This is a genomic window from Lentzea albidocapillata (genome assembly GCF_000719115.1).
Taxonomy (GTDB): Bacteria; Actinomycetota; Actinomycetes; order Mycobacteriales; family Pseudonocardiaceae; genus Lentzea; species Lentzea albidocapillata.
On the sequence record NZ_JOEA01000021.1, the window covers coordinates 115344 to 169218 of the forward strand.

Below are 53875 nucleotides of genomic sequence, written 5' to 3' on the forward strand. Positions count from 1 at the left end.
TGCTGGACCGCTGTCCTGCTCGACGGCTTTGACCTCGTGGTGCTCGGCACGGTGATTCCTGTGCTGTTGCAGGAGAAGCTGCTCACGACGGCGAGCGCCAGCGCGGTGTCCACGGCCGGCCTGGTCGGGATGATGCTCGGCGCGCTGATCATCGGGACCATCACCGACGTCATCGGCCGCCGCAAGGTGATGATCTACGCGGTGGCCGGGTTCTCCGTGTTCACGCTGGCCTGTGCGTTCGCGCCGGACGCGACGACGTTCGGGATCCTCAGGTTCCTCGCGGGGCTCGGCCTCGGCGGCTGTCTGCCGACGGCGATCGCGCTGGTCAACGAGGCTCGGCCGCAGCAGGGCGGGCGGGCCACCACGCTCATCATGACCGGGTACCACGTCGGCGCGGTCATCACGGCGCTGCTGGGCATCGTGCTGATTCCCGTCCTCGGGTGGCGGTCGTTGTTCGTGGTGGGAGCGCTGCCCGCGCTGGTGCTGATTCCGTTGATGGTCAAGCACTTGCCGGAGACGGTGGCGCGCACCGCTCCTGCGTTGGAGGCGGTCGGATCGCTGTTCAAGCCGGGCTTGAGGAAGGCGACGATCGCGTTCTGGGTGGCGTCGTTCATGGGGCTGTTGCTCGTGTACGGGCTGAACACGTGGTTGCCGCAGATCATGCGCAGCGCCGGGTACGAACTCGGTACGGCGCTGGCGTTGCTGCTCACGCTCAACATTGGTGCGGTGGTGGGACTTCTGATCGCCGGAGCGGTCGCTGACCGGATCGGGATCAGGCCCGCGGCCATCGGGTGGTTCACGGCTGCTGTGGTGTTCCTGGCCTTGCTGAGCATCAAGCTGCCGGGTGTGGGCGTGTACGTGGCCGTGTTCCTGGCCGGGTGCTTCGTGTTCAGCGCGCAGGTGCTCGTTTATGCCTATGCGGGGCGGGTTTACGAGGACAACCGGGCCACCGGCATCGGATGGGCCGCTGGGATCGGGCGGTTGGGTGCCATCAGTGGGCCGTTGCTCGGCGGTGCGTTGCTCACGGCTGGATTGGCGCACCCGTGGGGCTTCTACGCGTTCGCGCTCGTAGCGGCGTTGGGCGCAACGGCCGTTGGTGCGATTGGGCTGAAGGCGAAATCGGTCGTGGCGCCCGCCGCGTGATGGCAAGGTCGGGTGCATGGCCCGACACGTTCCGTACGACGATCCGGGGACGCCGGACGTCCGCTCGCCCTGGCGGTACCTGTGGTGGCTCGTGCTCGTGCAGCGCGGGCGGGTGCTCGCCGGGGCGTGGTGGGGCTCGCTGTCGATGTGCGGGCTGATCCTGCCGCCGTACCTCATCTCGCGGGCCGTCGAGGACGGTGTGCGGGGTGGTGACCGGGCCGCGTTGCTGTGGTGGTGCGGTGCTCTGCTCGCGGTGGCGGTGGGGCTGGCCCTCGTCTTCATCGCCCGGCACCGCACGATGACGTTGGTGCGAACCGATGCCGCGTTGCGCACGGCGCAGATCGTCGTCCGGCACGTCACCCGGCTCGGCGGAGTGGTGCGGCGGAAGCTGTCCACAGGGGAGCTCACGTACCTGCAGAACGGTGACACGGCGCGGATCGCGCACGCGCTGACCAGTACCGGGCCCGGAGTGGGTGCCGTGGTGGCGTATGCGGCCACGGCGGTGTTGCTGGTGCGGATCTCGCCGCTGGTCGCAGTCGTGGTCTTGCTCGGCGTGCCCGTGCTCGCCGTGGTGACGGGGCCCGTCCTGCGGCGGTTGCACGCCGTGGAGGCCGAGTACCGGCAGCGGCAGGGGGAGCTGAGTTCGCGGGCCGGGGACATCGTGGGCGGGCTGCGGGTGTTGTCCGGGATCGGCGGGAAGCCGGCGTTCGAGGCGCGGTTCCGGACCCTGTCGCGGGAGGTTCTCGAAGACGGCTACCGGGTGTCGGCGTGGTTGAGCTGGGTGCAGGCGTTGACATGGGGTCTGCCCGCGTTGTTCCTCGCCGTGGTCACGTGGATCGTGGCGCGCATGGTGGTCGCCGGCGCCATCTCGATCGAGGAGATGGTCGCGGTCTACCTGTACGTCACGACGCTGACCGTGCCGGTCGCCTTCTTCATGGAAGGGGCGGATGCGATTCCCCGCGCGCTGGTGTCGGCGCGGCGAGTCATCGACGTTCTCCGGTTGCAGCCTGAGGAGAAGGACGCTGACGCGGAGCCGCTGGACGTGAAGACCGGTGCGTTGACCGTGGTCGTCTCGGCGAACGCGACGCTGGCGAGGGACGCCGTCGAACGGTTGCCGGGGGTGGTGGCGGACAACGACGACTACCTGTTCGCGGGCACCGTGCGGGAGGCGGTGTCGGTGGCGGTGCACGGTGACCAAGAGCTGGACGAGGCGTTGTACGCGGCGGCCGCCATGGACGTCGTGGAGGCGCTGCCGGACGGCCTCGACTCACGCCTGGAATCGCAGGGGCGCAACGTTTCCGGCGGTCAACGGCAACGGCTGCGGCTCGTGCGGGCGTTGCTGAGCGAACCGGAACTGCTCGTGCTGGTGGAGCCGACGTCCGCGCTCGACGCGGTGACCGAGGCCGCGGTGGCGAAGAGGGTGCGGGAGAGGCGGCTGGGGCGGACCACGGTCGTCGTGTCGTCCTCGCCGTTGTGGGCGGGCCAGGCGGATCAGGTCGTTCACTTAGGGTCTGTATCGCAGTCTGGTCCGCGATAGCCGGGCCCGAGGCGGTCCCTGGCGGCACGGCCGGACGACCCACATACAACACCGGTATGCGGGCCGTCCGGCCGCACCACCAGGAACCACCTCAAGCGCGACTCTCATCGAACCAGACTGCGATACAGACCCTAGAGGAGACCCGATGACCAGACTGCCGATCGCGGACCGCCGTCAGGTGCGGCAGGCGGCGGCGCGGCTGCTCCGGGGCGAACGGCGCGCGCTGGCCGTGGTGCTCGTGCTCACCGCGCTCTCGGCGTTGTCGGGGCTCGTCGGGCCGTATCTGCTAGGCAAGATCGTCGGCGGGGTGGAGGCCGGTTCCCTCACACTGTCCACTGTGGACCAGCTCGCGCTCGGGGTGCTCGGTGCGGCCGCGCTGCACCTGGTGCTGGTGCGGTACAGCGCGTTGCGGGCGGCGAGGCTCGGCGAACGGTTCCTGGCCTCGTTGCGGGAGGAGGCGGTGACGCGCACGCTGGCGTTGCCCGCGCGAGTGGTCGACCGGCTTAGTACTGGCGACCTGCTGACCCGCGTGACGAGCGACGTCGGCACCGTCGGCCAGGCGTTGCGGGACAGCGTGCCCGAGGTGCTCGCGGGCGCCGTGCACCTCGTGGTCGTGTTCGTGGCGGTGTTTTGGCTGGATCCCGTGCTAGGCCTCGTTTCCCTGGCCGGGATGCCGTTCGTGGTGTGGGTGGTGCGCTGGTATCTCGCCCGTGCGCGCGACGCGTACCTCGCGGAGAGCGAGGCCAACGGCGACGTTGCGGAGATGTCCGCGGCGGTCGGCGAGGGCAGCCGGACGATCGAGACGTACGGCCTGAGGGCCCGGATGGTGGCGGCGGCGGACGGCACCATCGCGCGGTCGTACCGGGCGCGGCTGAAGACGCTCGCGCTCAGGAACGTGCTGTTCCCGGTGACCACCTTCGTGAACACCCTGCCGGCCGCGCTGGTACTGCTCGTCGGTGGCTTCTTCTACGCGGCCGACGGCGTGCGGATCGAGGTCGTCGTCACGGCGGTGTTGTGGGTGTGGCGGCTGGTCGAGCCGATGGACCGCATCCTGTTCTGGGTCGAGTTCCTTCAGCGCGGAGGCGCGTCGTTCGCGCGGATCGAGGGGATCGGGGCCCACGCCGAACCCGCGCCCGCCGTCCGCGAACCGGACAGCGACCGCATCGAGGTGAGTGGAGTTCATTACTCCTATGTGGACGGCCATGAGGTCCTGCACGGCGTCGACCTCGTGGTGCAGCCGGGAGAACGGCTGGCGATCGTCGGCGTCTCCGGCGCGGGCAAGTCGACGCTGGGCAGGTTGATCGCGGGCGTCGACCGGCCTGGGGAGGGTTCGGTGCTCGTCGGCGGGGTGTCCGTCGCGGACCTCGCGGCGGCGGGCGAGCAGCGGATCGTGCTGGTGACGCAAGAACATCACGTGTTCATCGGCTCGGTCAGGGAGAACCTCGCTATGGCGGCACCGGACGCTCCGGACGACCGGTTGCTCGAAGCGTTGCGCACCGTCGGCGCGGGATGGTTCGAGGAGTTACCGGAAGGTCTGGACACGCTGCTCGGTGCGGGTGGCGTTGAGCTGGATCCCGCGCAGGCACAACAACTCGCGCTCGCACGCGTTGAGGTCGCCGATCCGCACACGCTGGTGCTCGACGAGGCGACGTCCTCGCTCGACCCGGCCACGGCCAGGCACGCCGAGCGCGCGATCGCGGCCGTGCGGGAGAGACGCACGGTGATCGCGATCACGCACCGGTTGCAGACCGCGCGTGACGCCGACCGGATCGCGGTCGTCGACTCGGGCCGGATCGTGGAGTTGGGGTCCCACGACGACCTGGTGGCCAGGGACGGCACCTACGCGACGCTCTGGCGCTCCTGGCACGGTGCCTGATCAGGTCAGGGGAACCTGGACCGAGTCGCCGTTCGGCCGTTCGACGGCCACCTCGGTCGTGCCCGCAGGTGCTATCCACACGTCCGGCCGCCGGTCCGGACCGATGCGTGCGCCGAACTCGGCCACGACAGTGCCCATGTCGCCGGGCAGCCTCACCCGTGCCGGCAGCGCCGCGGTCCTGTTCACCGCGCTGCCGGCCAGACCGCCGTCGAACGTGCCGTTCGCCCGGTAGATGGCGGCGTACGTCTCGCCGTTCGCCTCGAACACGGAGGCGAACCTGCCATCCGGCAGCCACGCCTGCACCTGCCACCTGCCCCACTCGTAGTCGCGCACGACGTAGTCGAGCACTCCGGCCCTCTGCATGTCCCGGTGCGAGAGCATCGACTTCATCTGCGGGTGTTCGTCCTGGCGGTCCGTCGCCCAAACGTTCTCGGTCCAGCCGAGGCCGACGTGCGGCTGGAACGCGCCGGCCGGTCCGTAGTCCGGCTTCGCCATGAGCGGTTCGCTGATGAAGTCGTCGGCGGCGGGCTTGGTGCCGGACCGCACGAACACCGGCCGGTCCGCCTGCAGTGCGCTCACCACGGCCACGCCACCTCCGCTGGTCTCGGCCGCCTGCCACTGCCGCGACAGCCGGCCGTCCCCGCCGCGTACCGGCCGCTGTGACCAGTAGACCGTCCGGCCGAGGCTCAGCACGACGTTCGTCGACTCGCTCGCGCCGAAGCGGTACAGCCCGCGCTCACGTTCACCGTCGAGGAGCACCTCGCGATCCACGACCTTGTTCACCGCGACCAGGCCGACGAGGGTCTTGGGCGTGGGTGTGCTCGCCACCCGGACTGGTTGCAAGATCAGTGCCGCGGGGCCGTCCGGCGTGCTGCCCGCCCAGAAGACGCGTGCGGGAGCCGAGAAGTCCGTGATGCGCTCCGGTGCCTCCTGTGTGCTTTGCCACACCTGCAGTGCGTGCTCGACGTCCTTCTGGCTGGACGCCAGGTCGCCACTCGTCGCGGCCGTCAGTCGCGGATCGCGGGTGGTGAAGTCGCCGTGCTCGTCGGAACGGGTCACCACCACCCCCGCCGTCACTCCGGCGAGTAGCGCCACTGCCGCGGTCACCGCCACCAGCTTGCGTGTGTGCCTGCGTCGTCCCCCGGCCATCACGTCCCCCACGAATCCCGGCCGCACGTCGAGTTCCGCCGTGGCGGCCTCCATTGCCTGCTTCAACTCCACGTCAGCACCTGCTCACCCATCAGTTCGCGCATGCGGGCGAGGCCGCGCGAGGTCTGGCTCTTCACCGTGCCGACGCCGCATCCGAGTGCACGCGCGGTCTCCGCCTCACTGAGGTCGTCGAAGAACCGCAGCACCAGAACGGCGCGCATCTTCTTCGGCAACTGCGCCAACGCACGCACCACGCTGTCTGCGTCCACGACCTGTTGCTCGTGTCCGTGCGCAGTAGGTACCGCCCCCAGTTCCAGCGGTGCCTCCGGTTTGCGGGAACGCCGGCGCCAGCGGTTCGCGGCCGCGTTGGCCAGCGCGGCGCGTGCGTACGCTTCAGGTGAGGACCTGATCCGGTGCCACTTGCCGTACATGCTCATGAGGACGTCCTGCAGAATGTCCTCAGCGGCGCCTTTGTCGCCACCGCACAGCAGGTAGGCGGTGCGCAACAGTGCCTGCGACCGCAACGCCACGAAGTCCTCGAAGTCCTGCATGTCCCCCCTTCGGCGGTCGTCGAAGGTACTGACACCGGGCGGGGCGGCAAGGTTGTCAGGCGACCGTTTAGACTCAGTTCGACTCCAGACGACGAGGGAGATACGCGTGGCCGAGATGACCGTTGAACTGGTCGCCGTTGAACGCCGTTTGTGGTCCGGTAAGGCCACCTCTGTTTCGGCGCAGACCACCGAGGGCGAGATCGGCATCCTGCCCGGTCACGAGCCCGTGCTCGGCCAGCTGGTCGAGGGTGGAGTGGTGCGCGTGCGCACGACGGACGGTGGCCTTGTCACCGCCGCTGTGCATGGTGGCTTCCTGTCCGTGACCGGCTCCGGCGTATCGATTCTCGCCGAGGACGCCGAGCTCGCGGGCGAGATCGACGTGAACGCGGCGCGCACGGCGCTGCAGGACGCGGACGACGCAGAGCGCGCACGAGCGGCAGCGCGCGTGCGGGCCGTGGAACAGTCGGCCTGAGACCGGGCACGAGGCCGCAGCCGTGGGGATCACCGAGAGTGCCGGCCTGATCCTTCTTGGGGTGGCGATCGTCATCACGTACTTCGCCTGGCGCCGCATCCGGCTGCTGCGTGAGGGTGGTGTGCACGTCGCCCTGCGCAGCCAGTTCGACGATCGTGGGCGTGGCTGGCACCTGGGCGTAGGGCACTACCGGGGCGACTCGTTCGCCTGGTTCCGGGTGCTTTCGCTCGGGTCCGGGCCGAACGAGCTGATCTCCCGGGACGGGCTCGAGATCGATGCCCGGCGAGAGCCGACCGGGCCTGAGGCCTATGCCATGCCGGTGGGCGCGATTGTGCTGCGATGCCGGTCCGCCTCGGGTGAGGTGGAGATCGCGATGGGGCCGGATGCTCTTACCGGGTTCCTGTCCTGGCTCGAGTCTTCGCCTCCGGGGCGATCGATTCCCTGGGCTTCTTGAGATTGTGCGAACGACCCGTCGGGGGTTTCCCCGGCGGGTCGTTTTGCTTTGGCGCGCGAGAGGTCGCCTGGTTCTCGCGTCGCGACAGAACTGAGCGTGCGTCAGGCGTTCTCGCCCGGCTGCCACAGGACGTCGCCGTCCGGGTTGGCCACGCGAGCCAGGATGAACAGCAGGTCCGAGAGCCGGTTCAGGTACTTGGCCGTGAGGACGTTCGTGTGCTCGGCGTCCTCTTCGATCAGTGACCACGTGCGCCGTTCCGCGCGGCGGGCGATGGTGCGTGCCTGGTGCAGCAGGGCTGCTCCTGGCGTGCCCCCGTTCAGGATGAACGAGTCGAGCTTGCCCAGGCGTTCGTTGAACGTGTCGCAGTAGGTCTCCAGGCGGTCCACGTAGGCCTGGGTGACGCGCAGGGGTGGGTACTTCGGGTCCGGGGTGATCGGGGTGCAGAGGTCCGCTCCGACGTCGAAGAGGTCGTTCTGCACCTTGCGCACCACCTCGAAGACGTCTGGTGCCAGTTGGCCGAGCGCCAGGGCCACGCCGAGGGACGCGTTCGTTTCGTCCACGTCCGCGTAGGCCTCGATGCGTGGTGAGGTCTTGGGGACGCGGGAGAAGTCGCCGAGGCCGGTCGTACCGTCGTCGCCGACCCGCGTGTAGATCTTGGTGAGATGTACCGCCATGGCTGGCACTTTAGAGCCGTACGTAGGATTGCCGCGTGAGCGAGCATTTCCGGGTACACGGTGGCGCAAGGCTGGTCGGCGAAGTTGATGTCGTCGGCGCCAAGAACAGCGTGCTCAAGCTGATGGCCGCAGCCCTGCTGGCCGAGGGCACCACGACCATCACCAACTGCCCGGACATCCTCGACGTGCCGCTGATGGCGGACGCGCTGCGGAGTCTCGGGTGCGAGGTCGAGCTCGAAGGTGACGTGGCGAGGATCACCACGCCCGCCGAGCTGAGCCATCGGGCTGATTCCGAGGCCATGGGCAAGCTGCGCGCGAGCATCTGTGTGCTCGGGCCGCTGGTCGGGCGGTGCAAGCGCGCGGTCGTGGCGTTGCCCGGCGGTGACGCGATCGGTTCGCGGCCGTTGGACATGCACCAGAGCGGGCTCGAGAAGCTCGGTGCGCGGACGTGGATCGAACACGGCTGCATCGTCGCCGAGGCCGAGGGGCTGCACGGCACGCAGATCTGGCTCGACTTCCCGAGCATGGGCGCGACCGAGAACATCCTGATGGCGGCCGTGCTGGCCACCGGGACGACGGTCATCGACAACGCCGCTCGTGAGCCCGAGATCGTCGACCTCTGCCTGATGCTCAACCAGATGGGCGCGAAGGTCGAGGGCGCCGGCACGTCCACCCTCACCGTCCACGGCGTGACCGAGCTCAAGCCGACCGAGCACCGGGTCATCGGTGACCGGATCGTGGGTGCGACCTGGGGTTTCGCCGCCGTCATGACGCGTGGCGACGTGCGGGTGCGCGGTGTGAACCCGCACCACCTCGACCTGGTGCTGGAGAAGCTGCGCATGGCGGGCGCCGAGGTCACCGTCTACGAGGGTGAGGACGAGGGGTTCCGCGTCGTCATGGAGGGGCGGCCCAAGGCGGTCGACTTCGTGACGCTGCCGTATCCGGGGTTCGCCACGGACAACCAGCCGTTCGCGATCGCGCTGTCCACGGTCTCCGAGGGCACCGCGATGATCACCGAAAACCTGTTCGAGTCACGGTTCCGGTTCATCGACGAGATGATCAGGCTCGGGGCCGACGCGCGCACGGACGGTCATCACGCCGTGATCCGCGGGATCGAGAAGCTGTCCAGCGCGCCGGTGTGGGCGTCGGACATCCGCGCTGGTGCGGGGCTTGTTCTCGCCGGTCTGTGCGCTGACGGTGCCACCGAGGTCTACGAGATCTTCCACATCGAGCGCGGTTACCCCGGGTTCGTGGAGAACCTCCGCAAGCTGGGTGCCGACGTGGAGCGCGTCAGCTCCTGAGCACCAGCTGCGCGTTCGGGACGTCCGCCGGGAACACCATCACCCGGTAGGGCGCGTGTCGCGAGCGCGTGGCACGCACCCCGTTCCGCTTCAGCTTCTGCACCAGGACGTTCGCGGCTTCCTCTGTCGGGACGACCGCGACCTCGCTCAGCAACCCGAAGTCCGTGCCGTCCAGATCCGGCACGGGCCGTTTGTCGTTGCCCGCGAAGTACCTCAGCACCAGAGCCAGCAAGCCGAGAACCGCGAAGACGATCCCGGTCTGGTAGAAGCCCGTCACCTCTTCATCATGCTCCCAGCGGTCACGATTCAGTGAGCAATCGCACGCGCAGCAATGGTTACCGGCCAGTACCCTCCTGAGAACGACGATGTGGGAGGTTGCTGTGCCGTACCCAGCTGACCGTGAGCGCGACCGGCCCTGGGTGATGCGCACGTACGCGGGTCACTCGTCGGCCACCGCCTCCAACGAGCTCTACCGCCGGAACCTGTCGAAGGGCCAGACCGGGTTGTCGGTGGCGTTCGACCTGCCGACGCAGACCGGCTACGACCCCGACGACGAGCTCGCGAAGGGCGAGGTCGGCAAGGTCGGCGTGCCCATCAGCCACATCGGCGACATGCGGCAGCTCTTCGACCAGATCCCGCTCGCCGGCGCCAACACGTCGATGACGATCAACGCGACGGCCATGTGGCTGCTCGCCATGTACGTCACCGTGGCCGAGGAACAGGGCGCGGACCCGTCGGCGCTCGCCGGCACGACGCAGAACGACATCATCAAGGAGTACCTGTCCCGCGGCACCTACGTGTTCCCGCCGGGACCGTCGCTGCGGCTGATCACCGACATGGTCGCGTGGACCGTGTCGAACGTGCCGAAGTGGAACCCGATCAACATCTGCAGCTACCACCTCCAGGAGGTCGGCGCGACGCCGGCGCAGGAGGTCGCGTACGCGATGTGCACGGCGATCGCCGTCCTCGACTCGGTGCGCGACTCCGGTCAGGTGCCGCAGGAGAAGTTCGGTGAGGTCGTCGCTCGCATCTCCTTCTTCGTGAACGCCGGTGTGCGGTTCATCGAGGAAATGTGCAAGATGCGCGCGTTCGCCCAGCTGTGGGACGAGATCACGCTGGAGCGTTACGGCGTCGAGAACCCGAAGCACCGCCGGTTCCGCTACGGCGTGCAGGTCAACTCCCTCGGTCTCACCGAGGCGCAGCCGGAGAACAACGTCCAGCGCATCGTGCTGGAGATGCTCGCGGTCTCGTTGTCCCGCAACGCCCGTGCGCGCGCCATCCAGCTCCCCGCGTGGAACGAGGCACTCGGCCTGCCGCGCCCGTGGGACCAGCAGTGGGCGTTGCGCATGCAGCAGGTGCTCGCCTACGAGACGGACCTCCTGGAGTACGACGACATCTTCGACGGCTCGCCGGTCATCGAGGCGAAGGTCGGCGAGATCCTGGCCGGTGCCCGCGAGGAGATCGACCGCGTGCAGGCGATGGGCGGCGCCGTCGCGGCCGTCGAGTCCGGCTACATGAAGTCGAACCTCGTGTCCTCACTGGCGGATCGCCGCCGCCGCGTCGAGGCGGGCGAGGACATCGTGGTGGGCGTCAACAAGTTCGACACGACCGAGCCGTCGCCGCTGCAGGCCGAGGGCGCGAACTCGATCGAGACCATCGACCCGGTCGCCGAGGCGCAGGCCGTCGAGGCGATCAGGCAGTGGCGCGCCAACCGCGACAACGCCGCGGTCGAGGCGTCCCTGGACGCCCTGCGCGAGGCCGCGAAGACCGACCGGAACCTCGTCGAGGTGACGCTGGCGTGCGCACGTGCCGGCGTGACGACCGGCGAGTGGTCGCAGGCACTGCGGGACACGTTCGGCGAATACCGTGCGCCGACAGGCGTTTCCGGTGCGTCGGCTTCCGGCGAGGCGGGCTCGGAGATCGCGCGCGTGCGTGAACGCGTACGTTCGACCGGCGAGGAGATGGGCGAGCGCCTGCGCATGCTCGTCGGCAAGCCGGGCCTCGACGGCCACTCCAACGGCGCCGAGCAGGTCGCCGTGCGCGCCCGCGATGTCGGTTTCGAGGTCGTCTACCAGGGCATCCGCCTCACGCCGGCACAGATCGTTGCGGCCGCCGTGCAGGAGGACGTGCACGTCGTGGGCCTCTCGATCCTCTCCGGCTCGCACCTGGAGGTCGTGCCCGCGGTGGTCGACGGCCTGCGCGCGGCCGGTGCCGGAGACATCCCGGTCATCGTCGGCGGCATCATCCCGCCGGACGACGCCGCCAAGCTGCGCGAGCGTGGCGTGGCGCGGGTGTTCACGCCCAAGGACTACGAGCTGACCGAGATCATGGATGAGATCGTCACCGTGATCCGAGAGGTGCGCTCACTCGGCTGAGCCCTCGTAACGCTTGCTCGTTCGGAGTAGAAACTCCTCGTAGATCTTGTTCGTACGGGGAGGGGTGTCCGATGGCGGTAGAGCTCGCCGATCTGATCGGTCAGCTGCGTGCCGAGCTGACCGAGGCGATGCACGCGGGAGAGAACGAGGACCTGCGCTTCGAGCTGGGCCCGGTCGAACTGGAGCTGACGGTCGCGGTCACCAAGGAGGCCAAGCCCGGCGCGAAGGTCAAGTTCTGGGTCGTCGAGCTCGGCGCGGACGTCAGCGTCTCCTCCGCGACGACTCAGACGATCAAGCTCGTGCTCGACCCGCGCCGCCGAGGCCAGACCGGGAAGGTCGAGATCTCCGGCGCCGAGGCGGCTGACGAGAAATGACCGGTGCGCCGCTCGACCGGGCGCGGGTGGCGGAGCTGATCGTCGTCCGCGCCGACGGACGGCAGCGTGGTTCCGGTTACCGCGTACGTGCCGACGCGGTGCTGACTGCGGCGCACGTCGTCGTTGGCGCATCCTCCGTGCGCATCCGGTTCGAGCCCGACCTGCCCGGCGAGCGGGTCTTCGACGCGGTGTCGTGGTGGGCCGACCCGGTATCGGACATCGCGGTGGTGACGATTGCGCCGCACCGGGGAGAGACCGTCGCTCAGGTGCGGTTCGGGCGCATCGAGGACCGCGCGGCGGTGCTCTCCGTCGAGGCGGTCGGCTTTCCACTGTGGAAGATGCGCACGGACGCCGATGGCAAGCGCTACCGCGACTCCGCGCACGCTCACGGCACGGTCGCGGTGCTGTCGAACTGGCGCGAAGGCACGCTGGAGGTCGTCGTCGAACCTGCCGCCGCCGTGGCAGGGGAGGCCTCGCCGTGGCAGGGGATGTCCGGTGCGACGTTGTGGGCCAACGGACACATCGTCGGCGTGATCGCGAAACACCACCCCGGCGACGGGCTCGGCCGCCTGGCCGCGTCCAGAGTGGACCTCGCGCTCGACCGCGTCGATCCCTCCTCCGGCGCACCGCTGCGCGAGGCGCTCGCCGTTGTCGCGCCGTTGACCGACGTGCTGCCTCCAGCTCGTCCCGACCTGATCACCAACGCCTACCAGGCGCTGATGACCGAGATCGCGCCCGAGCACCTGCACGACCGGGGGTGGGAGCTCGACGAACTGGCCAGGTTCTGTGCCGGCGACGAGCCGTACCTGTGGTGGCAGGCCGGTCCGTGGGCGGGCAAGTCCGCGCTGCTCGCCTGGTTCGCGCTGCACCCGCCGGACGGTGTCGACGTGGTGTCCTTCTTCGTCACCGGCCGGTGGGCGGGCCAGTCCGACAGCGATGCGTTCACCGAGGCGGTGCTCGACCAGCTCGCCGCCCTCGTCGGCGAGCCACCGGAGTTCGCCATGGAAGCCCCTGCCCGCCGCGGGCACCTCCTGCGCCTGTTGAACACGGCCGCCGCGAGGAGCGCCGAGTCCGGTCGCACCCTGCTGCTCGTCGTCGACGGCCTCGACGAGGACACGGGCCGCGTGGTCGGCCGTGCGAGCATCGCGAACCTGCTGCCTCGCCGCCCACCGCCGGGCCTCCGCGTCCTCGTGGCGAGCCGGCCGTATCCCGATCTGCCCGACGACATCCCCGGTGACCATCCACTTCGGACGATCGTGCCCCGCCCGCTGCCCGAGTCGCCATACGCCAGAAACCTGGAGGGCGAGGCGAAGCACGAGCTCGCGACGCTGCTCGGCACGCCCGGCCCGCAACGCGACGTGCTCGGCCTGATCACCGCGTCCGGCGGTGGTCTCACCCAGTCCGACCTGGAGGAGCTGACCGGCCGTCCGTTCTACGAGCTGGACGCGCTCTTCAGCGGCGTGCTCGGTCGCAGCGTGGCGGTCACAGCCTCCGAACATGTCTGCCTCTTCACCCACGACACGTTGCGAGAGCAGGCCGAACGCGCTTACGGCGCCGGCCTCGCCGCCTACCGCGCGAAGCTGCACGAGTGGGCTGACAGCCACCGTGTGCTCGGATGGACCGAGCACACACCGATCTACCTCCTCCGCGGATATCCCAAGTTGCTAGCGGCTCTTGGCGACGCGCAGCGCCTGGCGGCGTGTGCGCTCGACCGGTCGCGCCACGACCGGATGCTGGCGTCAACCGGCGGGGATGCGTTGGCGCTGAACGAAAACCTGTCGGCGGCGGCCCTGCTCGCCCAGGCACCGGAACCAGATCTCCTGACTCTGCTCAGAGTCGCCGTCGCCCGCACGGAACTCGGCCAGCGCAACATCCACATCCCCTCCGCGCTGCCCGGCGTCTGGGCACGTCTCGGCGAGGTCGATCGGGCTGTCGCACTGGCCACCAGCCTCATCGACAAGTTCAACCGCGCCATCGCACTGATCAAGGTCGTCGAAGCACTCGTCGAAACCGGTGATCGCGACCGTGTGCTTCGTGTCGCGGAGGAGGCTGAACACGCCGTTGCGCAGATCGGCGAATCGAACATGCGGTGGGGCGAGCTGATCGTACTGGCGGACGCGTTGTCCAGGAGCACGGAACCGGAGCGTTCCCTGCGGATGCTCGCGGAGGTCGAGGCCGCCGTGCCGCAGGTCGGTGACCGCTATGACCAGGCAAAGCTGCTGGAGGAACTCGCACGCAGGGCGCTGGCGCAGGGGCGCGACGACGATGCGGCACGGTTCGCGCTGGCGACCCGCGACGGCCATGGCCAGATGGAGCTGTTGAGGGATCTCGCCGGCGAGGTGGGCACCGACGTCGAGCGGGCGCTGCGATTCCTCGTGCTGATCGACTACCGGGACGAACGTGAGGTTCAGCTGCGCGGGCTGGCAAAAGATGCGGTCGCCGCGGGTGACGACGACGGTGCGCTGCGGACAGTCCTGGAGATGCGGCAGCCCGACGAGATCCTCGGGGAACTGGCCGACGACGCGGTGGCTCGCGGTGAGCTGGGCCGCGCGGGCCGGTTCGCCTTCGGAATCGTGACGCCTTCCCGTCGCGCGAAGGCTTTGTGCGCACTGGCGCACGCATACCAGGGCACCACGCGGGCCGCATGGCTCGCCGCGGCCGCCGAAGCGCTGCTGCCCGAGATCACGGAGCCGCACGAGCAGGCGTACGTGCTGGCTGAGCTGGCGGTGGTCCTGCCTGACCGCGCGGCAGAGCTGTCTCGCGCAGCCGTGGACGTCGCCGAGCGGATCGACAACCGGCCTTTCGCCGCGCGGGTGCTGGGCGAGGTCGCCGTGGTCGCGGCCCGCGGTGGCGACCACGTGCGATTCGCAGAGCTCGCGGACCTGGCCGAGCGCTGGGCGGACGGCTCCTTGGTCTCGCTGATGGGACTGGCCCGATCCGCGGCTGCCGCGGCGGATCACCACCGGGCCAGGAGACTGCTCGATGTCGTAGCGGAGGACACGTCCGACGAGTACCTGCCGTGGCTCCTGGAGCAGGTTCCGGGGATCGCCGCCGCAATCGGGGCGGTGGACCTGGTGCTGCGAATGGCGCGGATGAACTGGCACTCAGCCGACCTCGCCGATGTGCTCGCGGCCGCACTCGAAGCGCACGACGACGAAAGGGTGCGCCGGATCGTGGACGAGATCACGCAGTACCGGCCACGGCTCGCGGGCAGCCCCAGTGATCAAATTCCCAGCCTGGTGCGCCTGGGCGAGGACGACAGGGTGCTCGCGCTCGCAGACGGTGTCGAAGACCGGTGGCAGAACGGCTACGTGCTGCAGGCCGCCGCGGAGATCGTGGTGTCCGCCGGCGAGGACGACCGCGCACGACGGTTCGTGAAGGCCATCAGATCGCCCGGCCGGCGTGACGACGCGTTGTGGCACCTGTGCTGGACCCTTGCCGAAGAGGAGCACGTCGACAGGGCCGAACGCTTCGCGGATGCGATCCGCGAAGCACGCCAGCGCGATCCCGCGCTCCGCGTTCTCGCTCTCGCGGTGGACGACCAGGAACGCGCGCTCGCCTTCGCTGACCGGATCGCCGGCCGGCCGGCGCGAGCGTTCTGCCTCACCGAGCTAGCCGCCGCCGCGGATGATGCCAGGCGCGCGCGGGAACTTTGCGCGGCTGCCGAGGAGGTCGCGCGAGCGGCGGCGAGCACGGATGAACGGGATGAACTGCGCGTCCACCTGGTTCACGCGCTGATCGCGGAGGACGACGAGGCTCTCGTCGAGCGGCTCGCACGGGCCACCACAGGTCTGGACTGGCGGCTGGAGGCGTTCATCGCGCTGGTCCGCCGGGCGGTCCACAGCGGGCAGCCGGAACGAGCTCGCTCGATCACAGCGGAGGTCGTCGGCATCCCGTGCGAGGAAAGCGCGTGGCGGTTCGATCGGGTCGTGGACCTCCTGCTGACCATCGGTGACGTGGCGACGGCCGAGCAGGTGGTCGCTGACCTCGGGGTGGTCGCGGAAGCGTGCGGGGACGACTACCTCCGCGGAAACCTCTACACGACGCTGGCCGGTCTGGCCGGCAGGCTCGGCCGCCCTGCGGAAGGTCTGGCGCACGTCGACAGGCTCGACAACGAGGCGAGCCGGCTCGACGCGCTGAGTGCGTTGGCCTATGCCGTCCAGGACGGGCCGGTCCTCGCCGAGGTGAAGCGCCGTGTCCTGGCGATCGCCCGCGACTTCGAGAGCGACGTCATGGGTTTCTGGCTGAGCAACGCGGTCGGGGCGCTCGCCGCGATCGGCAGCTTCACACGGGCAATGGACCTGGTGCGTTCAGAGGATTCGCCGTCCTACCAGTCGGAGGCGCTCCGGGCCCTGGCAGAGGTTATCCCCGACGATCCCGAGCTGCTCGCGCGGTGGGAATCCGCTGCTGAGCAGATCGCCGACGCGTACGCCCGCGACGAGGTTTTCGGCAACTTCGTCGCTGTCCGCGGTGGAGACGGACCGCACGAGGACGCCCTCAGGCTGGCTGGACGCATCACCGACCCATCGGTGCGCGCCGAGGCTTTGCGGTGCATCCGGCTCATGGCGATCGCGGACGGCCGCGAGTCCGCGGGTGCCCGCCGGTTCGTGGCGGAGGTACTCACCACGACAGAGTGGCGGCGGGCGTTGCCCGCGGTGGCGAAGGTGGACCTCAGTGCGCTCCAGCGGTTCGCGGACGAGGTTTTGGGTTAGCGTCTGGGCATGGTTGACGTTTCGCGGGACGGGTCCGTCGTCCGGATCACGATGAACCGTGCGGCCAAGCGCAACGCGCTGTCCGCCGAGCACCTCACGGAGCTGCTGGACGCGTTCCGTGAGGCACGCACGTCGGACGCGGCCGGCATCGTGCTGGCCGCCGACGGGCCTGTCTTCTCCGCTGGGCACGACTTCGCGGACGTGCACGCCCGTGACGAGGAAGGTGTGCGGCTGCTGCTGGAGCTGTGCACCGTGCTGATGAAGACGATCCAGTCCGCGCCGCAGGTGGTCATCGCCCGCGTGCAGGGGCTGGCGACGGCGGCCGGATGTCAGGTCGTGGCTTCGTGCGATCTCGCGGTCGCGGCGGACACGGCCGGGTTCTCGTTGCCGGGCGGCAAGGCCGGGTGGTTCTGCCACACGCCCGCGGTGCCGGTGGCGCGGTCGATCGGGCGCAAGCGGTTGATGGAGCTCGTGCTCACCGGCGACGTGATCGACGCGGCGACGGCGGTGGAGTGGGGGCTGATCAACCGCGCGGTGCCGGTTGAGGAGTTGGACGCCGCCACGGACGACCTGCTGGCGCGCGCCACGCGGGGGAGCAGGGCGTCGAAGGCGATCGGCAAGCGGACGATCTACGCGCAGCTGGACCGGCCCGAGATCGACGGGTACGAGATCGCGCTGTCCGTCATGGCCGAGACTTCACAGTCCCCGTCAGCCAAAGAGGGACGTGCGTCGTTCCTGGAGAAGCGGCCGCCCGTGTGGCCCGACTAGTCGCGAGGAGCCTCAGCGCGTCCGCGTTCGGGCCCGGCTCCGCCTGGTAGATCACCAGGAACTGGCCGGGCGCCTCGCGGATGTCGAACGAGTGGTAGTCCAGCCTCAGCGCGCCGACGGCCGGGTGCACGAACTCCTTGGCGTCCTGGGTCTTCCCGCGCACCTCGTGCTGTTCCCAGAGCTCGCGGAACGCGGCGCTCTCGCTCAGCGCGTCGACCATCTGCCTGAGGCGAGGGGACTTCGGATCGGCGGTCTGCCGCAGGTGGGCGACCGTGCTCTGGGCGACCCAGTTCCAGCGCGGGTAGAAGCTCGCGGCGGCCGGGTCGAGGAACGTCATCCTGGCCGCGTTGTCGGCAGGGGAGAACGGCTCGTAGAGGGCCTCGGCCAGCGCGTTCGAGGCGAGGATGTCGAGGACCGAGTTCATCACGAACGCGGGCATGTCGTGCAGCCCGCTGATGAGCCGGCGCAGTTCCGGGCTCACCACATCGGGCGCGTGGCCCTCGTCGGCGACCACGCCGGCCAGGCGGTGCAGGTGGGCGCGGGCGTCCGAGTCGAGCTTCAGCGCACGGCTCAGGGCGTCCAGGGCCTGGGCCGACGGGTTGGTCTCACGGCCCTGTTCGAGGCGGGCGTAGTAGTCCGCGCTCACGCCGGCGAGCACCGCGACCTCTTCGCGCCTGAGGCCCTTCACCTTGCGCTGGGTGTGCGACGGGAGGCCCGCGTCCTCTGGGTTGACGCGGGCGCGGTGGGCTTTCAGGAACTCTCCGAGCACGTCTCCGAGGTTATTACCTGCGGTGGTGGTCTGCCTGGGTGTGCCGCACCTAGGGAGAACGTGTCCTGGTGGCGGCCTCGCCGCGCGCCGATCGTTGTTGCCATGAGCGAAAAAGTTGTGGTGATCAGTGGAGCTTCCAGCGGTATCGGCGAGGCGACGGCCCGAGTCCTCGCGAAGGCCGGGCACCAGGTGTTCCTGGGGGCACGGCGGGAGGACCGGCTGGCAGCGCTGGCCGACGAGATCGTTGGCGCCTACGCGCCGCTGGACGTGACCTCCCGTGAGTCCTTCCAGTCCTTTGTGGATTCGGCGGTGGAACGGTACGGGCGAGTCGACGTGCTGGTGAACAACGCGGGCGTGATGCCGTTGTCCCTCATGGGTTCGCTGAAGGTCGACGAGTGGGACCGCATGGTGGACGTGAACATCAAGGGCGTGCTGAACGGCATCGCCGCCGTGCTGCCCCGGTTCACGGGCGGCGGGCACGTCGTGAACGTCGCCTCGATCGCCGCGCACATGGTCATGCCGACCGCCGCCGTGTACTGCGCGACGAAGTACGCGGTGTGGGCGATCTCCGAGGGCCTGCGCCAGGAGCGCGACGACCTGCGCGTCACCGTGATCTCGCCCGGCGTCACGGAGTCCGAGCTGGCGGACACCATCACCGAGGACTTCGCGGCGTCGCTGATGGAGGACTTCCGCAAGCTCGCGCTGCCGGCGTCCGCCATCGGTGACGCCATCGCCTACGCGATCTCGCAGCCCGCGGAGGTCGACGTCAACGAGATCGTCGTACGGCCGGTCGCACAGCGCTAGGCACCGGTCGTCGAGCCCGGCCGGAGGATCATCAGCACCGTCACGGTCGCCCACAACAGGTTGAAGACGCCTGTGTACATGGCCAGGTGCTTGATGTCCTTGGTCTTGAGCGCCTTCTCCTGGCCGGGAAGGATCTTCAGGGCGAGCACGAACGCGGCGGCGGTGGTGAGCGCGATCGACGTGATCACCCACGGGTGGCCGGTCACGCCCATCACGCCGGCCGTCGCGAACCCGAAGACCGGCACCGAGATGCCGATGAGTGCGTAGACACGGCAGATCCGGTGCAGGAGTTCGGGATTGCCGGCCGTGGTCACGGCCTTCGGGAACATGCTGGCGGCGACGGTGACCGGGCCGATCGCGATGATCGCGGCCAGTACGTGCAGCGAGAGGAAGAACTTGCTCACGCCGCGCTCCACACCGTGCCGCGGCGTTCATGGGCGACGAGTTCCTGGGCCTCCAGGGCCTCCAGGGCCTGCTGGGCGCCGATCTCGCGTTCGTCGTGGCGCAGAAGCCGATCGCGCTGAGGCCCCACCCGCCCAGGGGGCAGACCGCCACACAGCGTCGACGTCGACTTTACCGGCGGAAACGCGCTGTCAAGGCCCCGCTCGGCGATCTGTGGACAAGTCGGCCCAGGTTGGTGAGCGCCAGTGAGTTGTCCACAGATCTGCGAGCGGCCGCAGCCACCGACGCGGGCTCGATACGCTGGACGTGGGCTGCTCCCCCGAGGAGGGCGGGGGCTGCGCGCCCGATGATGATCTTGCCTTTCGCTGGTCGCCACTGCGGCTCCGGACCTGGCGTCGGCGGCGGTCCTGCCTGAGGTCGGCGGTGTGGTTGCTCTGAGAGACAACAGGTTGAGGCCGGCGGGGACCTCGCGGGCGCCCTCCACCAGTTCGGTTCGGATTCCGCCTGCGGTCAGCGTCTCGTACGGACCGATCACGTCCAACGGGTCGAAGCCGTCGAACAACACCACTTGGGCTCTCACTGCGTCTCCTCGCGTCGGTGATCAAAACCGTAGGAGCGGGAGGCCGTGGTGAGAACTGGCTGGAATGCCATGTTCCAACGGATTCTCGCCAGCTACGGTGGTGGACGTGCACGAGGTGGCAGTGGTAGCGATGGACAGCGTCGTCCCGTTCGACTTCGCGACACCGGTCGACGCGTTCAACTGGGTCGGGCGGTACCGCGTACGGGTCTGCGGTCCGAAGAGGACTGTCGACGCGGGCTGTTTCGAGATCAAGATCCCGCACGGCTTGGAGTTGCTGTCCGAAGTGGACACGATCGTTCTGCCGGGCCATGATCCGGACATGGTCGTCCCGAAGCCGTTGATCGACGGGTTGCGGCAGGCCGCGGCGAGGGGTGCGCGGATCGCGTCGATCTGCACGGGGGCGTTCGTGTTCGCGGCGACCGGTCTGCTCGACGGGCTGCGGGTGACGACGCACTGGCTGGGAGCGGAGGAGCTGGCGGCGCGGTTTCCGGCGCTGGAGGTCGACCCGGACGTGCTGTACGTCGACAACGGGCAGTTCCTCACGTCCGCGGGTGCCGCGGCGGGGCTGGACCTGTGCCTGCACATGATCAGGCGCGATCACGGGTCAGCGGTGGCGGCTGATGCGGCGCGGTTCGCCGTGATGCCCCTTGAGAGAGAAGGCGGGCAGGCGCAGTTCATCGTGACACCGCCCGTGACGCCTCAAGGAGCCGAGCTGGAACCCGTGCTGCGGTGGATGGAGGCCAACGCGTCGCTCGACCTGACGCTGGAGGACCTGGCTAAGCAGGCGGGCATGAGCACGCGGACGTTGAACCGGCGCTTTCGTGAGCAGACGGGCACGACGCCGCTCCAGTGGCTGCACCGCGCGCGGGTCCGCCAGGCGCAGCACCTGCTGGAGACGACCAGGGACCCGGTGGAGCTGATCGCGAGCCGCGTGGGCTTCGGATCGGCCACGGCGTTCCGTGACAGGTTCAAGCGGATCGCCGGGACATCACCGCAGAGCTATCGGGCGGCTTTTCAGGGCTGAGAGTGTTCGTGCAGCAGGAGAAGCGTGTAAGCGGCGATGGACTGGGCGTCGCTGATCTCACCCTTGGAGACCATCGACTCGAAGTCGGCGCGCGGGAACCACGCCGACCGCATGTCCTGCTCCTCGTGCTCCCGCTCGTGGAAGCCCTCGGACAGGTCGGTGGCGAGGAACACGCGGCCGCGCTGCGACGACATGCCGGGCGCGACGTCGAGCACGCCGAGCTCGATCATCCGGCCGGCGCGCAGCCCCGTCTCCTCGCGGAGCTCGCGGCGGGCCAGTTCCAGCGGGCCGGAGTCGGCGCGGTCCGGCGCGGTGCCCTGCGGGAACTCCCAGCGGCGCAGGCCGATCGGGTACCGGAACTGCTCGACGAGCCGCACGCGTTCGCCGTCGAGCGGGATGATCAGCGCGAAGTCGGGCTTGTCGACCACGCCGTAGATGCCACTCGAACCGTCCGCGCGTTTGATCTCGTCCTCGCGAACGGTCATCCACGGGTTTGCGTACACCTGACGGGTGCCGAGGCTTTCCACGGCACGGACCGTACCTAACGTCCGGGTGTTGGACACACCCCGTAGCCTGTCGCGGTGCGTCTCGTCATCGCTCGCTGCAAGGTCGACTACGTAGGCCGACTCACCGCCCATCTGCCGATGGCTCAGCGCTTGCTGCTGATCAAGGCAGACGGTTCGGTGTCGATCCACTCCGACGACCGCGCGTACAAGCCGTTGAACTGGATGAGCCCGCCCTGCTGGCTGATCGAGGACCCGGACATCTGGACGGTGCAGAACAAGGCGGGGGAGAAGCTGATCATCACCCTCGAAGAGGTCATGCACGACTCCAAGCACGAGCTCGGCCCGGAGCCCGGCCTGCAGAAGGACGGCGTCGAAGCCGACCTGCAGAAGCTCCTCGCCGAGCACGTCACGACACTGGGCGACGGCTGGTCCCTGGTGCGCCGTGAGTTCCCGACCCCGATCGGCCCGGTCGACCTGATGTGCCGCAACGCCTCTGGTGGTTCGGTGGCGGTCGAGATCAAGCGGCGTGGCGAGATCGACGGTGTCGAGCAGCTGACCAGGTACCTGGAGCTGCTCAACCGCGATCCGCTGCTCGCGCCGGTGCAGGGTGTGTTCGCGGCGCAGCAGATCAAGCCCCAGGCGCGGGTGCTGGCCGAGGACCGCGGGATCCGGTGCGTGGTGCTCGACTACGACGCGTTGCGCGGGATCGAGCCGGACGAGTTCCGCCTGTTCTGACCGAACTGCCTGACTTCCAGCAAGCACCCCGTCTCAGCTCATGGTTTCGTGATCATGCACACGGGGTAAGAACCCATCCACCTGGAGTAATGTCCCCTCCTGGTCGGTGATGTTCGACTTTGTTGAGGTCTTGGGAGGTGGGCGGTGTCGATGTCGGTGCTGGCCGAAGCGGACCTGCGGCTTGACGCGGGACCGATCGACTACGCGTTGCTCGTCATCTACTTCGTGGTGGTTCTCGGCATCGGCGTGATGGCACGACGATCCGTCTCCTCCAGCCTCGACTTCCTGCTGTCCGGGCGATCGCTGCCGGCGTGGGTCACCGGGCTCGCGTTCATCTCGGCGAACCTCGGCGCGCTCGAGCTCATGGGCATGACGGCGAACGGCGCGCAGTACGGCATGGCGACCGTGCACTACTACTGGATCGGCGCCATCCCCGCGATGGTGTTCCTCGGTCTGGTGATGATGCCGTTCTACTACGGCTCGAAAGTGCGCAGCGTTCCCGAGTTCATGCTCCGCCGGTTCGGCAAACCGGCCCACCTGGTCAACGCCATCAGCTTCGCCGTCGCGCAGATCCTGATCGCGGGCATCAACCTGTTCGCGCTCGCGGTGATCATCGACGCGCTGCTCGGGTGGCCGCTGCCGGTGTCCATCTGCGTCGCGGCGCTGGTGGTGCTCGCGTACACGGCGCTCGGCGGCCTGAGTGCGGCCATCTACAACGAGGTGTTGCAGTTCTTCGTCATCGTGGCCGCGCTGGCGCCGTTGACGATCGTCGGCCTGATCAAGGTCGGCGGCTGGCAGGGAATCGTCGAGAAAGTCACGGACCAGGAGCAACTGTCCGCCTGGCCCGCGGCCGAACTCACCGGCATCGACCACCCGGTGTGGAGTGTCATCGGTCTGGTGTTCGGTCTCGGCTTCGTGCTGTCGTTCGGTTACTGGACGACGAACTTCGCCGAGGTGCAGCGCGCGATGAGCGCGAAGTCGATGTCCGCGGCCAAGCGCACGCCGATCATCGGTGCGTACCCGAAGGCATTGATCCCGGCGATCATCATCATCCCCGGCATCATCGCCGCGCTGATCGTGCCGGAGATGGCCCAGCTCAAGGCCGGTGACACCAGCAGCGGCGTGGCCTACAACGACGTGCTGCCGCTGCTCATGCGCGACCTGCTGCCCAACGGCATCCTCGGCATCGCGATCACGGGTCTGCTGGCGAGCTTCATGGCCGGTGTGGCGGCGAACGTCAGCTCGTTCAACACCGTCTTCACGTACGACCTGTGGCAGGACTACATCAAGAAGGACAGGCCGGACGAGTACTACCTGCGCATCGGACGTCTCGCCACGGTCGGTGCGTGCGTTCTGGCGATCGGCACGGCGTTCATCGCGGCGGCGCTCGGCGGGTCCAACATCATGGACTACATCCAGGCGCTGTTCTCGTTCTTCAACGCGCCGCTGTTCGCGACGTTCATCCTCGGCATGTTCTGGAAGCGGATGACGCCGACCGCCGGTTGGGTCGGTCTGCTCGCGGGTACGTTCACCGCGATCTTCATCTACGTGGTCTCGGAGCCGTCGTTCGGCATCGAGCTGCTGGAACTGCCCGGTCAGGGCGCGAGCTTCCTCGGCGCGGGTCTCGCGTTCGTGGTCGACATCGTCGTGAGCGTCGCGGTCACCATGGTCACGAGGCCCAAGCCGGACAGCGAGCTCGTCGGGCTGGTCTACAGCCTCACGCCCAAGAAGGACAGGGCGCACTCCACCACCGGTGAGGACGCGGGCTGGTACCGCTCGCCCGCCCTGCTGGGCGGCGGAGTGCTGGCCCTGACGACCGTTCTCTACTTCATCTTCGGCTGAGGGAGGCTGCCATGAGGTTGTTCGACCTGCGACTGATCATCGCTTTCCTCTTCGGCCTGTACGGCGTCGTGCTGGTCGTCATCGGGTTCGGGTTCACGACCGACGAGGACCTGGCCAAAGCTCAGGGGGTCAACATCAACCTGTGGGCCGGCGTCGCCATGGCGGCGCTGGCGGCGCTGTTCGCCGCGTGGGCGCTGCTGCGCCCTCAGTTCGTGGACCCGGACAAGCAGCCGCTCAAGGAGCTATGACTGGGGACGACCAGGGTAAACAGGGTTGAAGGCCTCGATCGTCCACGCGTCGAGCCAGTTGAATGCGCGGCGAATTCGGTTTCGCACGTTTCTCCTTCTCTCGGGGTCTTCATCCAGTACATCGCGTTGATGTTCTGAATCGTTCCCGTAGCTGTGGGTGACATGTGCCACGGGGTAACTCGGGGTACCGCCCACGAAGGCGCGCGAAGGTCGCTACCGTGCACGTCGTGCCTCGTTTTCGCGCCACCGCTGTGGTCGCCGCCGCCGCGCTGCTGATGGCCGGCTGTGCGACCGGCCCGGGTCTTGCCAAGACCAACTCGCCGCGCCGCACCGTGCAGGCGGGTGCGGACACGACGACGTCGACCGACCCGTCGGTCAAGCAGTCCGCGCAGCCGGGCAAACCGGTCGATCCGGCGTTCGCGCCCGAGCGCCTGCGGCTGATCAACCCGTGCGCGCTGATCGAGAAGGAACTGCTGCAGACGGTCGGCACGCCGTCGAGGTACTCGAGCAGCTCCTACACGCGCTGCGCCAACTACATGAAGGACAAGGCCGGCAAGACGCTCAACATCACGCTGGACATCGGCTACTCGCTGACGTCCACCGAGCTGAAGAAGGCGACCAAGCAGATCGCGGGCCTCAGGAGCGGTGAGCAGAAGCTGAACAACACCTCGTGCTTCATCTCGGCCGTGACGCAGGAGAGCCCGGCACAGGCCGTGCGACTGCAGGTGAACACCGGCACCGGCGGCAGCGAGGCGTGCGAGCCGGGGCGCAAGGTGCTCGAAGGTGTCGTGCGCAAGCTCAAGGGCAACCCGCAGAAGTACAGCCCGCCGAAGGGCTCGCCGGTCGAGGTCGACCCGTGCGCGATCGTGGAGAAGTCGACGCTCGCGCCGGTGCTCGGTGCCTCGCCGCGGGTGCTGCCGTACGGTCTGCACCAGTGCTCGTGGACGGGACAGAGCGCGCAGATGCAGATCGAGTTCAAGACGACGCGCATCCCGAAGGACGGCAAGTTCGACAGCAGGTCCGTCGAGACCGATCTCGGTGGCGGGCTCAAGGGTTACCAGTCGTTCAGGGACGGCGCGTACCCCACGTGCGAGCTGGTGCTGATCCGCACGAAGGATCAGGACGACGCGGGTGAGATCGCGGAGTTCATCGTCGCGGCCTCGAAGGACAAGGAACTGGATCGCTGCCAGGCGGCGCAGGCGTTCGCCAAGGCGGTTCTTCCCTTGCTGCCCCAGGCCTGACCGTCCCGTACGGGACCAGGCGGGGGCTGAAAGTTCTCCGAGCACGCGTTAGGGTCGAGGTTACTGGCGAGTACCGGAGGAGCTCTCATGACGCAGACCGCTTCGGACAGCGCGCTGTCGGCCGATGGCGAGCAGCGGCGGTTCGCATCGCTGGACCCGCGTACGGGTGAGGTCGTCGCGCACCACCCGATCCACACGGCCGCCGAGGTCGAGGACGCGGTGTCCTCGGCGCGCGAGGCCGCCGCGTGGTGGGCGGGCCTCGGCTTCGAGGGCCGCAAGACCAAGCTCGACGCGTGGCGCAGGATCCTCTCGCAGCGCTCGGACGAGTTCATCGCGTTGATCAGCTCGGAGACGGGCAAGCCCGCGGACGACTCCCGCGTCGAGGTCGCGCTGGTGATGGACCACCTGCACTGGGCCTCGCGGCACGCCGGTCGTGTGCTGGGCAAGCGCCGCGTGTCCTCCGGCATGCTGATGTTCAACCACAGCGCGACGCTGGAGTACCGGCCGTTGGGCGTCATCGGCGTCATCGGGCCGTGGAACTACCCCGCGCACACGCCGATGGGTTCTATCTCGTACGCACTTTCCGCGGGCAACACCGTGGTGTTCAAGCCGTCGGAGTTCACGCCGGGCGTCGGCACGTTCCTCGCGTCGACGTTCACCGAGGCCGTACCGGAGTATCCGGTGTTCCAGGTCGTCACGGGCTTCGGCGAGACGGGTGCGGCACTGGTCGCCTCGGGTGTCGACAAGATCGCGTTCACGGGTTCCACCCGGACCGGCAAGAAGGTCATGGCCGCGGCCGCGACGTCGCTGACGCCGGTGCTGGTCGAGTGCGGTGGCAAGGACGCGCTGATCGTCGACTCGGACGCCGACCTGACCGCTGCCGCCGAGGCCGCGATCTGGGGCGCGGTGTCCAACGCCGGCCAGACCTGTGCGGGCGTGGAACGGATCTACGTGGCCGAGGAGGTCGCCGACGAGTTCACCGAGATCGTGGTGAAGCGGGCGACGAAGCTCAAGCCGGGCGGCGAGCCGAACGCGAACCTGGGGCCGATCACGATGCCGTCGCAGGTGGAGATCATCCGCGAGCACGTGCAGGACGCGCTGGACCGCGGCGGCAAGGCACTGGTGGGCGGGCCGGACTCGATCAGGCCGCCGTACGTCGAGCCGGTGGTGCTGGTCGACGTGCCGGAGGACTCGCTGGCGGTCACGGAGGAGACCTTCGGGCCGACCGTGGTCATCAACCGGGTGCCGAACGCGCTGGAGGGCGTGCGGCTCGCGAACCAGTCGAAGTACGGGCTGGGCGCCGCCGTGTTCTCGAAGTCGCGTGGCGAGGAGTTGGCCGCCGAGCTGCGGGTCGGGATGGTGTCGGTCAACTCCGTGCTGACCTACGCGGCGATTCCCGGGCTGCCCTTCGGTGGCGTCGGCGATTCCGGGTTCGGGCGCATCCACGGTGACGACGGGCTGCGCGAGTTCGCCTACGCCAAGGCCGTGACGAAGCTGAAGTTCAAGTCGCTGATCAACATGGCGACGTTCGACAGGTCGTCCATGGCGGGCAAGCAGATGCTGCGCCTCGCGCGGACGCTCTTCGGTCGCTGAGGCGCAGCATCTGCTCGAGGTCTCAGACGCCGAGCTGCTTCTTGATGTCGTCCAGGACGACGTCCGCGGCGAGTACGCCGAGGCCGAGGAAGTAGGTCTCGTCGAGGACCGGCTTGGCCTTGCCCGCCTTGACGGCGTTCAGGCCGCTCCACAGCGGGCCGCCGACGACGTCGCCCGTCGCGGTCTTGGCCGGGTCGCCGTAGGTGGAGTAGAGGATGAAGTCGCCGTCGGCCTTGCCGATCTCCTCTGCGCTGACCTCGGCGGCCAGTTCGTCGACCTGGGACGGGGTCGGCTGGCCGATCTTGGCGTCGATCAGGATCGTGCCGATGAACGACTTCTTGGCGTAGAGGCGGATGCGGCCCGGAAGGAAGCGCAGCGCCGTCACCGTCGGGCGCACGCCGAAATTCTTCTCGATGGCGTTACCGGTCTCGACGGCCTTGGTCGTGTAGTCCTCGAGCATCTTCGCGGCGTCGGCCTGGCGGTCGAGCGCGGCGGCGTTGAGCAGGAAGTTCTCCTTCCACACGTAGCCGGGGCGCACGCTGAACACCGTCGGGGCGATCGCCGAGAGCTTCGGGTAGAGGGCCTCCGCGCGCAGCTGCGAGCCCAGGATGAGGTCCGGGTTCAGCTTGGCGATCGCTTCGAGGTTGATGTTGTTGATCGTGCCGACGTTCTCCGGGGTGCCGCCCTTGTCGCCGATGTAGGACGGCATGGTGGGTGAGCCGTCGGTGTAGGCGATGCCGACCGGCTTGATGCCCAGTGCGACGACGTTGTCGAGCTCGCCGGTGTCGAGCACGATCACCCGTTCGGGTTTCTTCTCGAGCTGGGTCTCGCCCATCGCGTGCTTGATCGTGCGGGGGAACTCGCCGGGCTTCTGCTGCGTGCCGAAACCGTTGCTCAGCTCGACGGCCTTGCCGAAGTCCTCGCCACCTTGGGCGACGGTCGGCGTGTCCGGAGTGCTGGAGCAGGCGGTCAGGGTCAGGACGGCTGCTACGAGCAGCGCTGCTCTCTTGGGCACGACGTTGTTCCTCCACTACGGAACGTGATGTTGACCTGCGTTTGTTAGGGCGGCCTAACGGTACGCGGGTCCTTTGCTGGTTCCGAGTGTCAGACCCCCGGAGTAAGAAGGAACACGGCACCGACTCCTCGGGAGGGCTGTTCGATGAAGAAGATCATCAATGATCCGGAAACCGTGGTGCAGGACGCACTGCGGGGCATGCAGGCAGCCCATTCCGACCTGCTGACCGTGCACTACGACCCAGCCGTCGTGGTGCGCGCGGACGCGCCGGTGCGTGGCAAGGTCGCGATCATCTCGGGTGGGGGGTCGGGCCACGAACCGTTGCACGGCGGGTTCGTCGGGCGCGGCATGCTCGACGCGGCCTGTCCGGGCCCGGTGTTCACGTCGCCGACGTCGGACCAGGTGGTCGACGCCGTGTCGCGGACGGACGGCGGCGCGGGCGCGTTGCTGATCGTGAAGAACTACACGGGCGACGTGCTGAACTTCGAGATGGCCGCCGAACTCGCGGAGTCCGAGGTCAGGTCGGTCGTGATCGACGACGACGTGGCGGTGAAGGACTCGCTGTACACGGCAGGGCGTCGCGGCGTCGGTGGCACGGTGCTGCTGGAGAAGATCGTGGGCGCGGCGGCCGAGCGCGGTGCCGATCTGGCTGGCTGTGAGGCGCTGTCGTTACGGGTGATCGCGTCGGTGCGGTCGATGGGCCTCGCGCTGACCGCGTGCACGGTGCCGCACGTGGGTTCGCCGTCGTTCGAGCTGGCCGACGACGAGATGGAGATCGGCATCGGCATCCACGGCGAACCGGGCCGGCAGAAGGTGCACTCCGGTACCGCCGCGGAGATGGTCTCGGCGTTGCTCGACCCGATCCTGGAAGACCTGCCGTTCGCGTCAGGTGACCGGGTGCTGCTCTTCACGAACGGGATGGGCGGGACACCTCTGCTTGAGCTCTACTTGGCACACGGCATCGCGGAACAACTGCTGGCGGATCGGGGGATCACGGTGGAACGCAGGCTGGTCGGCCCGTACATCACGAGCCTGGAGATGCAGGGCATGAGTTTCACGCTGCTCCGCCTCGACGACGAGATGGTCGAGCTGTGGGACGCGCCGGTCCACACGCCCGCACTGCGGTGGGGAGTCTGAAGTGGGCTGCACGGCAGCGGACGTCGTGGCGGCCCTGCGAGCCGCCGCGGCCGTCGTCCAGGAGCACCGCGACGAACTGGTGCGCCTGGACCAGGCGATCGGCGACGCCGACCACGGCGAGAACATGAAGCGCGGCTTCACCGCCGTGCTGTCCCGTTTGGACACCGAGCCACCCGACACACCCGGCAAGGTGCTGAAGCTGGTCGCCACGACGTTGATCTCGACGGTCGGCGGCGCTGCGGGCCCGTTGTACGGCACCGCGTTCCTGCGCGCGTCAGCCGCGGTGGGCGACGCGGCCGAGCTGGACCGCGACACGGTGGCCCGAGCCCTGCAGGCCGCGCTCGACGGCGTGTTCGCGCGCGGCAAGGCCGTGGTGGGCGACAAGACGATGGTCGACGCCCTGACCCCGGCCGTGACCGCCGCGGCGAGCGCCGAAGGCACGGTGGCCGCCACCCTCTCCGCAGCCGCCGACGCAGCGGAAGAAGGCGCTTCCTCGACCGTGCCCATGGTGGCGCGCAAGGGCCGCGCCTCCTACCTCGGCGAGCGCAGCGCCGGCCACATGGATCCGGGCGCGAGGTCGACAGCATTGCTGTTGCGCGCCTTCGCGGACGCGGCGGCCAAGGCATGACGGCGGCAGCGTCGGCGAGCCGAGTGGGCCTGGTGGTCGTCTCGCACAGCGACATGCTGGCCAACGGCGTAGCGGAACTGGCCACCCAGATGGCGCCGGACGTCGCGGTGCTCCCCGTGGGCGGCACCGATGAAGGAGGCCTGGGCACCGACTACGGCGCGGTGGTCGAAGCCCTGGCCGACGCAGATTCAGGCGCGGGCGTGGTCGTGCTCTACGACCTGGGCAGCGCCAAGATGACGGCGGAGATGGCCGTCGAATCAGCGGACGACCCTTCCCTCTACGCGGTGGTGGACGCCCCCTTGGTGGAAGGCGCGGTGGCGGCAGCCGTAGCCGCACAGGGAGGCGCCCCACTGTCCGACGTGGCGAGCGCCGCCGAGGGCGCCTCGGGCGAGGCCCCGGCGTCCGCGCCCACCCGTCCAGCACTGCACCTGGTGCCGGACGCCGTGTCGGCAGAGGTGTTGCTGACCAACGAGGTGGGCCTGCACGCCCGCCCGGCAGCCCTGCTCGCCCGCACCGTCGCAGAACTCGACGCCGACGTGGTGGTCCGCTACGGCGATGAGGAGGCGAACGCGGCAAGCGTGCTGGCCCTGATGGGCCTGAGCGCGCCAGGCGGCAAGTCGATCACCGTGATGGCCACGGGCAAGGACGCGGGGGAGGCGGTAAGACGCATCGAGGAGCTGGCGGAGAGGGGTTTCGACGACTGACGCCGGTCGCCGGCGTGGCGACCGGGTGGCGCGGTGGTCGGTGGCCCACCTGCCGCAGGCGGCTACCGCTAGCTGGCCGCCGCGGCCTGTTCGCCACATCCGGCACCGTGATCCGGCCACCTCAGGTCGAGGCAGGCCACCTCAGCCTGTCGTGATCCGACCTTGCCGAGGCTCAACCTCCCCGAGGTCACGCCAGCCGAGTCCCGCCTGCTGCGTTTCCGTCCTGCGGCCGTCCGCCCACCCTGTCCTGCGGCCGTCCGCCCGTCCGCCCGTCCGCCCGTCCGCCCGTCCGCCCGTCCGCCCGTCCGTCCGCCCAACATGGCCCCGACCAAGCCGTCGCCTCTCAGATGGCGCAAGGCCCCGTTCCCCCACAAGGGTTCATCAGGCAAAAGGCCGGTTCCAGGCGTTTGCTAGACCGATAACTGTTTCGATCCCGATGGCGAAGCTCACGACGCCTGCCGGCGCTGGGAGTGGCATAGTCGCCCGCAAGTTACTCCTTGGTAGCCCACGATTTACCCCGGCAGGGAGGTCTGCAGTGGCGCGCGAAATCAACACCGTCGGAGTCGTCGGCTTCGGAACCATGGGCGCGGGCATCGTGGAGGTACTCGCGCGCACCGGGCTCGCGGTGAGGGTGGTGGAAGTCGACGCGGCCGGCATCGAGCGCGGTCTCGGGCACCTCGAGCACTCGACGCAGCGGGCCGTGAAGCGGGAGAAGCTGACCGCGGACGAGAGCACGGCGCTGCACGGCAGGGTCACCACGAGCCTCGACCTGAGCAGCCTCGCGGACTGCGATCTCGTCATCGAGGCCGTGCCGGAGAGCATCGAGCTCAAGGCGCGGATCTTCAAGGACCTCGACGAGGTCCTGAAGCCCGAGGCGATCATCGCGTCCAACACATCGTCGCTGTCGATCACCGAGATCAGCGTGGTCACGAAGAGGCCCGGCAAGGTCGTGGGCCTGCACTTCTTCAACCCCACGCAGGTCCTCAAGCTGGTCGAGGTCGTGCGCACGGTCGTCACGGAGCCGGACGTGATCACCGACGTGGTCGCGTTCACCGAGCGGCTGGGCAAGTCGCCGGTCGTGATCGGGGACAGGGCGGGCTTCATCGCGAACGCCCTCCTCTTCCCGTACCTCAACCACGCCGTCAAGATGCTGGAGTCCAGGTACGCGACGCGCGAGGACCTCGACGCGGCCATGCGGTACGGGTGCGGCTACCCGATGGGACCGTTGGCGCTGCTGGACCTCATCGGTCTCGACACCGCGTACGAGATCCTCGACACGATGTACCACCAGTCGCGCAATCGGTTGCACTCGCCGGCGCCGCTGCTGAAGCAGATGATCACGGCCGGACTGCTCGGCAGGAAGACCGGCCGCGGTTTCTACACCTACGACGGGCCCGATTCGCCGGTCGTCGTCAAGGACGTGCACACCCCGTCCGAAGTGGACAGTGCTACGCAGGCTCGTGAGGTTCAACGGGTCGGTGTCATCGGCACGGGCACGATGGCCACGGGCATCGCCGAGGTGTTCGCCAAGCGCGGGTACGACGTGGTGCTGCGGGCGCGCGGTCTGGACAAGGCGGAGAAGGCGATCGGCGCGGTGCGCAAGTCGCTCGACCGCGCGGTCAGCAAGGGCAAGCTCTCCGAGGCGGACCGCGACGCGGCGCTCGCCCGCATCTCGCCCGCCGTGGAGTTCGTGGAACTGGCGGACTGCGACCTGGTCGTCGAGGCGGTGGCCGAGGAGATCGGGATCAAGAAGGAGGTCTTCGCGGCGCTCGACGAGGTGTGCAAGCCCGGCGCGGTGCTCGCGACGACCACGTCCTCGCTGCCGGTCATCGAGGTCGCGGCCGCCACGAGCAGGCCGGCGGACGTCGTAGGCCTGCACTTCTTCAACCCCGCGCAGGTCATGAAGCTGGTGGAGGTCGTGGAGACGATCTCCACGGGCGCCGACGTGGTCGCGACGGCCCGCAAGATCTGCCTCGACCTCGGCAAGCACCCGGTGCACTGCGGCGACGTGGCCGGCTTCATCGTCAACGCGCTGCTCTTCCCGTATCTGAACGACGCGGTGAAGATGCTGGAGGCCCATTACGCCGAGGCGGACGACATCGACAACGCGATGAAGGTCGGCTGCGGCCTGCCGATGGGACCGTTCGCGCTGCTCGACGTCGTGGGTCTGGACGTGTCGCTGGCGATCCAGCGCACGCTCTACAACGAGTTCCGCGAGCCCGGCTTCGCGCCGGCACCGTTGCTGGAACACCTGGTCACGGCCGGTCGCCTCGGCCGCAAGACCGGCAAGGGGTTCCGCGACTACTCGTGAGCCGCTCACAGGGGCACCATGTCGCGTCTGGCATGGTGGGAGCCATGCGGCGACTGGTGCTCCTGTTGGCTGTCCTCGTGCTCGCGTCCGGCTGTGCGCGTGCGATCGTCGAGGGCAGTCCGGTCGCGCAGGCCCCTCTCGACGTGACCTCGCCGTTCGACAAGGAAGGGTCCACGGACCCGAGCACCGAGCCCAGTGAGTCCGAGGATCCGGAGAGCGGGCCGATCGACGGCGAGATCACGCCCAACTGCGCCAAGCTGAAGTGGACGGACCTGCCCTACCCCGGCGCCAAGGCCGAAACGCCGCCCACGCAGATCAACTACGACTCGACGTTCGAGGAGTCGTGCCGCTGGACGACGAAGGTCGACAACGTCGAAGTCGGTGTCTCCCTGCGTTTCCGGGAGGGCACGCAGATCAAGATCGAGCGCACCACCGGCGACTGGGACGTGAAGGGCCACAAGGTCTCGTACCTGAACCGCACCGGCGAGCAGGACGTCGAACCGTCGTGCGTGCTCGCCCTGCCCTACAACGGTGGCGGGCTCGGCATCATCGTCATCGACTCGACCGGCAAGTTCGGCGACGTCTGCGACCAGGGCCGCAAGGTCGCCGAGGTCATGATCGACCGCGAGACGTCCTAGTCCTGGTCCTGTCCCGCGGTTCGCCAGGGCTTGAGCTTGTCCGGGTTCCGCACCGCCCAGATCCTGGTGATCCGGTCGTTCTCCACCTCGAAGGCCGCCACCGTCACCGCGACACCGTCATAGGTCGCCACCAGGCCCGGCCTGCCGTTGACCGTCCTGGCGAGGATCGTCAGATCCGGCGCGATCTTCCCGATGCCGATGAGGTAGCGGGCGATCTGCTCGCGGCCTTCCACCGGCTTCAGCACCGTGCCGACCTGGCCGCCGCCGTCGGCGATCATGATGGCGGCCGGGTCCAGCAAGGCGATCAGGGCCTGGATGTCCTGCGCTTCCCAGGCTTGTCTGAAATCTCGCACCACGTCCGCCTGCCGCGCGGCCGGGATCTCGTCGCGCTGCGATGCGCGAATCCGCCGTCGCGCGGACGTGGCCAGTTGCCGGCACGCCGCAGGGCTCCTGCCGACGATGTGCGCGACCTCCGCGAACGGAACCGGTAGACGTCGTGCAGCACGAAGCTGACCCGTTCCGCCGGAGTCATCTGCTCCAGCACCACCAGGAACGCCATGGTGACCGACTCGTCGAGGGTGACGCGGTCCGCCGGATCGGGCCCGCCGCCCCATTCCTCCCGGTCCGGGAGAGGCTCCGGGATCCACTCACCGACGTAGCGCTCCCGCCTGGCCCTGGCCGAACCCAGCACGTCCAGGCAGATGCGGCCGGCCACCCTCGTCAGCCACGCTCCCGGGGACTCGATGGTGTCCCGCTGGTCTGGTGACAGCGCGTACCACCGCGCGTAGGTCTCCTGCAGCACGTCCTCGGCGTCGGCCAGTGAACCCAGCAGGCGGTAGGCGAGGTTCAGCAGTTGCCGCTGTTCGCTCACGATCGCGTGTACACCGGAATCAGCCAAGGTCCCCCGCCTCACATTTCCGGATGCTGCGTCGTCGGACTGTCATGGCCACGCAAACCACGGCAAAAACCGCCAACCTCAAGCTCCTGCACGCCACCGTCGCGCTGCAGACCGCAGCCGTCTTCCTTCAGTCCGTGACCGCGGGGTTGATGATGACGACCCTCCCGTACGGGCACGTCCTGCACAGCGCCGGCTCGTACACGTTGTGGGTCGTCACGGTCGTCCACGTCGTCGTCGCGGTTCTCGCGTGGCGGCCGGGCGGCGGGTCACCTCAGGCCATCTGGTACGCGGCAGGCTCTGGTGCTGATCACCGCTCAGGTCTACATCGGTGTCTTCCACCTCACGGCGCTGCACGTTCCCCTCGCCGCGGCGCTGCTCGTCGCCAGCGTGGTCTACCTCTTCAAGATCCGGCGCTAGCTGCAGCAACCTCCACCGCAACAACCGCCGCCGCCACCACCGGGCGCGGCCTGCTGCGTGCCGCCGATCCCGGCCATGGACAGCAGCTTCATCGTGTCGGGATGACCCTCGGGGCAGTTCGCCGGCGAGGACGACTCGCTCATCGGGCGCTGCACGTCGAAGGTGTCGTCGCAGGTTCGGCAACGGAACTCGTAGGTCGGCACGCCCTGATTCTACGAGCGGTTAACGTGTTGTCGTGCCACGTCGTAACAGCCCCAAGCCAGACGAACCCCGACCGCTCGGTGGTGGTGTCGGCTGGGCGCGCGCAGAGTCAGGACCGGACGGGGACTGGCTGGTCCGCGCCATCTCGGGCGCTCAGGCGCAGAAGACCTACCGCTGCCCCGGCTGCGACCACGAGATCCGCCCCGGCGTCGCACACGTCGTGGCGTGGCCCGCCCAGGAGACGGGCTCGGTGGAGGAACGCCGCCACTGGCACCAGGCGTGCTGGTCCACGCGCGGCCGGCGAGGCCCGGCCGCGCGCCGCTGGTAATCCCTAAAGCCCGACCTGTTGACGCCACCGTTCGAGCCGGAAGCGGAACTCGTCCGGCTGCTCGACGGGCGGCAGGTGCCCCGCGTCCTCGATGCGTTCGCTCGTGGAGTGCATCAGCGTCACGGCCAGCTTCGCCGCCACGTCGGGCGGCGTGAGCTTGTCGTGTTCGCCCACCAGCACCAGGGACGGGACGTTCAGCGACTCCAGCACGTCCGTCGAGTCCGGCCGCTTCGCCATCGCGCGCTGCCACCACGCCACGTCCTCGGCCCGCTGGTCGAGGATCATGGTGCGCACCGACGCCCGCGCCGTGTCCGACGCGTCGGGGCCGAGCAGGTTCGGCAGCATCGCGTCCGCCAGCCACTCGCCGACGCCCTCGCGTTCGACGCGGTCGGCCATCGCGTGGCGGTTCGCGGCCGCTTCCGGCGTGTCCGCGGTGTGCTTGGTGTCGACGAAGACCAGGCCCTTGACGCGTTCCGGCGCATGCCTGAGCAACGCCATCGCCACGTAGCCGCCCATCGAGCAACCGCCGAGCACGACGCTGTCCAGCTTGCGTTCGTCGAGCACGCCGAGCACCTGGGCGGCGACGGTGTCGAGATCGGGTTCACCGTGGCCGCGCAGCGACGGCGTCAGCGCGCCCGGCACGTCCCACATCCGCGCGTCGAGCGGAAAGGCGTGCAGCAGCACCAGGTCGTCCATCAGCTCTCCCACTCCGGCGCCAGCACCGACCACACCTCGAGGTCCTGCCGAACCCCGCGGTACAGGAAGTACGAGCGCAGCACGCCGTCCTTGCTCATCCCGAGCCGCCGCGCGACCGCGATGCTGGGCGCGTTCGCCGACGACACCAGCCACTCAACCCGATGCACGCCGCGCTCGCGAATCACCCAGTCGATGAGGATCTTCGACGCCCGCGTGATCAGCCCCTTGCCGGTCGCGGCCGGCTCCAGCCAGCACCCGACCTCGGCGCGGCCCTGCGGGACGTCCATCACGCGCAGCAGCACGCCGCCGACCAGCTTGTCGTCCAGCCAGATCCCGAAGATCCGCCCGGTGTCGGCCGCCGCCTTGTCCGCGTAGCCCCGCAGGAGTGCGCGTGCGCTCTCCAGGTCTCCCGCCTTGTCCGCGAACCCGATGTGCTGCCCGATGAACTCCCGGCCGCGCTCCATGTGCGCGAAGAACTCCTCGGCCTGCCACGGTTCCAGCGGCCTGAGCTCGGCACCGTCCGTGCCCAGCGATTTCACGAACATCCTGTTCCCCCAAGATGGTGTGTTGTGACGACGCGAATCGTATTGGTGCGCCACGCGCAGTCCGTCCCGCCGTGGTTCGGCGTGCCCGACGACGACCAGCGCCCGCTGACGCCCGCAGGCGTGGAGGCGGCGAAGTCGTTGGCAGGGCGCCTCACCGCGTACGGGCCTGCCGCGGTGTTGTCGAGCCCGCAGTTGCGCGCGGTGCAGACCGTCACACCGGCCGCCGACGCGCTGGGGCTCGCGGTGACGACGTGGCCCGAGCTGCGGGAATGGGAGTCGGGACTGGTGCCGAGTGCGGACTGGGAGGCCCGGTACGCCCGTAGCTGGGCTCACCCAGGCTCCGTGCACGGGGCCGGGGAGAGCCTTGACGCGCTGACCTCGCGGGCCGGGAAAGCATTGGCGCGCATGGCCGAGGAGTACCCGGACGTGACTGTGCGCTGGTGGGGTCGCACGGGACGTTCCTGACGCGTGCGTTGATCGCGGCGGGGCACCCCGCGGACTGGGCGTTCTGGCGCGCGCTGCCGATGCCGGCGGTCTACGAGGTCATGGGCTGACCTGCGCGGACGCGAAATTGTCGGTGCCGGGTGGGATAATTGAAATCAGGGGTCCCCCTGGGCGGGGGACCCCTGCGTGAGCTTGCGGCGTCAGGACTTCTTGGCGGTCTGCGGGCGCGCGAGCTGCGCCGTGGGGCCGTCGAGCTGAGGTGCCTGAGCCTGAGGTGTCTGCGCCTGCGGCGCCTTGGGCTGGGGAGCCTGAGCCGGCTTGTTCGGCGCGGCCTGCTGAGCCGCGGAGGCCTGCTTCGCAGGAGCGGCAGCCGGGGCCTGAGCCTGCGTGGGCTGGGCCTGCGCCGGAGAACCGGAACCCTGCGCTGCGGCAGCCTGGGCCTCGGGACCTTGCGCCGGAGCGCCTGACCCCTGCGCCGGAGCAGCCTGTGCCGGAGCGCTCGAACCCTGGGAACCGGAACCCTGAGCCTGGGCACCTGAACGCTGTGCGGGAGTGCCCGGACCCTGTGCCGGAGTGCCCGGACCCTGCGCGGCAGGAGCGGGCGCGGACGGCTTCTCCTCCTCCACCGGGTCGAGCAGCGGCACGACCTCCTGCAGCGCCGTCCGCACGTTGTGGAGCTGGTGCGACAGGCGGTTGCGGAGGTTGCGGAGCTGCTCCACGCGCTGGGTGGCGGCGGTGGTGCGGCGGTTGGCTTCCTCGGTGGCCTCGCGCACGCGGCGGTTCGACTCGTCGGTCGCTTCCTGGATGCGCGCGGTGGCCTCGGTGAACGCGGCGTGGCGGCGGCGGTTGGCCTCTTCGGTGGCCTCGCGGACGCGGCGTTCGGCGTCGGCCTTCGAGGTGGTCTGCTCCTGCGCGATCGCGGCTCGGACGCGGGCGGCTTCCTCGGCGGCCTCGCGCATGCGGCGGTCGGCCTCGTTCTTGGAGGCTGCCTCCTGGGCTGCCAGCGTCGCCATCGCCTCGGAGCGGCGGGCGGCCATCGCGATCTCGAAGTCCTCTTCGACGGTCACGCGGCGCTGCTCGGACTCGTCGGCGATCTTGCGGGCGGCGCTCTCGGCCTCGGAGACGATCTTCTCGGCCTCGTTGCGCGCGGTCTCCAGCACGCCCTTGTGCTCGGCCTCCATGGCCGCGCGGCGTTCGTCGAGTTCGGCGATCAGCGTTTCGTAGCGCTGGCGCAGCACACCCGCGTCGGCTTCCGCCTTGGCACGGATGTGCCCGCCCTCGGCTTCGGCGCGGGCCTTGATCTCGTTGGCCTCGTCCTGGGCCAGCCGCAGCATGCGCTGGAGGCGCTCGGAGAGCCCCTCCAGCGTCGTCGGCGGCAGTGACAGGCGCTCCACCTGGTTGCGCATCTCGGTGATCTCCGAGCGTGCGGCTTCCAGCTGGCGCGCCAGGTCGGACGTCTGGGACACGGCGGCATCGCGGTCCGCGGCGAGCAGCCGCAGGTCCGAGTCGAGGCGTTCGAGATGATCCTCGACCTGAGCGCGGTCGTAACCGCGCTTGACGATGTCGAAGCCGGATCCCAGTGGGACGAGGTCACGGTCGTCGGCGAGGCCCATGCCCCTCACGCTACCCGTTCGGGTAGCCCCGGAAGGTCACACACCCCGGAAACGATTGATAGCCGTGAGGTGCTTCGCGCGCAGTTCGTGATCCAGCACACCAAGACCTTCTTCCGGCGCAAGGCAGAGCACGCCGACCTTGCCCTGGTGCGTGTTGCGATGCACGTCGTGCGCGGCCTGGCCTGTTTCGTCCATTGAGTACACCTTGGACACTGTCGGGTGGATCTTTCCCTTTGCGATCAACCGGTTCGCCTCCCACGCCTCGCGGTAGTTCGCGAAGTGCGAGGAGATGATGCTCTTCAGGTTCATCCACAGGTAGCGGTTGTCGTACTGGTGCATGTACCCGGAGGTCGACGCGCACGTGACGATCTTGCCGCCCTTGCGCGCCACGAACACCGACGCGCCGAACGTCTCGCGGCCGGGGTGCTCGAACACGATGTCCGGGTCCTCGCCGCCCGTCAGCTCACGGATGCGAGCGCCGAAACGCTTCCACTCACGCGGGTCCTGCTCGTGCTCGTTCTTCCAGAACTTGTAGCCCTCGGCGGAACGATCGATGATCAGATCGGCACCCATGGACCGAACGATCTCCGCCTTCTCCGGCGACGAGACGACGCAGATGGGCGTGGCACCACCGTTCAGCGCGAACTGCGTGGCGTACGAACCGAGGCCGCCCGACGCGCCCCAGATCAGCACGGTGTCGCCCTGCTTCATGTTCGCGCCGTTGGTCGACACGAGCTGCCGGTACGCGGTGGAGTTCACCAGACCGGGCGACGCCGCCTCCTCCCACGTGAGGTGCTTCGGCATCGGCATCAGCTGGTTCGACTTCACCAGCGCGAGGTCCGCGAGGCCACCGAAGTTCGTCTCGAAACCCCAGATCCGCTGCTGCGGGTCGAGCATCGTGTCGTTGTGGCCGTCCGGTGCCTCCAGAGGCACGTCCAGGCAGTGCGCCACGACGCGGTCGCCCGGCTTCCACGCGGTGACGCCGGGACCGGTGCGCACGACGACGCCGGCCAGGTCCGATCCCACGACGTGGTACGGCAGGTCGTGCCGGCCGCCCAGCTTCTTCAGGAAGCCGAACGTGGACACCGGCTCGAAGATCGAGGTCCACACGGTGTTGTAGTTGATCGCGGACGCCATGACGGCGACCAGCGCCTCACCCGGACCGAGCTCCGGCGTGGCGACTTCGTCGATGTGCAGCGACTTGCGCGGGTCTTTGTCCCGCGTCTCGAGGCCCGAGAACATGTCGGCCTCGTCCGCGTGCACTGTCACGCCCCGATAGCTCTCCGGAACGTCCAACGAACCGATCGCGCCCAGCTCATCGGCCAGGATCGCGTCAAGGATCTTCTGCACGGCGGCATTCCTTCCCGAGTGAGGGATAGTCGCAGGTTGCCGGAGGTTACTCATCAGTAAACGATCCAGAATCACGCGTGTGAGGGATCCCACCCAGAAATGTTGACCGGGCGGCCAACCAAGAGGACCATCAAACGTGTCCGTAATGGAGGAGGTAGCCAGAAAGGACAGGTGCAGCGATGACCAAGGCGTGGACCAGGTGGCAGGACTGGGCCGAGGTGACGATCGGCGTACTGGTGCTGCTGTCTCCGCTCGTCGTGGACACCTCTAACGCGGCCATGTGGACGATGATCGTGCTCGGCGCGCTCATCGCGATCGACGGACTCGTCGAACTCGCCAGGCCCGCGATGATCTACGGGGAGTACGTGCAGATGGTGCTCGGAGCACTGCTGTTCATCTCGCCGTGGGTGATGAGCTACAGCGACCTGATGGCGGCCTCGTGGGTCTCCTGGGTCGGTGGCGTGCTCACCGTGGCCGCGGGGGCGCTGGCGATGCCCTCCGCGAACGCCGCGCACTCGGCCGCGGCGCAACCGCACTGATCGGCCGGAAAACCTGTGGGCCCAGGAGCTTTCTGGGCCCACACAACCATGGAGGAACGCGTGGAGGACTCGGCCAAGGAACGCATCCTGGCCGCGGCTGAGGAGCTCTTCGCCGACGGAGGCTTCGACGCCACCCCGACCTCGCGGATCGCCGAGCGCGCCGGCGTGCCCAAAGGCCTGGTGCACTACTACTTCAACCGCAAGAAGGACCTGCTCGCCGCACTGGTCGCGCGGTTGCCGGACAGCACGGTCGATCACCGCAGGGTCGTCGTCGCGGGAGACGTCGCGGAGTCGCTGAGAAGGCTCGTGGCCGCTCTTGACGCGCGCTTGAACGCCTCGCCGCTGCTCTCACACCTGTTGTGGCGTGAAGCGGATACGCATTCGGCTGTGCGCGACGCGATGCAGGCGCGCTACGACAACGTTGCGGCGCAGATCAAACAGGTCATCCTCGCCGCGGGCGGGGCAGCCGTCGCGATCAAGGACGTCGAGGCCGCCGCGGCACTCCTCGCGCTGGCCGTCAGCTACCGGCACTCGGTGGCGAGGCACAGCGACGAGGAGGATCCGATCGACCGCGAACTGAACTTCGTCGCCAGCGCCCTCGTCGCTAGTGCTTCGCCGCGGGTTCGACCAGCTCGATGAGCACGCCGCCCGCGTCCTTCGGGTGCACGAAGTTGACCCGGCTGCCGGACGTGCCGCGCCTGGCCGCGTCGTAGAGCAGCCGCAGGCCCTTCGCCCGCAGCGCGTCCGCCGCGACGTCCACATCGGACACCCGGTAGGCGAGCTGCTGCAGGCCGGGGCCGGAGCGGCCGATGAACTTCGCGATCGTCGAGTCCTCGTTCAGCGGGGCCAGCAACTGGATCGCGGTGCCCGCGTGGTCACCGGGCGCGTGCAGCATCGCCTCACGCACGCCCTGCTCCTCGTTCACCTCTTCGTGAGCGACCTCGAGGCCGAAGTTGTCGCGGTAGAACGCGATGGCGACGTCGAGATCGGGCACGGCGATGCCCACGTGGTCGATCGCGGTCACGAATCGAGCGAGGTCTGCGTTCATAGCGGGGAAGGGTAACTACCTGATCGGTGCAGGTGCTCCTGTGCGGGGTCTCACACGATTACCGCCCAGTAGCCCCAGGTATGGTTCTTAGTTAACGACCGTTCGCTCTTCCAATGGAGGCAGTTGTGTCCGGTTCCGTCATCGTCGCCGGGGCGCGTACCCCGATGGGTCGCCTGCTGGGATCGCTCAAGGACTTCTCGGGCGCCCAGCTGGGTGGCGTCGCGATCAAGGCGGCACTGGAACGCGCCGGCGTGGCCCCCGAGCAGGTGCAGTACGTGATCATGGGTCAGGTGCTCACCGCCGGCGCGGGCCAGATTCCCGCCCGCCAGGCCGCTGTGGCCGCGGGCATCCCGATGAGCGTGCCCGCGCTGACGATCAACAAGGTGTGCCTGTCCGGCATCGACGCGATCGCGCTGGCCGACCAGCTGATCCGCGCCGGCGAGTTCGACGTCGTCGTGGCCGGTGGCCAGGAGTCGATGACGCAGGCGCCGCACCTGCTGCCGAAGTCGCGCGGCGGGTTCAAGTACGGCGACGTGACGATGGTCGACCACATGGCGCACGACGGTCTGTTCTGCGCGTTCGACCAGGTCGCGATGGGCGTCTCGACCGAGAAGTACAACGGCCGCTACGGCGTCACGCGGGAGGAGCAGGACGCGTTCTCCGCGCGTTCGCACCAGCTCGCCGCGAAGGCCGCCGGGAACGGTGTCTTCGAGGCCGAGATCGCACCGGTCGCGATCCCGCAGCGCAAGGGCGACCCGGTCCTGTTCAGCACGGACGAGGGCGTGCGTGCCGACACCACCGCCGACTCGCTCGGCAAGCTGCGCCCGGCGTTCGCCGCCGACGGCACCATCACCGCGGGTTCGGCGTCGCAGATCTCCGACGGCGCGGCCGCCGTGGTCGTGATGAGCAAGGCGAAGGCCGAGGAACTGGGCCTGGAGTGGATCGCGGAGATCGGCGCCCACGGCGTCGTCGCGGGTCCCGACGCCTCGCTGCACGAGCAGCCGTCCAACGCCATCAAGGCCGCGTGCGCCAAGGAGGGCATCGACCCCGCCGACCTCGACCTGATCGAGATCAACGAGGCGTTCGCCGCGGTCGGCATCGTTTCTTCCCGTCAGCTCGGAATCTCCGAGGACAAGGTCAACGTCAACGGCGGCGCCATCGCGCTGGGCCACCCGATCGGCATGTCCGGCGCCCGCATCGCCCTGCACCTCGCGCTCGAGCTGCAGCGACGCGGCGGCGGCGTGGGTGCCGCGGCACTGTGCGGTGGTGGTGGTCAGGGCGACGCTCTGATCATCCGCGTGCCCGTCAAGGCCTAGTGTCCTTGGCTGTGGCCACAGCTGTTGACGTAGCAGGACTGGTCGACCGCGCGCGTGACGGCGAACCGCGCGCGGTCGCCAGGCTGATCTCGCTGGTGGAACAGGCGAGTTCGGCCCTCCCGGAGGTGGCTGCGGCGCTCGCCCCGTACACCGGCAACGCCCAGGTCATCGGCCTGACCGGCGCCCCCGGCGTGGGCAAGTCGACCTCCACCAACGCCCTCGTGCGCGCCTTCCGCGCCGAGGGCAAGCGCGTCGCCGTGATCGCCGTCGACCCGTCCAGCCCGTTCTCGGGCGGCGCCCTGCTGGGCGACCGCGTGCGGATGGGCGACCACGCCACCGATCCCGGCGTCTTCATCCGCTCGATGGCCACCCGAGGCCACCTCGGCGGCCTGTCCTGGGCCACCCCGCAGGCGTTGCGCGTGCTCGACGCCGCCGGTTTCGACGTGATCCTCGTGGAGACGGTCGGCGTCGGTCAGTCCGAGGTGGAGATCGTCGCCCTCGCCGACACGACCATCGTCCTGCTGGCGCCAGGCATGGGCGACGGCATCCAGGCCGCGAAGGCGGGCATCCTGGAGATCGCGGACGTCTTCGTCGTCAACAAGGCCGACCGTGACGGCGCCGACCAGACCGCGCGCGACCTCAAGTACATGATCTCCCTGGGCCGCCGCGACCGCTCCGGCCCGGTCTGGCGCCCACCGGTGGTCAAAACGGTGGCCGCCCGCATGGAGGGCCTCGACCGCGTGGTCGAGGCGATCGCCGAGCACCAGTCGTGGATGGCCTCGCACGGCGAACTCGCGGAACGCCGCCTCCGCAGGGCAGGCGCCGAGATCGAGGCGATCGCCGTGGACCGCGTCCGCACCCGCTTCGGCCCGGTGGACCATCTCGCGAAGCGCGTGGTGTCCGGCGAACTGGATCCGTTCGCCGCGGCGGAGCTGTTGATCAGCGGTAACCTGCGGTCATGACCGCTTGGGGAGCACCTCCACCCGTCATCGTCGACCTCGGCAAGAGCGACACCCGCAAGGTGCTGATCGGCGGCTCGGTCGCCGGAATCCTGGGCATCCTCGCCCTGATCGGTGCCGTCACCGCCTTCATGGACGGCGAACCGGTGGGCGGCAGCATCGCGGCCGTCATCGGCATCGCGTTCACCGGCATCGGCGTCATGGCCGTCGTCAAGTGGAAGACCATCTCCCGCCCCCGCAAACTCGTCATCGAGCAGCAGGGCATCCGCCTGGACGACCCGCAGGGCATGCCGTGGGCGGTGGCCTGGCAGGACCTGGGCGCGATCTCGATCTCCCGAACCCAGGAACGCGCAGTTCAGCTGGCAGACGCCCTGGTGCGCCGGACCTTGGTGCGCGTCGACCTGCACCCGCGCGACCCGCAGCAGTTCCGGCCCGCGCACCCGACGATGGAGCCCCTGTGGGAGTTCCACCGCGTGCAGAACGGCTACCGGCTGCCGCTCGGGGACTCGGCCGGGTTCATCGGGCCGATCGACCACGGGCTCCGCACGTTCGCCCCGCAGATCTACCGCGGAGTGATCGACGAGGGTTTCACCGTCGGCCTGCACTGATCGCACGCACCTCCGCTCTCAGTAGCCCCAAAGTTCACTGTTGCAGTGATGGTCTCCCCGTTGACTACGCTCGGGAGTTACTCTCAGTCGTTCGTACGGTGTCACTTCTATCCCCCCAAAGGGTTGAAGCCGTGGGCGTCAACGTGAGCACGGAACAGCGAGTGCTGGATGTCGTGCTGTCGTTCGCCGAAGACGACACCCTGCCCGAGCTGCTTCGCCACGTCGTCGAGTCCGCCTGCGAGCTGATCGAGGCTCCCTACGGCGCGTTGGCGGTGATCAACGGCCACAAGGAGCTCACCGAGTTCGGCGGCCACCACGACGGCCAGGTCCAGATCACGTCCGGTGATCCGCGCTCGATCGGCGTAGCGGACTTCCTGGGCGCGCCGATCAAGGTCCACGACGAGACGTTCGGCAACCTCTTCCTGGCGGGCAAACAGGAGTTCACCGCTCAGGACCGCGACATCCTCACCGCGCTGTCGACGGCGGCGGGTAGCGCCGTGGGCCACCTTGACCGCTATGAACAGACACGCAAGCGTGAGGTGTGGCTCAGGGCCGCCGCCGAGGTGACCACCGACCTGCTGATGGGCACGAACGGCCGTGACGCGCTCTACCTCGTGGCGAGGACCGCGCGCACGACAGCGAACGCCGACTTCGCGGCAGTGGTGCTTCCCGATCAGAACGGTGATCTCGTCATCGAGGTGACCGACGGCGGCACGTACGACGCCGAGGGCATGCGGGTGCCGAAGGACGGCAGCGTCACCTACCGGGTCTACGAGTCGGGCCAGGGCGAGTGCCACGACGAGGGCAGCCTGGCCGCGGTGCCGGGGGCGTGCGCGATCGTGCCGCTCACGGTGGGGGAACGGACGATCGGTGTGCTCATCGTTGCGCGGCCGGCGGGCGAGCCCAGCTTCGACGATCCCGACCTCATCGAGGCCTTCGCCGCGCAGGCCGCGCTGGTGCTGGAGTTCACGCGGGCGCGAGGTGACACCGAGCGGCTCGCGGTGCTGGAGGATCGCGACCGCATCGCGCGGGATCTGCACGACCTGGTCATCCAGCGGCTGTTCGGGCTCGGGCTCGGGCTGCAGGGACTGACCGGGATGAGCGGCAAGCCCCAGGTCGTCGAGCGGATCAGCGGGTTCGTGGAGGAGGTCGACCACACGATCCGCGAGATCCGCCGCACCATCTTCTCCCTGCAGGAACCGCCGTCCGGAAGCACGAGCCTGCGTGGCCAGTTGCTCAACGCGGTACATGAGTCCGCACGGCTGCTCGGGTTCGAGCCGGACGTGTCGCTCGAAGGGCCGTTGGACAGCGTTGTGCCGGACCAGGTTCGGCCTGATTTGCTCGCCACGCTCCGAGAAGCGCTCACGAACGTCGTACGCCACGCGAGAGCGAAGCACGTCGCTGTCGCCGTGAGCGTCGATCGCACCGTGACGAGTCTTGAGCTCATGGTCAAGGACGACGGCAGAGGCTTGCCGTTGGCTGACGATTCCGGCGGCGTGCCCCACCACGCCGGCGGACTGGCGAACATGGCGGCTCGGGCGCGGCGTCACCACGGCGACTGCGCGGTCGACTCGATCCCCGGCGCGGGGGTGAGCATCACCTGGTTCGTTCCACTGGTGCTGCAGGAGGCGGGATGGCGATAGCGGTGCTACTCGTGGACGACCACGAGATCGTGCGGCGCGGGCTCGTGCAGTTGCTGGCGCAGGCGGAGGACATCAAGGTCGTCGGCCAGGCGGACAGCGCCACGGCCGGGGTCGCGCAGGCGACGCGGCTCAGGCCCGACGTCGCGATCATCGACGTGCGGTTGCCCGACGGCGACGGCGTCACGGTGTGCCGGGAGATCAGGAGCCTGGTGCAGCCGCCGCCCGCGTGCCTGATGCTCACGTCCTATTCGGACGACGAGGCGCTGTTCGGCGCGATCATGGCCGGCGCGTCCGGCTACATGCTGAAGGAGGTGTCGGGCAACGATCTTGTGGCCGCCGTCCGCACTCTCGCCTCGGGCGGATCGCTCCTGCACGCCGGCGTCACGGCCACCGTTCTGCAGCGACTCCGCGGCGGACCCGAGGAAGATCCGCGCTATGCCGCGTTGAGTCCGCAGGAACGCCGCATCCTCGACCTCATCGCCGAGGGCATGACGAACCGGCAGATCGCGAACCGCCTGTTCCTCGCCGAGAAGACCGTCAAGAACTACGTGTCGTCGCTCCTGCACAAGCTCGGTTTCGACCGCCGCACCGAGGCGGGCGTCTACGCGGCCCGGCGCAGACGCGCCCACCCCGGCACCTTCTAGGCGACCTTCGGCACCCGTTTCGCCGTCACCGCCGGAACTTCCTTCTCCGCCAGGCGTTCCGTCTTCGCCCACGTGTTGCGCCCGGCGAAGTGCCGGTACAGCGCGCGCAACGTCGAGACCGAGCCCAGGATGAGGAAGAGCGGATAGGCCAGGCTGACGAGCAGGCATCTCCACAGCGGTTCGTCGCCGTGCCTGAGCCGATGCACCAGGCCCCAGATCAGGCCGGGCAGCAGCAGGGCGCCCAGCCAGATCCCCAGTGCCAGCAGGGTGTTCGAGCCGCTCGCGGTGAATCCGGCGATCTCCAGGCCGGTGAACTGCGCGTAGAAGTTGACGCCCACCAACGCGGTGACGAGCAACGTCATCGGCGCAACCAGCCACGGCGTTAGCAGGTACTGCAGGAACTCCATCAGTGCGACGGAACCCACGTGCCTGGCCCTGATCAGCTTCGGCACGTACCCGAGGCACTGCAGGTTGCCCTGTCCCCACCGGGTGCGCTGCCGCAGCAGCCGTTGCACGTCGACCAGGCCCTGCTGGGTGATCGTCGCGTGCGTGGCGTACCGGATTCGCTGACCGGTCAGGTGCACGCGCAGGCCCAGTTCCAGGTCCTCGACCAGGCAGGCCGACCACGGCGCCACGCCCAGGTCCATCAACGTCCTGAGGCGCACGAACTGGCCGTTGCCACCGAGTCCGACCGTGCCGACGACGTCCCGCAACGACTGCGAGGCGTCCACCACGCAGCTGAACTCCAGATCCTGCAGGAACGCCAGCAGGTTGGTGCGGTTGTGGATCCGGACACGGCACTGCACGGCACCGACGGCGCGTTGCGCGAAGTACGCGGAGATCTCGGACAGCATGCCGGGCTCGCCGCGGCCGTCGCCGTCGATCACGCCGACGATCGTGCGGTGGACCGTGCCGGCCTCTTCCGCGATGCCGCGGATGTAACCAAAGGCGTGGTTGAGCGCCTCGCCCTTGCCCTTCCGGGCTTCCGGCGGGTCACGTCTGAGCACGTGCAGCCGGTGGTCGTCGATCTCGGCCAGCACGCGCGGTGTGCCGTCGTCCGAGCCGTCGTCGACGACGACGACCTGAACCGGTGTGCGTGCTCCGTCCAAAGCGAGTGCGGAACGCACGGTGGTCGCTACGACACGTTCCTCGTTCAACGCCGGAATGATGATCCAGTACTGCAGCGGATGCCGCGAGGGAACTCCCGGTCCGCCCGGTTTCGGGCGCCACCAGACAAAGAGTGCGAGCACCAGGTTGTAGCCGGGCCAAAACACCAGCAGGACGAGCATGAACGTCGCGAATTGTGCCGTGTGTGTCATGACACAAACCTGTCTACAAAAGAAGTTGCAGGGGCAACAGCAGCGGACCGGGTGTGAAGTTGAGTCATTCTTGCTCCTGGTAACGAAGCGCTGGGCCGGTGCGAGATACCAGACGGCAGGGCCAGGAGCAGGTTGTTCGTGGCGAGACCAGGGCGAGCTGAGTAGAGCTTCAACCGGCCATATCGGGACCGAATGGACCTTCGTTACACGAGGTTCGCAAAGCTGATCACCGATATGGCGGTACCCCTGCGAGGCGGGTACCAATTGATTGTCAACGGTGCTCGACCACCGCGATGATGGCGCACGTTCGCCGCGCGTGCCTGGATGTCCAAAGAGGTAAAAAGATGGGACTAAGTGCCCTGGTGCCTGGCCCTCGACAGTTCTACCGGGGCGAGGTTCCCGAGGTTTTCCTGGTCGCGGGAACGCGCCCGGAAGCAGTGAAGATGGCGCCCGTGGCCGCCGCGATGTTCGCGCGCGGTCGTCTCCGGCCCGTGCTCGTGAACTCCGGGCAGCACCCGGAGATGGTCGACCAGGCGCTGGAGTCGTTCGGCTTCACGGCCGACGTCAGGCTCAAGCTGAACCGAGTCACGGGCGGCCAGGCCGAGCTGACCAGCCAGCTGATCGAGGAGCTCGACCGGCTGTTCACCGAACGCACACCGGGCGCGGTGCTCGTGCAGGGCGACACGACGACGACGCTGGCGGGCGCGCTCGCCGCGTTCTGGCAGCAGATCCCCGTCGTGCACCTGGAAGCCGGGCTGCGCTCGCACGACCTCACCTCGCCGTTCCCCGAGGAGGGGAACCGCAAGATGGTCGGCCAGCTCGCGTCACTGCACCTCACACCGACCGCTGACTCGGCCGCACACCTCGCGGCGGAGTCGTTGCAGGGCAACAACGTCCTGACCATCGGCAACACCGTGGTGGACGCCGTGCTCGACGTCGCCGCCCGCCGGGCGCCCTACGGCGACACCCGGCTGCAGGAGATCGAGAACCGGGTCCACGGCGGACAGTCGCGGCTCGTGCTGGTCACCGCGCACCGCCGCGAGTCGTGGGGCGAGCCGCTCGACCACGTGCTGCACGCCGTCGCGGACATCGTGCGGGAACGGCCCGACGTCGAAGTCGTGCTCCCCGCCCACCCGAATCCCGCTGTGCGCGACCAGGTGGTGGACGTGCTGGGCGGCGTCGCCCGCGTCACGGTCACCGATCCGCTGCCGTACGCGCAGATGGCCCGGCTGCTCGCCCAGTGCACGCTGGTGCTGTCCGACTCGGGCGGCATCCAGGAGGAGGCGCCGTCGTTCGGCGTTCCGGCGCTGGTGCTGCGGGACGTGACCGAACGCATGGAGGCCGTCAACTCGGGCTGTGCCGTGCTCGTCGGCACCGACCGCGAGCGCATCACGGCGCTGACCCTCCACCTGCTCGACAGTCCCTCCGCCCGCGAGGCGATGACCGCCGACGGCAACCCGTTCGGCGACGGCCTCGCGTCCGTGCGCACCGAACAGGCCCTGGCCTGGCTGCTGGGCCTGCAACAGCAGCGACCCGCCGAGTTCGCTCCTTACGCGGGCAGCGCGACCGTGCGCATGTCCGGAGAGGTTGATGTCGCATGAGAAGCCGACTGCTCAAGGTCGCTGCCGGGGTCGCGCTCGCGGTCGCGATGGTTCCCGCGCCCGCCGCCCAGGCCACGCCCCTCTCGCTCAAGCTGGACGCCGTCGGCGAGCTCGTCGGGAACGCGCTGCCCGCGCCGCCGTTGACGGCCAAGAAGCCGTCCACGACGAGCACTCGCGTCGCCAAGCGCACCACGCAGCCCGGCGTCGTCTCGACGGCCCTGGGAACACTCGGACTGTCCTCCACGCAGGCCGGCACGAACGGCGGCGGCGCGCCCGGTGCGAAGGCGACGCAGAAGACGCTGATCCTGTACGACAACACGGGTCCCTGGGCGTGGCTGGGTGAGGCCTACGCGGTGCAGGCGGGCAACCTCGCGTCGCACGGCAGCGCGTACGTCATGCACCCGGTCGGCTCGTACGCCGCCGGCGAGATGTCCGGCTACACCGGCGTGATCTACATCGGCTCGACCTACGACGAGCCGCTCCCGGTGGCGTTCCTCGACGACGTGCTCGCGGGCAGCAAGCCGGTGCTGTGGATGGCTCACAACATCTGGCAGCTCACTGCCCGCGCGCCGAGCTTCCAGGCCACGTACGGCTGGAACTGGGTGCAGTACGACACCGGTGCCGCGACCACCGTCCGGTACGAGAACACCGACCTCGGCCGCAACCCGCTCGCGACCCCGTCCGGTCTGATGATCACCTCGATCACCGACCCGGCGATCGCGTCGGCGCCGGCCGTCGCGACCGGTTCGGCGGTGGGCCCGATCAACTGGGCGACCAAGGCCAGGAACCTGACCTACATCGGCGAGATCCCGTTCAGCTACGTCGACCACGGCGATCGCTACCTGGCCGCGGCGGACCTGATCAGCAAGGTCTCGAACCCGGCGATGATCGACCGCAAGCGGGCGCTGGTGCGCATCGAGGACGTCGGCCCCGACGCCGACCCGAACGAGCTGCGCGCGATCGCCGACTACCTGAGGTCGCAGAACGTGCCGTTCACCATCGCGGTCTACCCGCGCTACGAGAACCCGCTGGGCGCCGACAACAACGGCGTGCCGGAGGCGGCGAACCTCGCGGAGAAACCGCAGGTCATGAGCGCGTTGCGGTACATGACCCAGCGCGGCGGCACGATCCTGATGCACGGCTACACGCACCAGTTCGGCAAGGCGGTCAACCCGTACGACGGCCGCAGCGGCAACGACTTCGAGTTCTACCTGGCTCACGTCAACGAGAACGACAGCGTCATCTACGACGGCCCGGTCCCCGGTGACTCGGCGGCGTGGATGCAGGGCCGGATCAACTCGGCGACGAACGCGCTCGCGCAGGCAGGTTTCGCGAAGCCGGCCATCTTCGAACCGCCGCACTACGCCGCGTCCGCCGTGGACTACCAGGTCATCCAGCAGAACTTCGGCAAGCGCTACGACCGCGGCCTGTACTTCGCCGGGTACTGCCCCGGTGGAGCGTGCGGCACCGGCACGCCGCAGTACGACAAGATCTACGGCCAGTACTTCCCGTACCTGGTCCGCGACGTCTACGGCTCGATCGTGGCGCCGGAAGCGGTGGGCAACGTCGAGCCCGAGCCGTTCAACAACCACCCGGCTCGCCTGCCGGCCGACCTGGTCAGGACGGCGAACCAGCTCAAGGTGGTCGATGATGGTGTCGCGAGCTTCTTCTACCACCCGTACCTCGGTACCGGGTACCTGCAGCAGACCGTCTCGGGGCTGAAGAACGCGGGCTACCGGTTCGTGTCCGTCGGCGCCGTCATGGCGGGGTGACAGGAGGTCCGGGTGCGCTGGTCGTGGGCGGTTCTGCTGCTGGCCGGGTGCTCTGCCGGTCAGGTCGGGCCGCCCTCGGCCGGCGACATCGACGAGGGCTGGCAGGTCACCGTCTACTACACCGCCGTCGAGTCGTTCCACAGTGGACCGACGGTGCCCGTGCGGGGCTGCCCGGACATCGACTGCGAGAACGGTGACGACGTGCTCGGCACGTTCCCGCGGTCGTTCGCGAAGGCGGTGAAGGACGAGGGTACCGGCCGCACGGTGGACGGCCGGTACCTCAACTGGTCCCACGACAAGGGCTACTGGCTCGACACCGAGCCGCGTGACTCGTTCGGCAAGCCGTTGCAGCCCTTCGTCTCGGCTGCCGCGGACGGGGTGAGGACGGGCTCACGGATCAAGCTCGTCTCGTGTGGACAGACGCCCGAGGGCGGCAACGTCGACGCCGTCGTGTGCCAGAAGCTCGCGTCCTCGTCGTGGAAGATCACCGACGAGTTCACTCCCGGGCTCGGCGGGGAGAGGCACATCGACCTCTACCTCGGCGAGGAGACCGGGCCGGGGTTCACCGAAAGCCCCTGGTACACGACGTTCGCCCGAGCCGTGCTGGAGATTCACCAGCCCAGCTGAACCGCCAGCTTCCGGGCCTGCTCCAGCGGACCGGCCTGCTGCTGACCCGGTTCGGGCAGCGGCACACCGGCGCAGGACAGGTCTCCGGACGGCGTCACGCGGTCGACGAGGTAGCGCTCGACGACGTCGTTCACGCAACCGTTGTCGAAGCCGTAGATGCCGTGGTCACCCTCGTCCTTCACGGTCAGCATCCGTGATCCGGCGAACCCGGCGTGCGCCTTGCGGGCACCCTCGATCGGCGTCGGCGCGTCGCGTTCGGACTGCACCATCAGCGTCGGCGCGACGCCGATCCCGTTGGGCCGCTTGAGGTTCACGTCCGGCCGGTCCCAGTACGCGCAGGCGCCCATGATCTGGTAGTAGCCCAGCAGCGGCCACTTCGCGCCGTCCTGGGCCGCATCGCGTTCCAGGAACCTGCGGTCACCCCGGAACTTGGTGTCGTTGCAGACGATCGAGTTCAGCGTGGCGTTCGCCGCGTCCGGGTAGCTCGCCTGTGCCGTCAGCGGCGCCGGCACCGTGCCGGCCAGTTCGGCCAGCTTGCGCGCGGCGCCGTCGAACGCGTACTTGCTGTACTGGCCCTGGACGAGCACCAGGTCCAGCGTGACCGGGTAGTACGTGCCCTCGGGCAGGGTGACGGGCTGCTGGGCGAGCTTCGCGCGCGTCCGCTCGTAGGCTTGGCGCACCTCTTCACCGGTCTTGCCGAGGTGGTAGACATCGTCGTGCTTGGCGACCCACGGCGCGAAGTCGACGCGAAATCGCCGCTCGAAGCCCATGCCGAAGTCGCCGAACACCGTCTGCCACGGCGCGGTGAACTCGGTGTTGGAGTCGAGGACGATCTTGTCGAGCGTCTTGGGGAAGTACGTGGCGTAGTAGGCGCCCATCCAGCTGCCGCCGGAGTAGCCGAGCCAGTCGACCTTCTTGCGGCCCAGGATCTGGCGGAGCAGGTCGAGGTCGCGCACGGTCTGGTCGGTGGTGATGTACTTGCCGAGCTCGCCGGACTTGGTCTGGCAGAACTTCGCCTGCAGCTCCATGCCGCTGTAGATCAGGTCGAGGTTGGCCCTGCTGCGGTCTCGCGGGTCCGTCGCGCCGAGGGTGTCGAACCCGCCGCACGTGACGTTGCTGCTGGCACCGGTGCCGCGCACGTCGATGCCGTAGATCTCCGCGTTCTCGCTGAGCTTCGGCCGGTTCAGGTAGACCAGCGGCAACGTGCGCCCGGCACCGCCTGGCCCGCCGGGGTTGGTGAAGACCGCGGTCTTCGCCTTGCCGTTCAACGGAACCGTGCGGCTGACCGCGATGGTGATGGTCTTGCCGTTGCGCGGGTTGTTCCAGTCCATCGGCGCGGTGAAGCTGCCGCACTCCAGCCTTTCGAAGCCTGGCTCCTCACTGCACTTCTGCCACCGGATCTCCTGTGCCGGTGCCGCCAGTGCCTGTGGTGCGATGAGCAGGGATGACGCGGTCACGACGGCCAGCGCCGCCGCGGTTTTCGTTCGTAGCATTCGAGCCCCCTCCAATGTGCTTCAAGCTCATCGGTTCCGGGGGCGCTGAACATCGGCTGAAGGATGACGGGTTCGTACGACTTGGGTCTTACGCCACCCGGACAAACAGCCATGACATGCGTCATCAAGCCCTGACAGGCCGAAGGGCCGTCCCCTAGGTGTACTGACCGGAGAGGTTGAGAACGGTTCGACACGTAGCCGGATGATCTTGGAATGAGGGAGGGCCTCCGGGTTCGGTGTGGATTGCGACG

At 68.8% G+C, this 53875-nt stretch carries 53 protein-coding genes (1 of these 53 running past the window's edge); 34 read left to right on the top strand and 19 right to left on the bottom strand.

Going from position 1 to position 53875, the window contains the following annotated elements:
- The 3 genes from IG04_RS0131910 to IG04_RS0131920 form a co-directional block, all read left to right on the top strand.
- Positions 1-1143, top strand: the 3' portion of a protein-coding gene (locus tag IG04_RS0131910) for an MFS transporter (RefSeq protein ID WP_036016380.1). The gene continues 24 nt to the left of window position 1, outside the view; 1143 of the gene's 1167 nt are visible here — the last part of the coding sequence; its start codon lies beyond the left edge, outside the window; the stop codon is at positions 1141-1143.
- 16 nt (positions 1144-1159) lie between these two features.
- Entirely contained in the window at positions 1160-2680 is a 1521-nt protein-coding gene (locus tag IG04_RS0131915) for an ABC transporter transmembrane domain-containing protein (RefSeq protein WP_051771097.1), read from the top strand.
- 145 nt (positions 2681-2825) lie between these two features.
- Complete coding sequence (locus tag IG04_RS0131920; protein ID WP_030480455.1) at positions 2826-4556, top strand: ABC transporter ATP-binding protein; 1731 nt, start codon at positions 2826-2828, stop codon at positions 4554-4556.
- Here the strand turns inward: IG04_RS0131920 and IG04_RS0131925 are convergent, their stop codons facing one another.
- Both IG04_RS0131925 and IG04_RS0131930 read right to left on the bottom strand, forming a co-directional pair.
- Entirely contained in the window at positions 4557-5777 is a 1221-nt protein-coding gene (locus tag IG04_RS0131925; protein WP_144065715.1) for a hypothetical protein, read from the bottom strand.
- Entirely contained in the window at positions 5768-6256 is a 489-nt protein-coding gene (locus IG04_RS0131930; RefSeq protein WP_030480457.1) for a SigE family RNA polymerase sigma factor, read from the bottom strand. The genes IG04_RS0131925 and IG04_RS0131930 overlap by 10 nt, the downstream gene beginning before the upstream one ends.
- A 106-nt stretch (positions 6257-6362) precedes the next feature.
- Here IG04_RS0131930 and IG04_RS0131935 point away from each other — a divergent pair, with 106 nt between their 5' ends.
- The gene (locus IG04_RS0131935; protein ID WP_030480458.1) at positions 6363-6728 is read left to right on the top strand and encodes a F0F1 ATP synthase subunit epsilon; all 366 of its coding nucleotides are present in this window, start codon (positions 6363-6365) and stop codon (positions 6726-6728) included.
- A gap of 22 nt (positions 6729-6750) precedes the next feature.
- The gene (locus IG04_RS0131940) at positions 6751-7182 is read left to right on the top strand and encodes a DUF2550 domain-containing protein (protein WP_030480459.1); all 432 of its coding nucleotides are present in this window, start codon (positions 6751-6753) and stop codon (positions 7180-7182) included.
- Between the two features lie 101 nt (positions 7183-7283).
- Here IG04_RS0131940 and IG04_RS0131945 read toward each other — a convergent pair whose 3' ends face one another.
- Positions 7284-7856, bottom strand: a complete 573-nt coding sequence (locus IG04_RS0131945; protein ID WP_030480460.1) for a cob(I)yrinic acid a,c-diamide adenosyltransferase — start codon at positions 7854-7856, stop codon at positions 7284-7286.
- A gap of 35 nt (positions 7857-7891) precedes the next feature.
- On the opposite strand from IG04_RS0131945, the gene murA reads away from it, so the two are divergent.
- On the top strand, positions 7892-9157 hold the full coding sequence (gene murA / locus IG04_RS0131950) for a UDP-N-acetylglucosamine 1-carboxyvinyltransferase (RefSeq protein WP_030480461.1): 1266 nt from the start codon (positions 7892-7894) through the stop codon (positions 9155-9157).
- Here murA and IG04_RS0131955 read toward each other — a convergent pair.
- Positions 9147-9434 carry a hypothetical protein gene (locus tag IG04_RS0131955; protein ID WP_030480462.1) on the bottom strand — a complete coding sequence of 96 codons (288 nt, stop codon included), beginning with the start codon at positions 9432-9434 and terminating at the stop codon, positions 9147-9149. The genes murA and IG04_RS0131955 overlap by 11 nt on opposite strands.
- A 103-nt stretch (positions 9435-9537) precedes the next feature.
- On the opposite strand from IG04_RS0131955, the gene IG04_RS0131960 reads away from it, so the two are divergent.
- The 4 genes from IG04_RS0131960 (at position 9538) to IG04_RS0131975 (ending at position 17386) form a co-directional block, all read left to right on the top strand.
- Complete coding sequence (locus IG04_RS0131960) at positions 9538-11532, top strand: protein meaA (protein ID WP_030480463.1); 1995 nt, start codon at positions 9538-9540, stop codon at positions 11530-11532.
- Positions 11533-11603: 71 nt separating this feature from the next.
- Positions 11604-11906 carry a trypco2 family protein gene (locus IG04_RS43140; protein ID WP_036016381.1) on the top strand — a complete coding sequence of 101 codons (303 nt, stop codon included), beginning with the start codon at positions 11604-11606 and terminating at the stop codon, positions 11904-11906.
- On the top strand, positions 11903-16618 hold the full coding sequence (locus IG04_RS0131970; protein ID WP_030480465.1) for a trypsin-like peptidase domain-containing protein: 4716 nt from the start codon (positions 11903-11905) through the stop codon (positions 16616-16618). Before IG04_RS43140 ends, IG04_RS0131970 begins: the two co-directional genes overlap by 4 nt.
- A gap of 9 nt (positions 16619-16627) precedes the next feature.
- Positions 16628-17386, top strand: a complete 759-nt coding sequence (locus IG04_RS0131975; RefSeq protein ID WP_030480466.1) for an enoyl-CoA hydratase-related protein — start codon at positions 16628-16630, stop codon at positions 17384-17386.
- Here the strand turns inward: IG04_RS0131975 and IG04_RS0131980 are convergent.
- Positions 17301-18155 carry a helix-turn-helix transcriptional regulator gene (locus tag IG04_RS0131980; RefSeq protein WP_051771098.1) on the bottom strand — a complete coding sequence of 285 codons (855 nt, stop codon included), beginning with the start codon at positions 18153-18155 and terminating at the stop codon, positions 17301-17303. The genes IG04_RS0131975 and IG04_RS0131980 overlap by 86 nt on opposite strands.
- Before the next feature lie 102 nt (positions 18156-18257).
- On the opposite strand from IG04_RS0131980, the gene IG04_RS0131985 reads away from it, so the two are divergent.
- Positions 18258-18959, top strand: a complete 702-nt coding sequence (locus IG04_RS0131985) for an SDR family oxidoreductase (protein ID WP_030480468.1) — start codon at positions 18258-18260, stop codon at positions 18957-18959.
- Here IG04_RS0131985 and IG04_RS0131990 read toward each other — a convergent pair.
- Together IG04_RS0131990 and IG04_RS48720 are read right to left on the bottom strand one after the other, a co-directional pair.
- A complete protein-coding gene (locus tag IG04_RS0131990; RefSeq protein WP_030480469.1) occupies positions 18956-19363 on the bottom strand; it encodes a hypothetical protein in 408 nt (135 codons plus the stop codon). The two genes, IG04_RS0131985 and IG04_RS0131990, sit on opposite strands and share 4 nt — an antisense overlap.
- On the bottom strand, positions 19360-19491 hold the full coding sequence (locus IG04_RS48720) for a hypothetical protein (RefSeq protein ID WP_276326722.1): 132 nt from the start codon (positions 19489-19491) through the stop codon (positions 19360-19362). The genes IG04_RS0131990 and IG04_RS48720 overlap by 4 nt, the downstream gene beginning before the upstream one ends.
- A gap of 556 nt (positions 19492-20047) precedes the next feature.
- On the opposite strand from IG04_RS48720, the gene IG04_RS0132000 reads away from it, so the two are divergent.
- Entirely contained in the window at positions 20048-20965 is a 918-nt protein-coding gene (locus IG04_RS0132000; protein WP_030480470.1) for a GlxA family transcriptional regulator, read from the top strand.
- Here the strand turns inward: IG04_RS0132000 and IG04_RS0132005 are convergent.
- Complete coding sequence (locus IG04_RS0132005; RefSeq protein WP_030480471.1) at positions 20956-21492, bottom strand: NUDIX domain-containing protein; 537 nt, start codon at positions 21490-21492, stop codon at positions 20956-20958. The genes IG04_RS0132000 and IG04_RS0132005 overlap by 10 nt on opposite strands.
- Before the next feature lie 54 nt (positions 21493-21546).
- Here IG04_RS0132005 and nucS point away from each other — a divergent pair, with 54 nt between their 5' ends.
- From nucS to IG04_RS0132030, 5 genes are all read left to right on the top strand, one after another.
- Positions 21547-22206, top strand: a complete 660-nt coding sequence (nucS, locus tag IG04_RS0132010; protein WP_030480472.1) for an endonuclease NucS — start codon at positions 21547-21549, stop codon at positions 22204-22206.
- A 150-nt stretch (positions 22207-22356) separates the two neighbouring features.
- Positions 22357-24048 (top strand): sodium:solute symporter family protein, encoded by a 1692-nt coding sequence (locus IG04_RS0132015; protein WP_030480473.1) that lies wholly within the window; start codon positions 22357-22359, stop codon positions 24046-24048.
- An 11-nt stretch (positions 24049-24059) separates the two neighbouring features.
- Positions 24060-24296, top strand: coding sequence for a hypothetical protein (locus IG04_RS0132020; RefSeq protein WP_030480474.1), 237 nt, complete (start codon positions 24060-24062; stop codon positions 24294-24296).
- A gap of 227 nt (positions 24297-24523) precedes the next feature.
- Positions 24524-25537, top strand: coding sequence for a hypothetical protein (locus IG04_RS0132025; protein ID WP_157513037.1), 1014 nt, complete (start codon positions 24524-24526; stop codon positions 25535-25537).
- An 87-nt stretch (positions 25538-25624) separates the two neighbouring features.
- Positions 25625-27130, top strand: a complete 1506-nt coding sequence (locus tag IG04_RS0132030) for an aldehyde dehydrogenase family protein (protein WP_030480476.1) — start codon at positions 25625-25627, stop codon at positions 27128-27130.
- A 22-nt stretch (positions 27131-27152) separates the two neighbouring features.
- On the opposite strand, the gene IG04_RS0132035 is transcribed toward IG04_RS0132030, so the two are convergent.
- The gene (locus tag IG04_RS0132035; protein WP_036016382.1) at positions 27153-28145 is read right to left on the bottom strand and encodes an ABC transporter substrate-binding protein; all 993 of its coding nucleotides are present in this window, start codon (positions 28143-28145) and stop codon (positions 27153-27155) included.
- Positions 28146-28289: 144 nt separating this feature from the next.
- On the opposite strand from IG04_RS0132035, the gene dhaK reads away from it, so the two are divergent.
- From dhaK to IG04_RS0132060, 5 genes are all read left to right on the top strand, one after another.
- Entirely contained in the window at positions 28290-29282 is a 993-nt protein-coding gene (gene dhaK, locus IG04_RS0132040; protein ID WP_030480478.1) for a dihydroxyacetone kinase subunit DhaK, read from the top strand.
- A 1-nt stretch (position 29283) separates the two neighbouring features.
- Positions 29284-29910, top strand: a complete 627-nt coding sequence (dhaL, locus tag IG04_RS0132045) for a dihydroxyacetone kinase subunit DhaL (RefSeq protein ID WP_030480479.1) — start codon at positions 29284-29286, stop codon at positions 29908-29910.
- Complete coding sequence (dhaM, locus tag IG04_RS0132050; RefSeq protein ID WP_030480480.1) at positions 29907-30614, top strand: dihydroxyacetone kinase phosphoryl donor subunit DhaM; 708 nt, start codon at positions 29907-29909, stop codon at positions 30612-30614. Before dhaL ends, dhaM begins: the two co-directional genes overlap by 4 nt.
- 535 nt (positions 30615-31149) lie before the next feature.
- Entirely contained in the window at positions 31150-32925 is a 1776-nt protein-coding gene (locus tag IG04_RS0132055) for a 3-hydroxyacyl-CoA dehydrogenase family protein (protein ID WP_030480481.1), read from the top strand.
- 44 nt (positions 32926-32969) lie between these two features.
- A complete protein-coding gene (locus IG04_RS0132060) occupies positions 32970-33563 on the top strand; it encodes a DUF3558 family protein (protein ID WP_159460527.1) in 594 nt (197 codons plus the stop codon).
- Here IG04_RS0132060 and IG04_RS49015 read toward each other — a convergent pair.
- The 3 genes from IG04_RS49015 to IG04_RS0132080 form a co-directional block, all read right to left on the bottom strand.
- Positions 33560-33916 (bottom strand): sigma-70 family RNA polymerase sigma factor family protein, encoded by a 357-nt coding sequence (locus IG04_RS49015; protein WP_420843995.1) that lies wholly within the window; start codon positions 33914-33916, stop codon positions 33560-33562. The two genes, IG04_RS0132060 and IG04_RS49015, sit on opposite strands and share 4 nt — an antisense overlap.
- The gene (locus IG04_RS49020) at positions 33868-34434 is read right to left on the bottom strand and encodes a sigma factor (RefSeq protein WP_420843996.1); all 567 of its coding nucleotides are present in this window, start codon (positions 34432-34434) and stop codon (positions 33868-33870) included. The genes IG04_RS49015 and IG04_RS49020 overlap by 49 nt, the downstream gene beginning before the upstream one ends.
- A gap of 440 nt (positions 34435-34874) precedes the next feature.
- Positions 34875-35081 carry an FmdB family zinc ribbon protein gene (locus tag IG04_RS0132080; protein ID WP_030480483.1) on the bottom strand — a complete coding sequence of 69 codons (207 nt, stop codon included), beginning with the start codon at positions 35079-35081 and terminating at the stop codon, positions 34875-34877.
- Positions 35082-35113: 32 nt separating this feature from the next.
- On the opposite strand from IG04_RS0132080, the gene IG04_RS45725 reads away from it, so the two are divergent.
- Entirely contained in the window at positions 35114-35407 is a 294-nt protein-coding gene (locus tag IG04_RS45725; RefSeq protein WP_084402183.1) for a hypothetical protein, read from the top strand.
- Between the two features lie 3 nt (positions 35408-35410).
- Here IG04_RS45725 and IG04_RS0132085 read toward each other — a convergent pair whose 3' ends face one another.
- Positions 35411-36103: an alpha/beta fold hydrolase gene (locus tag IG04_RS0132085; protein ID WP_030480484.1), complete on the bottom strand. Its 693-nt coding sequence runs from the start codon at positions 36101-36103 to the stop codon at positions 35411-35413.
- Positions 36103-36648, bottom strand: coding sequence for a GNAT family N-acetyltransferase (locus tag IG04_RS0132090; RefSeq protein WP_030480485.1), 546 nt, complete (start codon positions 36646-36648; stop codon positions 36103-36105). The genes IG04_RS0132085 and IG04_RS0132090 overlap by 1 nt, the downstream gene beginning before the upstream one ends.
- A 24-nt stretch (positions 36649-36672) precedes the next feature.
- Here IG04_RS0132090 and IG04_RS43150 point away from each other — a divergent pair, with 24 nt between their 5' ends.
- On the top strand, positions 36673-37113 hold the full coding sequence (locus IG04_RS43150; protein WP_051771099.1) for a histidine phosphatase family protein: 441 nt from the start codon (positions 36673-36675) through the stop codon (positions 37111-37113).
- Positions 37114-37292: 179 nt separating this feature from the next.
- On the opposite strand, the gene IG04_RS0132100 is transcribed toward IG04_RS43150, so the two are convergent.
- Together IG04_RS0132100 and ccrA are read right to left on the bottom strand one after the other, a co-directional pair.
- Complete coding sequence (locus IG04_RS0132100; RefSeq protein ID WP_030480486.1) at positions 37293-38705, bottom strand: coiled-coil domain-containing protein; 1413 nt, start codon at positions 38703-38705, stop codon at positions 37293-37295.
- Between the two features lie 36 nt (positions 38706-38741).
- Positions 38742-40055, bottom strand: coding sequence for a crotonyl-CoA carboxylase/reductase (gene ccrA, locus IG04_RS0132105; RefSeq protein ID WP_030480487.1), 1314 nt, complete (start codon positions 40053-40055; stop codon positions 38742-38744).
- A 179-nt stretch (positions 40056-40234) separates the two neighbouring features.
- Here ccrA and IG04_RS0132110 point away from each other — a divergent pair, with 179 nt between their 5' ends.
- The gene (locus IG04_RS0132110; protein ID WP_030480488.1) at positions 40235-40594 is read left to right on the top strand and encodes an SPW repeat protein; all 360 of its coding nucleotides are present in this window, start codon (positions 40235-40237) and stop codon (positions 40592-40594) included.
- A 48-nt stretch (positions 40595-40642) separates the two neighbouring features.
- Entirely contained in the window at positions 40643-41233 is a 591-nt protein-coding gene (locus IG04_RS0132115; protein WP_030480489.1) for a TetR/AcrR family transcriptional regulator, read from the top strand.
- Here IG04_RS0132115 and mce read toward each other — a convergent pair.
- Positions 41199-41642 (bottom strand): methylmalonyl-CoA epimerase, encoded by a 444-nt coding sequence (gene mce, locus IG04_RS0132120; RefSeq protein ID WP_030480490.1) that lies wholly within the window; start codon positions 41640-41642, stop codon positions 41199-41201. The genes IG04_RS0132115 and mce overlap by 35 nt on opposite strands.
- 125 nt (positions 41643-41767) lie before the next feature.
- Here mce and IG04_RS0132125 point away from each other — a divergent pair, with 125 nt between their 5' ends.
- The 5 genes from IG04_RS0132125 (at position 41768) to IG04_RS0132145 (ending at position 46812) form a co-directional block, all read left to right on the top strand.
- Entirely contained in the window at positions 41768-42958 is a 1191-nt protein-coding gene (locus IG04_RS0132125) for an acetyl-CoA C-acetyltransferase (protein ID WP_030480491.1), read from the top strand.
- An 11-nt stretch (positions 42959-42969) separates the two neighbouring features.
- Positions 42970-43920 (top strand): methylmalonyl Co-A mutase-associated GTPase MeaB, encoded by a 951-nt coding sequence (gene meaB / locus IG04_RS0132130; RefSeq protein WP_030480492.1) that lies wholly within the window; start codon positions 42970-42972, stop codon positions 43918-43920.
- Entirely contained in the window at positions 43917-44525 is a 609-nt protein-coding gene (locus tag IG04_RS43155) for a hypothetical protein (RefSeq protein WP_036016385.1), read from the top strand. Before meaB ends, IG04_RS43155 begins: the two co-directional genes overlap by 4 nt.
- A 131-nt stretch (positions 44526-44656) precedes the next feature.
- Entirely contained in the window at positions 44657-46168 is a 1512-nt protein-coding gene (locus tag IG04_RS0132140) for a sensor histidine kinase (protein WP_036016386.1), read from the top strand.
- Positions 46159-46812, top strand: a complete 654-nt coding sequence (locus IG04_RS0132145; RefSeq protein ID WP_030480495.1) for a response regulator — start codon at positions 46159-46161, stop codon at positions 46810-46812. Before IG04_RS0132140 ends, IG04_RS0132145 begins: the two co-directional genes overlap by 10 nt.
- Here the strand turns inward: IG04_RS0132145 and IG04_RS0132150 are convergent.
- Complete coding sequence (locus IG04_RS0132150; protein ID WP_030480496.1) at positions 46809-48131, bottom strand: glycosyltransferase family 2 protein; 1323 nt, start codon at positions 48129-48131, stop codon at positions 46809-46811. The two genes, IG04_RS0132145 and IG04_RS0132150, sit on opposite strands and share 4 nt — an antisense overlap.
- Before the next feature lie 362 nt (positions 48132-48493).
- Here IG04_RS0132150 and wecB point away from each other — a divergent pair, with 362 nt between their 5' ends.
- The 3 genes from wecB to IG04_RS0132165 are packed head-to-tail and all read left to right on the top strand — an operon-like array spanning position 48494 to position 52131.
- Positions 48494-49732 carry a non-hydrolyzing UDP-N-acetylglucosamine 2-epimerase gene (gene wecB / locus IG04_RS0132155; protein WP_036016387.1) on the top strand — a complete coding sequence of 413 codons (1239 nt, stop codon included), beginning with the start codon at positions 48494-48496 and terminating at the stop codon, positions 49730-49732.
- Positions 49729-51504 carry a DUF2334 domain-containing protein gene (locus IG04_RS0132160; protein ID WP_211257848.1) on the top strand — a complete coding sequence of 592 codons (1776 nt, stop codon included), beginning with the start codon at positions 49729-49731 and terminating at the stop codon, positions 51502-51504. Before wecB ends, IG04_RS0132160 begins: the two co-directional genes overlap by 4 nt.
- 12 nt (positions 51505-51516) lie before the next feature.
- Positions 51517-52131: a hypothetical protein gene (locus IG04_RS0132165; RefSeq protein WP_051771103.1), complete on the top strand. Its 615-nt coding sequence runs from the start codon at positions 51517-51519 to the stop codon at positions 52129-52131.
- Here the strand turns inward: IG04_RS0132165 and IG04_RS0132170 are convergent.
- On the bottom strand, positions 52116-53624 hold the full coding sequence (locus IG04_RS0132170) for an alpha/beta hydrolase (RefSeq protein ID WP_051771106.1): 1509 nt from the start codon (positions 53622-53624) through the stop codon (positions 52116-52118). The genes IG04_RS0132165 and IG04_RS0132170 overlap by 16 nt on opposite strands.
- Positions 53625-53875 lie beyond the last annotated feature (251 nt).

What these genes read in the sequence shown, in the direction of transcription:
- IG04_RS0131915 (WP_051771097.1), top strand. Translation starts at nt 1,160, where the DNA reads ATGGCCCGACACGTTCCGTACGACGATCCGGGGACGCCGGACGTCCGC.
- IG04_RS0131920 (WP_030480455.1), top strand. Translation starts at nt 2,826, where the DNA reads ATGACCAGACTGCCGATCGCGGACCGCCGTCAGGTGCGGCAGGCGGCG.
- IG04_RS0131930 (WP_030480457.1), bottom strand. Translation starts at nt 6,256, where the DNA reads ATGCAGGACTTCGAGGACTTCGTGGCGTTGCGGTCGCAGGCACTGTTG.
- IG04_RS0131945 (WP_030480460.1), bottom strand. Translation starts at nt 7,856, where the DNA reads ATGGCGGTACATCTCACCAAGATCTACACGCGGGTCGGCGACGACGGT.
- IG04_RS43140 (WP_036016381.1), top strand. Translation starts at nt 11,604, where the DNA reads ATGGCGGTAGAGCTCGCCGATCTGATCGGTCAGCTGCGTGCCGAGCTG.
- IG04_RS0131970 (WP_030480465.1), top strand. Translation starts at nt 11,903, where the DNA reads ATGACCGGTGCGCCGCTCGACCGGGCGCGGGTGGCGGAGCTGATCGTC.
- IG04_RS0131975 (WP_030480466.1), top strand. Translation starts at nt 16,628, where the DNA reads ATGGTTGACGTTTCGCGGGACGGGTCCGTCGTCCGGATCACGATGAAC.
- IG04_RS0131985 (WP_030480468.1), top strand. Translation starts at nt 18,258, where the DNA reads ATGAGCGAAAAAGTTGTGGTGATCAGTGGAGCTTCCAGCGGTATCGGC.
- IG04_RS0132015 (WP_030480473.1), top strand. Translation starts at nt 22,357, where the DNA reads ATGTCGGTGCTGGCCGAAGCGGACCTGCGGCTTGACGCGGGACCGATC.
- IG04_RS0132020 (WP_030480474.1), top strand. Translation starts at nt 24,060, where the DNA reads ATGAGGTTGTTCGACCTGCGACTGATCATCGCTTTCCTCTTCGGCCTG.
- IG04_RS0132030 (WP_030480476.1), top strand. Translation starts at nt 25,625, where the DNA reads ATGACGCAGACCGCTTCGGACAGCGCGCTGTCGGCCGATGGCGAGCAG.
- dhaK (WP_030480478.1), top strand. Translation starts at nt 28,290, where the DNA reads ATGAAGAAGATCATCAATGATCCGGAAACCGTGGTGCAGGACGCACTG.
- dhaM (WP_030480480.1), top strand. Translation starts at nt 29,907, where the DNA reads ATGACGGCGGCAGCGTCGGCGAGCCGAGTGGGCCTGGTGGTCGTCTCG.
- IG04_RS0132060 (WP_159460527.1), top strand. Translation starts at nt 32,970, where the DNA reads ATGCGGCGACTGGTGCTCCTGTTGGCTGTCCTCGTGCTCGCGTCCGGC.
- IG04_RS0132085 (WP_030480484.1), bottom strand. Translation starts at nt 36,103, where the DNA reads ATGGACGACCTGGTGCTGCTGCACGCCTTTCCGCTCGACGCGCGGATG.
- IG04_RS0132090 (WP_030480485.1), bottom strand. Translation starts at nt 36,648, where the DNA reads ATGTTCGTGAAATCGCTGGGCACGGACGGTGCCGAGCTCAGGCCGCTG.
- IG04_RS0132100 (WP_030480486.1), bottom strand. Translation starts at nt 38,705, where the DNA reads ATGGGCCTCGCCGACGACCGTGACCTCGTCCCACTGGGATCCGGCTTC.
- IG04_RS0132110 (WP_030480488.1), top strand. Translation starts at nt 40,235, where the DNA reads ATGACCAAGGCGTGGACCAGGTGGCAGGACTGGGCCGAGGTGACGATC.
- IG04_RS0132115 (WP_030480489.1), top strand. Translation starts at nt 40,643, where the DNA reads ATGGAGGAACGCGTGGAGGACTCGGCCAAGGAACGCATCCTGGCCGCG.
- mce (WP_030480490.1), bottom strand. Translation starts at nt 41,642, where the DNA reads ATGAACGCAGACCTCGCTCGATTCGTGACCGCGATCGACCACGTGGGC.
- IG04_RS43155 (WP_036016385.1), top strand. Translation starts at nt 43,917, where the DNA reads ATGACCGCTTGGGGAGCACCTCCACCCGTCATCGTCGACCTCGGCAAG.
- IG04_RS0132145 (WP_030480495.1), top strand. Translation starts at nt 46,159, where the DNA reads ATGGCGATAGCGGTGCTACTCGTGGACGACCACGAGATCGTGCGGCGC.
- IG04_RS0132150 (WP_030480496.1), bottom strand. Translation starts at nt 48,131, where the DNA reads ATGACACACACGGCACAATTCGCGACGTTCATGCTCGTCCTGCTGGTG.
- IG04_RS0132160 (WP_211257848.1), top strand. Translation starts at nt 49,729, where the DNA reads ATGAGAAGCCGACTGCTCAAGGTCGCTGCCGGGGTCGCGCTCGCGGTC.
- IG04_RS0132170 (WP_051771106.1), bottom strand. Translation starts at nt 53,624, where the DNA reads ATGCTACGAACGAAAACCGCGGCGGCGCTGGCCGTCGTGACCGCGTCA.